This is a genomic window from Rhodococcus oryzae (assembly GCF_005049235.1).
In the GTDB taxonomy this organism is placed as follows: Bacteria; Actinomycetota; Actinomycetes; order Mycobacteriales; family Mycobacteriaceae; genus Rhodococcus_G; species Rhodococcus_G oryzae.
Window position 1 is genome coordinate 341,480 of sequence record NZ_SUMD01000004.1, and the last position, 57,671, is coordinate 399,150.

Genomic DNA, 57,671 nt, shown 5'->3' on the forward strand with positions numbered 1-57,671 from the left:
CACCGCTCCGAGTCGACTTCCTCGAAGTACGCGATCTGCCATGGTGGTGTCCTCTCCCTAGGTCGGCACGCGAGCGCACTGGATCGGCAGTAGGTCACCGATCAGCAGGCAATCACACATCTTCAACGCCACGGACGCTGGAATGGTTCCCTGGCGTCGCACAGACGCAACCGCACCATCTTACCGGTTTGTGAATGTCGAACAGCACAGCATCGTCGCCCGGCACGGCGTCGTCGGCAGGCACAGTAAGGTGACTGTCCGTGGCAGGCCCCTCTCGCAGACTCGATTCGTGCGTGTGGTGTGGACGCGAGGTCGCCGACGTCGGCATCGGGCGACGCCGCCGCTACTGCCGCCAGTCCTGCCGACAGCGCGCATACGAACAGCGCAGCGCGGTCAAGGGCACTTCGATTCCCGCCGACGCCGTTGTCCTGACCGCAGACGAGGCGGCGGCGCTCGTGGATCGGATGTTCGAGGTCCGCTGCGCCGCGGAAGACGTCGAGACCGCCGTATCGGAGGGCGCGGAGCAGTCCGAACTGGCGCCGCTGTGCGCTCGTCTGGTCGAACTCGCGCGAGAGGCCGAGCGCTTCCGCTGATCCGGGCGAGGGGCCTACGCGCGCGAACGTGCAGGCCGGGTAACCAAAGGCCGAAACGGACGACAATAGCAGCCCACGGCCGATACTCTGTGTAACGCGGCCGACACAAATCTGGACATACAAAATAGTGCGCAACCTGCGCCGAATACACCTTCGAGTTTTGTCTACTCGCTTGGGGAGTGCGATGACGACTACACCTTCGCAGGGGCCAGCCCAAGACCCTTACGGGCAATACACGGCATTTCCGCTGTCGGCAGTCCAACGGAGCATGTGGTTCGCACAGCAACTCAGCCCTACCGTCCCGGAATTCATCGCGCACTACATCGAACTGCACGGCGACCTGGACCTCGAACTGCTCCGCCGGTCGGTCGATGCCACCGCGCTCGAGTTCGAATCCCCGATGCTGAAGATGGTGGACGTCGACGGCGAGCCGTATCAGGTGATCGACCCGAACTGCGACACCTCCACCGGATATATCGACTTCCGTGGGGAACCCGATCCGACCGCCGCCGCCCACGCATGGATCGAGGGGGAGTACACGACGCCGGTCGACCTTGCCCGTGACCGACTGATCGATACCTCCGTCCTCCAGGTCGGCGACCGAGATTACTTGTGGTACGCGCGAATTCACCATGTGGTCCTCGACGGTTACGGCGGTGCGACGCTGATCAACAGGATCGCGGCACACTACACGGCGGCGGTCAACGGCACCGAGCCGCCACCGAATCGCGCCCTGCCCGTGCGCGACCTCTACGACCTGGATCAGAAGTACCGCAGTTCCGACCGATTCACCGCGGACCGTGATTACTGGGCGGAACACATCGTCGGCATCGAGTCGGGTTCCACGCTGGCGCAACGGGAGGCAGCCGCGACCGCGCGTGTCTCGCTGGTGAGTGCTCGCCTGTCGGATGCGGGCCTGTCCGCACTGGAGGACTCGGACCACCGGGTCGGAGCGACCTCGGCCGCGGTGATCATCGCGGCCTTCGGCTGCTACCTCGGTCGGATGACAGGCGAGCGCGACCTCCTGATCAACCTGCCCGTGTCCGGCCGGACGACGGCACAGTTGCAGCGATCCGGGGGCATGCTCGCCACCGTCGCGCCGCTGCACATCACGGTGGACGAAACCGACACCGTGACCGAGCTCGTCGGGCGGGTCCAGCTCGAGCTCATGGGGGCACTTCGGCATCAGCGGTGCAGCGTCGAGGACATCCGCCGCGATGCCGGGCTGACCGGCTCCTCGCGTGGGCTCGCGGGCCCGATGGTCAACGTCATGCTCTTCAACCAGGTGGTCACCCTCGGTCCCATCATCGGCGGCTATCACATCGTCACCTCCGGACCCGTCGAGGACCTGCTGGTCAACATCTACAAGAGCGGTGCCGACGAGCGGACCCTCGTCGACTTCCGCGGCAACCCGAACCGATACGACGACGACGAGCTGCGGACGCACCACGCCCAGTTCGTCGAGCTGCTAGAGGAGTTCCTGGCCGCCACACCGAGCACCCGGCTCGGCGACATCCACGCGACCAGCGCTGAGGCGGGCGTCCGCCAACGCAGGATCAACGAGGACCGCGCCTATTGGACCCGCGCACTCGCCCACCTGCCAACGGCCGCCGCGGTTCCCCTCGATCGTCCTCGGCCCGTACGGCAGTCGGGACCGACGGGGCACGTCGACATCGAGATCGACCGACGCATCCACCGCCGGATGGCAGACCTGGCCTGGCAGTCGGACTCGAGCGTCTTCGCGGTGATGCACACCGCGCTCGCCGTATTGCTCGGCCGGCTCGCGGACACCGACGACGTCGCCCTCGGCACCGTGGTCAACCGCAGGCAGGCGACCGAGCCACCCGACACCGCCGACCCGGGCAACCCGGTGGTGTTGCGGAACACGGTCTCGGGGGCCTCCACGTTTACCGACCAGCTCGCCACCATCCGGGATTCGGACCGGATAGCGCTGCGACACTCCGATCTTCCGTACGAGAAGGTCGTCGAGGGACTGGTCGCCGCTGCGGGTGGACCGATGGAACCGCCCTTCCGGGTCCTTTTCGAATTCGGGAACAAGGGCGACCCCGAATCCGGCCCGGACAGCCTGAGGATCGGGACGGGAGAGGTCGATGTCCGCCTCGTCTTCACCGAACTGACCACCCACGCCGGGGAACCCGCGGGGATAGCGGGCCGCATCCTCTTCCAGACAGACCTTTACGACCGCACCACCATCGCCGAATTCGCGGACCGGATCGACCGGATCCTGCAGAGCGCCACCGCCGACCCCGATCTGCCGGTCGGCGACATCAGACTCCTCGGACCGGCCGAGTTCGACTCCCTCACACCCGTCCAGGGCGCGCCAGGAGTCCCGCCACGGCCACTGCCCGACCTCCTCTCCGCGGCCGCCGCGATCGCACCCGACAACGACGCCATGAGGTTCGAGGGCACCAGCCTGACCTATCGCGAACTCGACGATCGGTCCACCCAGCTGGCACGTCTGCTGATCGGTCGCGGGGTCGGCCCGGAATCCGTTGTCGCGCTGTCGATCGTCAGGTCGATCGACTCGGTGCTCGCGCTGTGGGCGGTCGCCAAGACCGGCGCAGCCTTCGTGCCGATCGACCCCAACTATCCGCCGGACCGCATCGCGCACATGCTCACCGATTCCGGCGCGGTCCTCGGACTCGCCGCAGGCGACGGCGAACGGTCCGACACCACGCCGTGGCTGGATCTGCACGACCCCGAACTGGGTCGCCTGTGGTCCGCGCAGTCGACGGCGCCGATCGCCGATGCGGACCGCACCGGCCCACTGCGGATCGACCATGCGGCATACCTGATCTACACGTCCGGGTCGACCGGCCTGCCCAAGGGCGTTGTCGTCACCCACCGAGCCCTGGCGAACCTGGCCGCCGATGCTCGCGAGCGGTTCGCCGTCACGCCCGAATCGCGGACCCTGCACTTCAGCTCGCCCAGCTTCGACGCGTCGATCATGGAGCTGTTCATGACCGTCTGCGCCGGTGCGACGATGGTCATCGCCCCGTCCACTCTGTACGGCGGTGCCGAACTGGCCGAGTTGCTCAGCCGCGAGCGGGTCACGCACGCGTTCGTCATCCCGGCCGTACTCGCCTCGGTCGACCCGGCAGGACTCGACCACATCGAGTGCATCCTCACCGGCGGAGACGTCTGCCCACCGGCACTCGTCGAACAGTGGGGCCCAGGCCGGACGCTGTTGAACGGGTACGGCCCGACCGAGGCCACCATCATCGCCAGCGCCAGCGCACCGTTGGCACCCGGGGATAGGGTCTCCATCGGCCGCCCCTTCGTCGGCTTCGGGTTGATGGTGCTCGATTCCCGCCTGAACCCGGTCCCGGTCGGTGTACCCGGTGAGCTGTACATCTGCGGTCCCGGGGTGGCCAGGGGCTACCACCGGCGACCGACGACCACCGCCGAGCGATTCGTCGCGAACCCGCACTCGCGCTCCGGTGCACCGATGTACCGCACCGGTGACCTGGTGCGGTGGACGGACACCGGTGGCGGGATCTCCGTCGAGTATCTGGGGCGCACCGACTTCCAGATCAAGATCAGGGGCTACCGGATCGAGCTCGGGGAGATCGACGCGGTGCTGCGCTCGCACCCGAGCGTCGGTTTCGCGCTGACCACCGGCCACCCGGGCCCCTCGGGCGACACCGTGCTGGTGAGCTACCTCGTGCCCGAACCGGGACGCGAGGTCGACGAACCCGGGGTCCTCGCCCAGGCCGCGGCCGCGCTGCCTGCACACATGGTGCCCGCCAGCATCACCGTCCTCGACGAGGTGCCCTTGACCCCGGCGGGCAAGGTGGACCGAAACGCTCTGCCCGCGCCCCGTTTCGACGGGAGCGTCGCCGGATACCGGGCGCCAAGGGGCGAGACCGAAGAGGCGATCGCGGCGGTCCTCGCGGGCGTGCTGCAGCGCGAGCGAATCGGCGTCGACGACAGCTTCTTCGATCTAGGTGGCAACTCACTGGTCGCCACCAAGGTGGTGACCCGGATCAACGCAGCCCTCGGCACCGAGATCGGGGTGCTCGACCTGTTCGAGGCACCGACCGTCGCGGGCCTCGCGGAGCGAATCGGGGCAGGCGGCGTGCGCACCGCGCCTGGACCCGTCCTGCGGGCGGTACCGCATTCCGGTCCGGTGCCGGTATCGCTGGCCCAGCAACGGATGTGGATCGTCAATCAACTCGACACCTCCTCGGCCGCCTACAACATCCCGATCGCCGTGTCCCTGTCGGGCGAGCTGGACGTGGCCGCGCTCCGGATGGGGCTCGTCGACGTCCTCACCCGGCACGAATCGCTGCGCACCGTCTTCCCGAACAGCGAGGACGGCCCGGTCCAGGTGGTGCTCCCCGCCGAGAGGGCAATCCCAGATCTCGAGGTGACCGCCACCGGCGAGGCCGAGCTCGACGAGCGCCTGAAGCTGATCGCGACGGCGGGATTCGACGTCGCCGAGGACCTTCCGGTCCGGATCAGGCTGCTCAGCACCGGCCCCACCGAGCACGTCCTTGTCATCGTGGCCCACCACATCGCAGCGGACGGGTTGTCGATGCCGCCGCTCGCGCGCGACGTGATGACCGCATATGTCGCCCGTACGGCGGGTCGGGCACCGGATTGGACGCCACTGGAGGTCCAGTACTCGGACTTCGCGGTGTGGCAGCGCGAGATCCTCGGCTCCGAACACGATCCGGAGAGCCGGCTCTCGCGGCAGCTCGACTTCTGGACACATGCCCTCGACGGCGCACCGGAGCTGCTCGAACTGCCAACCGATCGACCTCGGCCCGCGCAGCCGACCGTTCGCGGTGGCGTCGTCGACTTCACCATTCCGGCGCACCTGCATCGCGGGCTGCTCGAGATCGCAGGAGCGCGGAACGCCAGCCTGTTCATGATCCTGCACGCAGCGCTCGCGGTGCTGCTGGCGAGGGCGAGCGATTCGACCGACATCTCCATCGGCACCCCGGTCGGCGGTCGCGGCGAGGCTGCGCTCGACGACGTGGTCGGCATGTTCGTCAACACCCTCGTGCTGCGAACGCAGGTGGACGTCGGCGGCACCTTCTCGGACCTGATCACCCAGACCCGCACGACCGACCTCGAGGCCTTCGGACACACCGACCTCCCGTACGAACTGCTGGTGGAGGCGCTGCACCCCAATCGCTCCGCCGCGCATTCGCCGCTGTTCCAGGTGATGCTCGTCCTGCAGGGCCTCGAGGGCACCGAACTCGAGCTGCCCGGCCTCGACGTGCGGGTCAGCGATGTGGACACCCAGACCGCCAAGTTCGACCTCCAGGTGATCCTCACGGAGAACTGGGAGGACGCGGACTCATCCGGTCGCGCCGGACAGCGCGAACCCGGGCCGATCACCGCCCAGTTCTCTTATGCCCGTGACCTGTTCGACCCCGCCTCGATGTCCGGGCTGGCCGAGCGGTTCGTCCGGATCCTCGAGGCGGTGACCGCCAATGCCGACGCGACGGTCGGCGACATCGTATTGCTCGGTGCCGACGAGCGGGAGCGGGTGCTCGAGGGATGGAACAACACCGCCGCCCTGGTCCCCGACACCACGCTCGTCGGGCTCCTCGACGACCAGGCGACGCGCACGCCGGACGCGGTCGCCCTCGTGGTCGACTCCGAACGACTCACCTACGCAGAGTTCGACGCGCGGGTCAATCAGCTGGCCAGAGAGCTGATCTCCCGTGGTGTCGGGCCCGAATCGCGCGTGGCCGTGGCCATCCGGCGCTCCACCGAACTCGTGATCGGCATCCACGCGATCGTCAAGGCCGGCGGCGCGTACGTTCCGCTCGACCCCGACCACCCCGCGGCCCGAACCGAGTACGTGCTCGACAGTTCCGCACCCGTGTGCGTGCTCAGCACCGCGGCCGACCAGGCCGAACTGCGCAGCACCGTCGAGGTGCTGCAGATCGATTCGATCGACCTGTCCCGACACTCGACGGCTCCGATCACCGACGCCGACCGGTCCACACCGCTGCGACCCGGAAACACCGCCTACGTCATCTACACCTCCGGCTCCACCGGCCGACCGAAGGGTGTCGCGGTCACCCATCGGGCCATCGTGAACCGCCTGATCTGGATGCAGGAGACCTACGGTCTCGATCCGACCGATGCGGTCCTGCAGAAGACCCCTGCGACGTTCGACGTGTCCGTGTGGGAGTTCTTCTGGCCGTTGCAGACCGGCGCAAGGTTGGTCGTCGCGGCACCCGACGGACATCGTGACCCCGGTTATCTCTCTCGGATCATCGAGGCCGAGCAGGTCACCACCATGCACTTCGTGCCTTCGATGCTGGCCGCGTTCACCTCGGAGGCCGAGCCCGCGCGGTGCACCTCGCTGCGCCGGGTGTTCTGCAGTGGCGAGGCGCTGCCGCCCGCCACCGCCGATGCCTTCCGCCGGTTCAACGGTGCGGACCTTCACAATCTCTACGGCCCCACGGAGGCCGCGGTCGACGTGACCTCGTGGGAGTGCAGCGAATACGACCGTGTCACCGTGCCGATCGGCGCACCGGTGTGGAACACCGGCGTGTACGTCCTCGACTCGCGTCTGCACCCGGTTCCGCTCGGGATCCCCGGCGAGCTCTACCTCGTCGGTAGCCAGCTGGCCCGCGGCTATGTGGGCCGCAGTGGGCTCACCGCGGACCGATTCGTGGCCAGTCCCTTCGGCGCCCCCGGCGAGAGGATGTACCGGACCGGTGATGTGGTCCGGTGGCGGCGCAACTGGGAGGCCGTCGGATCGCTGGAGTACATCGGTCGATCCGATTTCCAGGTCAAGCTCCGCGGGCTGCGAATCGAACTCGGCGAGGTCGAGTCGGCCATGTTCGTCGACCCCGCGGTGGCGCAGGCCGTGGTGGTCGTGCACGAGAGCCCCATCACCGGGGAGAGCCTGGTCGGCTACGTGATCGCGGAAACCGGCGCCGAGGTGGACACGACCGAACTGCGGGAGTCCCTGGGGAAGCTACTGCCCGGCTACATGGTGCCGGCGCAGATCATGGTGCTCGACGAGTTCCCGCTCGGCGCGACCGGCAAGCTCAATCGAGAGGCCCTGCCCGCACCCGATTTCCTGGTCTCCGGCGCGGAATACCTGGCACCGCGCAACCCGATCGAGGAGATCCTCGCGACGATCACCGCGGACCTCCTCGGCAGGCCGCGGATCGGGGTGCTCGACAACTTCTTCGATCTGGGTGGGAATTCGCTGATCGCCACCAGGCTCGTCGCGCGCGCCAACTCGGCGCTCGGGTCGCAGCTCGGGGTGCGTGAGGTCTTCGACTCCCTGACGGTGGCGGGCATGGCGGCCCGCATCGAATCCCAGGCCTCCCACGAGAGCGGCAGGCCCGAACTGGTCGCGGGGGCACGCCCCGCCCCGGTGCCGGTTTCGCTGGCCCAGAAGCGAATGTGGTTCATCAACCAGTTCGACACCGATTCGCCTGCCTACAACGTGGCGATGGCGGTGCGGCTGACCGGACGGCTCGACGAGGACGCGTTGCGGGCGGCCGTGACGGACGTACTCGAGCGGCACGAATCGCTGCGAACGCTCTTTCCGTCCGTGGACGGCGAACCGACCCAGGTCATCGTGTCGACCTCCGAGGCTTTGCCGGACCTTCCCACCGAGGAGGTGCTCGCGGCGGACCTCGACACCCGTATCGCCGCGCTGGCAGGCTCCGGTTTCGATGTGACGGCCGCGGTTCCGTTGCGCGCAGGGTTGTTCCGAACGGGCCCCGATGAGCACGTGCTTTCCCTCGTCGTGCACCACATCTGCGCGGACGGATTCTCGCTGGCCCCCCTCGCGCGGGACCTGATGGTCGCGTACACCGCCCGCTCCGACGGGCACGGCCCGCAGTGGGCGCCGCTTCCCGTCCAGTACGCCGACTTCACACTGTGGCAGCACCGGGTACTCGGTGACTTCACGGATCCGGGCAGCCTGCTCTCGATTCAGCTCGACCACTGGCGACGGGAGCTCGACGGCATGCCGGAGCTGCTGGCGCTGCCGACCGATCGCCCGCGGCCACAGGTCCCGTCGATGCGCGGAGCCGTGCAGGAATTCGCCGTCGACCAGCAGGTTCACCAGCAGTTGGTGCGCCTGGCCCGCGAACACAGTTCCAGCGTGTTCATGGCCGTGCATGCGGCACTCGCGGTGTTGCTCGCGCGCTCGTGCGACACCGACGACGTGCCGATCGGCACCCCCATCGCGGGCCGCGGCGAGGCCGCCCTCGACGACATGGTCGGCATGTTCGTCAACACCCTGGCACTGCGGAGCAGGGTGGGGAGCGACACCAGCTTCGCCGACCTGCTGGCACGGACCCGCGAGACCGACCTGCGCGCCTTCCATCACGCGGACTTGCCGTTCGAGCGTCTGGTCGACGCCCTGTCACTGGAGCGTTCGACCTCCTACACACCGCTTTTCCAAGTGGTGTTCGAGTTCCGCAACAACGAACGGGCGCGACTGGAGCTGCCGGGCCTGACAGTCGAGGGCATCGATCTGGGCACGGAGATCTCCAACTTCGACCTTCAGCTCACCTGCACCGAGGAGTTCGACGAGACGGGGGCACCCGCGGGCATCTCCGCCGGGTTCACCTACGCGACCGACCTTTTCGACCCCGCCACCGTCGCCGGGTTCGGTCGGCGGCTGGTGGCGATCCTCGCCGCGGTCACCGCCGATCCCACCGTCGCGATCGGAGACATCGATCTGCTCGATGCCGCCGAACTCAGGGCGCTTGCCCCAGCACGCGGTCCGGCGTCCGTGCCCGCGCGCACCCTTCCCGAGATCCTCGCCGCCCCGCTCGAGCTCGAACCCGACTCGCTCGCGCTGATCACCGAGGATCATCAGCTGACCTACCGCGAGATCGACGAGCGGGCGAACCGGCTGGCCCGCATCCTGATTGCGGAGGGCGTCGGTCCGGGTTCCGTGGTGGCGATCGCGATACCCAGGTCGGTCGAGTCGGTGCTGTCGGTGTGGGCCGTGGCGAAGACGGGTGCCGCCTTTGTCCCCGTCGACCCGGACTATCCGGCGGAGCGGATCGAGCACATGCTCGCCGACTCCGGCGCAACCGTGGGCCTCACGGTCACCGAGTACGGCCGGCGGCTGCCCACGCTCGCCCGATACCTCGTACTCGATGCGCCGGACGTGCAGGCGGGACTGGCCGCCGCAGCGGCCGCGACGGTGACCGATACCGACCGGATCGCCCCGCTGACGCTCGATCACCCGGCGTACGTGATCTACACGTCGGGGTCCACGGGCACGCCGAAGGGCGTCGTCGTCCCGCACCGAGGGCTGGCCAACCTCGCGGCCTCGATGCGAGACCGGTTCACCATCACCCCGTCGTCGCGAACGCTGCATCTCGCCTCGCCGAGTTTCGACGCGTCGGTCCTCGAGTTGGTGATGGCGTTCGGCGCGGGCGCGACCATGGTCGTCGCCCGACCGGGCATCTACGGTGGAACCGAACTCGCCGACCTGCTCCGCCGCGACCGGGTCTCACACGCCTTCGTCACCCCAGCCGCACTGGAATCGGTCGATCCGCACCAACTGGACGACCTGGACTGCGTGGTGACCGGCGCCGACACCTGCCCTCCGGACCTCGTCGGCAAGTGGGTCACGGCCCGGCGACGGATGTTCAACGGCTACGGCCCGACCGAGGCGACGGTCGTGGCGACCGTGAGCCCGCCGATGAGCCCCGGCGACCCGGTGGTCATCGGGCGGCCGATCCGGGGCTGCGGCCTGCTGGTTCTCGATGCGAGGATGCGAGCGGTGCCGCGCGGGGTCCCGGGCGAGCTGTACATCAGCGGGCCCTCGCTCGCACACGGCTACCGCAATCGCGCAGGCACCACCTCCGACAGGTTCGTGGCCAACCCGTTCGGCGGACCGGGGGAGCGGATGTACCGGACCGGGGACCTGGTCCGGTGGGTTCGCGCGGTCGGCGACCCCGTGGGGGCCGACGGAACCGTGCCGGTGGGCGACCTCGAGTACCTGGGCCGCACCGACTTCCAGGTCAAGATCCGCGGGTTCCGGATCGAGCTCGGCGAGATCGAGGCGGCGCTGGCCAGCTACGAGGGCGTATCCAGCGCGGTCGCGACCGCGCACTCGAACGGCTCCGGCCCCGGCCGGCTGGTCGGCTACGTGGTCCCCGAGCCAGGGGTGGAGCTCGACGAGGCCTCGATCCTCTCGTTCGTCAGCGGCATCCTGGCGCCCTATATGGTGCCCGCCGCGCTGATCGTGCTCGACGGCCTGCCGCTCACCCCGGTCGGCAAGCTCGATCGGAAGGCGTTGCCGAAGCCGGACTTCGGTGCCCTCGCCACACCCGGCCGGGCGCCGGACTCCGAACTCGAGGCCGTCCTGGCGACGTTGTTCGCCGACGTGCTCGGTCTGGACGCGGTGGGCGTGGACGACTCGTTCTTCGCGCTCGGCGGCGACAGCATCATGTCGATCCAGCTCGTGTCGCGGGCCAAGGCCGCCGGTGTGGTGCTGACCCCGCGAGACGTGTTCGAAGCCAAGACCGTCTCGAAGCTGGCCCTGGTCGCCGGACTCGGCGAGACCTCAGAGGCCGTCACCCTCGAGGAGCTGGCAGGCGGCGGCGTCGGCGAGATGCCCCTGACCCCGATCGTGGCCTGGCTGCTCGAACGCGGCGGCAACTTCGACCGGCTCACCCAGTCCGCTCTGCTCATCGCTCCCGAGGACCTCACCGACACCGGGGAACTCGGCCGCGTGCTCCAGTCCGTGCTCGATCGGCATGACATGTTGCGGGCCAGGTTGCACACCACCCGGGCAGCCGGTCCGGACACGCGTGCGGACGCGGGGATGGAGGTGGCCGAGCCGGGGTCCGTCGACGCCGCCGACCTCATCCGCCGGATCGAGGTGGCCGCAACACCAGAGGATCCCGAATTCGACGCTGAGGTGATCGCGCAGTTCGAGGCGGCCGAGCAGCGGCTGGACCCGGCCGCGGGCGTCATGATGCAGGTCGTGTGGCTCGATTCCGGCGCGGGCGTCGGCCGAATCCTGATGGTGGTCCACCACGCCGTGATCGACGGGGTGTCGTGGCGCGTGTTGGTGCCGGACCTGGCGTCGGCATGGGCGCAGATCCGCGCGGGTCAGGATCCGGAGCTGGACCCGGTGGGGACCTCGATGCGGCGCTGGGCGCACGCCCTCGTGCAGGAAAGCGAGAGCAGGACCGGAGAGCTGGTCCGCTGGCGCGAGATGCTCTCCGGGACCGACCCGGTGATCGGTTCGCGTGCACTCGATCCCGCGGTCGACACGAACGAGACCGTGCAGAAGATCAACGTCGAGCTGTCAACCGAGGTCACGGACGCGGTACTCACACGGATCCCCGAGGCGTTCCACGGCAGCGTCAACGACGGACTGCTCACCGCGCTGGCAATGGCCGTGTCCCGGTGGCGTCGCGACCGCGGAGTGCATGCGACCGCGACGGTGGTCAACCTCGAAGGGCACGGCCGCGAGGATCAGGTGGCCGCCGGCGCCGACCTGTCGCGCACGGTGGGCTGGTTCACCACGGTCTTCCCCATGCGGCTCGAGCTGTCCGACATCGATCTCGACGACGCCTTCGCTGGCGGCCGCGATGCCGGTGCCGCGGTGAAGGCGGTCAAGGAACAACTGCTCGCGGTCCCCGACCACGGCATCGGCTTCGGCATGCTGCGGTACCTGAGCGAGCACGCAGGCGAATTGGGGGAGCTGCCGACGCCGCAGATCAGCTTCAACTACCTCGGACGCCTGACCGCGGGCGGCACCGACGACGGGCCGAGCATCGGGTGGAGCCCGGTCGCGGACACCGATCTGGACCTGGTCGGAACCGTCGACATGCCACCGTCAGCTGCCCTGGACATCAACGCGGTCACCACCGAAACCCCCGACGGCCCTCGCCTGCGGTCCACCTGGACATTCCCCGGCGAGGTCCTCACCGCCGCGGAGGCAATCGATCTCGCGGACCTGTGGGCCGAGGCGCTGACCGCGCTGACGCGGCACGCCGCCACCCCCACCGCGGGCGGGCTCACCCCGTCGGACCTCGACCTGGTGGACCTCGAGCAGGCCACCATCGAACGACTCGAGGACCGCTACCCCGACCTCGCCGACATCTGGTCGCTGTCGCCGCTGCAGACCGGACTGCTCTTCCACGCGCTGCTGGCCGAGAAGTCGGTCGATCAGTACACCGTGCAACTCGCGCTGGATGTTCGGGGCGCGGACCCCGAACGCATCTGGCGGGCGGGCCAGGCCCTGATCGACCGGCACCCGAACCTGCGCACGTCCTTCATCGCCGACATCGACGGTGTGACCGTGCAGGTGCAGCACCGGCACGTGCAGCTGCCGTGGACCGAGCTCGACCTGACGGCGCTCGACGACGCGGATCGTGAGGCCGAGGTCGCACGCGTCCTCGACGAGGACCGGCACCACGGATTCGACATGGAATCGCCGCCGCTGCTGCGATTCCTGCTCATCCGGACCGGCCCCGACACCCACCGACTGGTGATGACGAACCATCACATCCTGCTCGACGGCTGGTCGGCGCCGCTGATGCTGCGGGAACTGCTGGCCCTGTACGCGACCGACGGCGACGCGACGACGCTGCCTCGGGCCAATGCATACCGGGACTACCTGAAGTGGTTGTCCCAGCGCGATTCCGAGAAGTCGATGGACGTGTGGATGCAGGCTCTCGCCGGAGTCGATGAACCCACGCTCGTCGCGCCGTTGGACCGCGCCAGGCTGCAGTGGGACAGCGCGCTCTCGGTTCTCGTCGAGATGGGGGTCGAACGGACGCAGCGCCTGCGCGCCGTGGCCCGCGAGCGCGGGCTCACGCTGAACACGCTCATCCGTGCCGCCTGGGGCATCATCGTCGCCGAGCTGACGGGACGCGACGACGTGGTCTTCGGGAGCACCGTCTCCGGGCGACCCCCGCAGATCCCCGGCATCGAGTCGATGATCGGCCTGTTCATCAACACGCTGCCCGTCCGGATCACCCTCGACCCGTTCGAGAACCTCGGCGAGCTGCTGAGCCGAATCCAGGACGAGCAGACCGCCCTGCTCGATCACCACTACCTCGGACTCAGCGACATCCAGGACGCGGCGGGACCCGCGGCCACCTTCGACACGTTGACCGTCTTCGAGTCGTATCCGTTCGACCGGGCGGCGCTGACCGCCGATGTCGACATCGCCGGGCTGCGCGTGCTCGGGATCCCCGAGATCAACGATGCCGCCCACTATCCGCTGGCCCTGGTCGCCTCCGCGGAGGAGCAGTTGCGGCTCAAGGTCGAGTACTTCCCGGATCTGTTCGAGCGCGCGGACGCGGAGACCATCGCCGCGCGCACCGCAATGGTGCTGGACGCCTTCGCCGACACCCCGGACCTGCCGCTGTCCCGGCTGCGGCTGCTCTCACCCGAGGAGGAAATCGAACTGCTCCCGGTCGACGGCGGTGCGATCGAGAGTGCACGGACGCTGCCCGAGCTGTTCACGGACGGCGCGGGGATCGACCCCAGCGCGGTGGCGCTGACGATGGCCGGCCGCGAGATGTCCTATCGCGAACTCGACGAGCGGTCCAATCAGATCGCCAGGAGTCTCCTCGCGCGGGGCCTCGGGCCGGGTTCGGTTGTCGCCCTCGCGATCAGGCGCTCACTCGAATCGGTCATGTCGGTCTGGGCGATCACCAAGACGGGAGCGACCTTCGTCCCGGTTGACCCGAACTACCCGCCAGACCGGATCGAGCACATGCTCACCGACTCCGGCGCGACCTTCGGACTGACCATCGCCGAGTACCGCGACCGGCTGCCCGGGACGGCAGCATGGTCGGTCATCGACAATCCGGAGGCCTCGGCCGAGTTCGACGGCAGGTCGACGGCCGCGGTCACCGACGCCGATCGCCCGCGCGTCCTGCGGGTCGACGACATCGCGTACGTGATCTACACGTCCGGCTCGACGGGGCTCCCGAAGGGCGTGGTGGTCTCGCACCGGTCGTTCGAGAAGCTCGTCGCCGTGCAGCACGACCTGTTCACCCCGACCTCGGGATCACGCACCCTGCACTTCGCCAGTCCCAGCTTCGACGCGTCGGTCTTCGAGTACCTGCTGGCCGCGGGCGCGGGCGCGACGCTGGTGATCGTGCCGCCCACGGTCTACGGCGGGATCGAACTGGCCCGGCTGCTCAAGCAGGAACGGGTCACCCACGGCTTCATCATCAGCTCGGCGCTCTCGGGGATGGACCCCGCCGGTCTGGACGACTTCCAGGACGTGCTGTTCGGCGGTGAGGCCGCCCCACCGGAGCTGGTGCCGCGCTGGGCTCCCGGGCGCCGACTGTGGAACGCGTACGGCCCCACCGAGGGCACGATCGTGACGAACTTCAGCGATCCGGTGTCGGTGGACGAGCCGGTCACCATCGGCGGACCGCTGCGCGGGATCCAGGAGATCCTGCTGGACGCCTTCCTTCGTCCGGTCCCGATCGGGGTACCCGGCGAGCTGTACATCGCGGGGCACAACGTGGCGCTCGGCTATCACCGTCGCACCGGCCTCACCGCCGGTCGATTCGTGGCGAATCCGTTCGGCGGCCCCGGCGAACGGATGTACCGCACCGGCGACGTCGTTCGGTGGCGGCGCTCCCCGGAATCCGGCCGACTCGTGATCGAGTACATCGGACGCAGCGACTTCCAGGTGAAGGTCCGCGGGTTCCGCATCGAGCTCGGCGACATCGACAGCGCACTCGGCGAGCACGAGGGCATCGACTTCTCCGTGACGATCGGGCACGGATCGGCGAGCAACGCCGTTCTGGCCTCGTACGTGCTGCCGGCCGCCGGACACCGGATCGAGCCGGCCGAGGTCCGCGAGTTCCTCTCGACCCGGCTGCCCTCGCACATGGTGCCCTCGAGCGTGATGATCCTCGACGACATCCCGCTGACCCCCGTCGGCAAGCTGGACCGCGCCGCGTTGCCCGTGCCGGAGTTCGCCCCGACCACCGAGTTCCGGGCGCCGACCACGGCGCTCGAACGCACCATCACCGATGTCTTCGCCACGGTCCTCGGTCTCGACCGCGTCGGCCTGGACGACAGCTTCTTCGACCTCGGCGGCAACTCGCTGAGCGCGACCCGCGTCACCGCGCGGCTGTCGTCCGCACTCGAGATCGACCTCAGCGTCCGCGCCCTGTTCGAGGCACCCACCGCAGGCACCCTCGCACAGCGGGTCGCGCTGTCCGACGGTGAGCACCGGCGCCAACCGCTCGAGGCGACCGATCGGCCCGAACGACTCCCACTGTCGTTGGCCCAGCAGCGGATGTGGTTCCTCAACCAGTTCGACACCGAGTCCGCCGCGTACAACATCCCGCTCGCCGTACGCCTGACCGGGCACCTCGACACCGACGCGCTGCGCGAAGCCGTTGCCGACGTCGTCGACCGGCACGAATCGCTGCGCACCCTGTTCCCTATGGTCGACGGCCAGCCCACCCAGGTGATCGTGCCCGCGGCAGCCGCTGTTCCGGACCTCACCGCAATCGACACCACCGAGTCCGAACTGCCGCAGCGCATCTCCGACCTGATCTCGGGTGGGTTCGATGTCACCGACGCGGTGCCCGTGCGCGCGGCCCTGCTGCGCATCGGCCCCGACGAGCACGTCCTGGTGCTCGTCGTCCACCACATCAGCGCCGACGGATTCTCGATGTCCCCGCTGGCCCGGGACGTGATGGCCGCCTACACCGCGCGGGTGTCGGGTGCCACGGCACCGTGGTCCCCGCTGCCGGTCCAGTACGCCGACTACGCGCTCTGGCAACACCGCGTCCTCGGCTCCGAGGACGACCCCGAGTCCCTGCTCGCGCGCCAGCTCGACCACTGGACGGAAGTCCTTTCGGGGGTGCCCGAGGTGATCGCGCTGCCGACCGATCGACCGCGACCGGCCTACCAGAGCTTCCACGGCGAACGATTCGAGTTCACCGTGCCCCCGGAGGTGCACCTGGCCCTCGTCGACCTGGCACGGCGACACAACTCGACGATGTTCATGGCCGGCCATGCTGCGCTGTCGCTGCTGCTCGCGAAGCTCTCGGGAACCACCGACGTCGCCGTCGGCACCCCGATCGCGGGACGCGGCGAGGCTGCGCTCGACGACCTGGTCGGCATGTTCGTCAACACCCTCGTGCTGCGCAGCGAGGTGGATCCGCGGGCATCGTTCGGGGAGCTCCTCGACAACGTCCGCGAGGTGGACGTGGCCGCGTTCGCGCATGCGGACCTGCCGTTCGAGCGGCTCGTCGAGGCGCTCGCCCCCGAACGGTCCACCGCGCACTCGCCGTTGTTCCAGGTGCTGCTCGAGTTCCAGAACAACGAGCCGCCCCACCTGGAGCTGCCCGGACTGACCGCGGACGGAATCGATCCCGACCTGGCCGTCGCCAAGTTCGACCTGCAGCTGACACTCGCCGAGCGGTACGGGGAGGACGGGAGCCCGGCCGGCATCTCGGCGATGTTCACCTACGCCGACGATCTGTTCGATCCGGCCACCGTGCACGGTTTCGCGCGTCGACTGTGCGACCTCCTCGAATCGGTCACGATGGATCCCGACCGCGCGATCGGGGACATCGAGATCACCGCCCCGGCCGAGCGCGACGCGATGACCTCGCTCTGGAACGTCGCGGGCGTGCCTGCGCCGACGGGCACCCTGGTCGATCGATTCGCGAGCACGGTCGCCCGGCGGCCGGGAGCGGTCGCCGTGTCCTGCGACGGTGAAACCCTGACCTATGCGGAACTCGACGACCGGACCAACCGGCTCGCGCGGGTCCTGATCGGCAGGGGAGCCGGACCCGAGTCCCTCGTCGCGGTCGCGCTGCCGCGCACCAACGACCTGATCGTGGCGCTGTTGGCCGTGGTCAAGTCCGGCGCCGGCTATCTGCCCGTCGACGTGACGTACCCGGCCGACCGGCTGACCTTCATGCTCGAGGACGCGGATCCGATCTGCGTGATCTCCACCGGGTCCGACCTCGAACGCCTGCCCGACACCGACGTGCCCCTCCTGGTGCTGGATTCGGATGAGCTGACCACCCGACTTGCCACGGAATCGGGCGCGCCCGTCACCGACACCGATCGGCTGGCCCCGCTCGACCCGGCGGACGCCGCCTACGTGATCTACACGTCCGGGTCGACCGGGCGACCGAAGGGCGTCGTCGTCTCGCACCGAAACGTGCTCACCCTCTTCGCGAACACCGAGGAGAAGTTCGGGTTCGACGAGTCCGACGTGTGGACGATGTTCCACTCCTACGCATTCGACTTCTCGGTCTGGGAGCTGTGGGGCCCGCTCCTGTACGGCGGCACCCTGGTTGTCGTCGACTACTTCACCGCCCGAGCGCCGGAGATGTTCCTCGAACTCTTACGGCGCGAGCGGGTGACGGTGCTCAACCAGACGCCGACCGCGTTCTACCAGCTGGTCGAGGCGGACCGGCTGGCCACGGGAGACACGCCGGCTCTGGCGTTGCGTTACGTGATCTTCGGTGGTGAGGCGCTCGACCTCGGTCAGCTCGGCCGCTGGTACGGCAGGCACGGCGACAGTGCACCGGCGCTGGTCAACATGTACGGGATCACCGAGACCACGGTGCATGTCAGCCACCTCCCACTCGACCGCGCCTACGCCGCCGACGCTTCCGCGTCCGTCATCGGCAGGGCGATCCCCGGTCTGCGGGTGTCGGTTCTGGATCAACGACTGCACCCGGTCCCGCCAGGGGTGACGGGGGAGATGTACGTCGCGGGAGATCAGGTCTCGCGTGGCTACCTCGGCCGGGCTGCACTGACCTCCGCGCGGTTCGTCGCAGATCCCATGGGTGCCCCCGGTGCACGGATGTACCGAACCGGTGATGTGGCCCGCTGGAATCGGGATGGCCAACTGGAGTACCTGGGCCGCAGCGACTTCCAGGTGAAGATCCGCGGGTTCCGGATCGAGCTCGGCGAGATCGAGGCGGTCCTGCTGCGCTTCCCGGGCGTCGCGCAGGCCGTGTCCCTTGTGCGCGAGGAACCGCGGGGCAACCGGTTGATCGCCTACGTGGTCCCGGAGCCCGGGGTACACCCGGACGAGAACGAGGTGCTCGAGTTCGCGGGCACTCAACTGGCCTCGCACATGGTGCCCGCGGCGGTGCTGGTCATCGACGAACTCCCGCTGACCGCGAACGGCAAACTGGACAGGAAGGCACTGCCCGAACCGGATTTCGCGACCCGGGTCCATACCGGCCGCGCGCCGAGCACCGAGACCGAGACCGTGTTGGCGGCCCTGTACGCCGAGGTGCTCGGTCTGGACTCGGTGGGTGTGGAGGATTCGTTCTTCGCGCTCGGCGGCGACAGCATCATGTCGATCCAGCTCGTGTCCCGGGCCAAGGCTGCCGGTGTCACGATCTCGCCGCGGGAGGTCTTCGAACACAAGACGGTCGCCGCCCTCGCCGTCGTGGCCGAGTCGGCCGAGGTCGGGGACGCGATCGTGCTCGACGAGCTCGCGGGCGGGGGAGTCGGCGACCTGCCGTTGACCCCGATCATGCACTGGCTGACCGACCGGGCCGGAGTCGCGGGAGACATTCACCGCTACACCCAGACGGCACTGCTGACGCTGCCGCCCGGGGCGGACGCGGACACCGTCGAGCGCACACTGCAGGCGGTGCTCGACCACCACGACATGTTGCGGTCCAGGCTGATCCAGCGCGATCCCGACCGCGAACCGGCGATGACCGTCGCCGAACCGGGGTCGGTGCCCGCCGCATCGGTACTGCGCAGGGTCGCGGTCGCAGGCGTCGAAGGCCCCGAGTTCTCCGCGATCGCGGCGGCCGAACTCGACGAGGCGGCGGACCGGCTCGACCCGTGGGCCGGAACGATGCTGCAGGTGGTCTGGTTCGACCCCTCGGACTGCGGCGAACCCGATGCCCCGGGCCGACTGCTGATGGTCGTGCACCACTCGGTGATCGACGGGGTGTCGTGGCGGGTGCTGGTGCCGGACCTGGCGTCGGCATGGGCGCAGATCCGCGTGGGTCAGGACCCCGTCCTGGCCGCGGTGGGGACCTCGATGCGCCGCTGGACGCACGCCCTGGCCGAGGCGAGCGCGACCAGGTCCGGGGAGATGGACCTGTGGCGACGGATGCTGGCCGGTCCGGATCCGGTGATCGGTTCGCGCGCACTGGATCCGGCGGTCGACACCAACGAGACCGTGCAGAAGATCACCGTCGAGCTCCCGAGCGAGGTCACGGAGTCGCTGCTGACGCGGCTTCCGGAGGCATTCCACGGCAGCGTCAACGACAGCCTGCTCACCGCGCTGGCGATGGCCGTGTCCCGGTGGCGCTCCGCCCGCGGCGAAGAGGTGTCGGCGACGGTGGTCAATCTGGAGGGCCACGGCCGCGAGGATCACGTGATCGCGGGCGCCGATCTGTCGCGGACGATTGGCTGGTTCACCACGATCTTCCCGGTCCGGCTCGACCTGTCCGACATCGATCTCGACGACGCCTTCGCAGGCGGGCCGGATGCGGGCACCGCGGTGAAGGTCGTGAAGGAGCGGTTGCTCTCGATACCCGATCACGGCATCGGGTTCGGGATGCTCCGGTACCTGAGCGAACACCAGGCCGAATTGCGCGAACTGCCTGCGCCGCAGATCAGCTTCAACTACCTCGGCCGGATGACGGACGGAGCCGGGACGCTGGACCCCGGAACCGGTTGGACCCCGGTCACCGACACCGACCTCGACGACGCCCCGAGCAAGCAGATGCCGGTTGCGTCGGTCCTGGACATCAACGCGCTGACCCTCGGTTCCGCGGACGGTCCGCGGCTGCGCGCGACCTGGTCGTTCCCGACGCGGGTCCTGCGCGCCCTCGAAGTCCGCGAGCTGGCGGACCTGTGGGCCGAGGCGTTGACCGCGCTGGCCCGGCACGCCGCGGCGCCGACCGCGGGCGGGCTCACGCCGTCGGACCTCCCCCTGGTCGACCTCGAACAGGACACCATCGAGCGACTCGAGGGCCGGTTCCCCGGCCTCACCGACGTCTGGTCGCTGTCCCCGTTGCAGTCCGGACTGCTCTTCCACGCACAGATGTCGGACGTGTCGGTCGATCCGTATCTCGTCCAACTCACCATGACCCTGCGGGGCACGGTCGACCAGGACCGCATCCGCAGGGCTGGTCAGGCGCTGCTCGATCGGCATCCCAACCTGCGGGCAGCGTTCGTCGCCGAACAGGGCGGTGTCGCCGTCCAGGTCATCGCGGACCACGTCGAGCTACCCTGGCGCGAAATCGATCTCGCCGAGACGTCGTCCGAGGACCGCGACGACGCCCATGCCGCGATCGTGGCGGCCGACCGGGCGACGGGGTTCGACATGACGTCCGCGCCGCTCCTGCGCCTGCTGCTCGTGAAGTTCGACGAGAACGAGTACCGGTTGACGCTGACGAACCATCACATCCTGCTCGACGGCTGGTCGACACCGCTCGTCATCCGGGACCTGCTGACCCTGTATGCGACCGACGGGGACGCCTCGGCACTGCCGCCCGTGCATCCCTACCGCGAGTACCTGGTGTGGATGTCCCGGCGCGACGTCGATCAGTCGATGGAGGCGTGGCGGCAAGCACTCTCGGACGTCGAGGAACCGACGGTGTTGGCGCCCGCGAAGGACGGGCGTCCGCGGTCCGACAGTCAGGAGATCGGGCTGACGCTGTCCGAAGCAGAGACCAGCCTGCTGCGCCTGGTGGCGGGCGAACGCGGACTGACGCTCAACACGATGCTCCAGGCCGCATGGGGAATCGTGCTCGGCGCGCTGACCGGCCGCGACGACGTAGTGTTCGGCAGCACGGTCTCGGGCAGGCCGCCGGAGATCCCCGGCATCGAGTCGATGGTCGGTCTGTTCATCAACACCCTGCCGGTCCGGGTCATCCTCGATCCGTACGAGAGTCTCGGGGGACTGCTGGACCGGGTTCAGCACGAGCAGGTCGCGCTGCTCGACCACCATTACCTCGGACTGGCGGACATCCAGAAGGTCGCCGCACCCGCCGCCGCGTTCGACACCCTCACCGTGTTCGAGTCCTACCCGATCGACCGCGCCGGCCTGACCGAACAGACCGATATCGCGGGCATGCGCATCGCGGGATTCGACGGGCGGGATTCGGCGCACTACCCGCTGGGGGTGGTGGTCTCCGGCGAGGAGAGCCTGCACCTGAAGCTCGAGTACCTTTCCGAGGCATTCGATGTCAGCACCGTGGAGTCCATCGCGGACCGGTTGCGGCGGGTACTGGTCGCGATGGCCACCAACCCGGACCTGCCTCTCGCCCGGGTGGACCTGCTGGCCGAGGACGAGCGCGCGACGCTGGTCCCGGTCAACGGCAGGGCGGGCGGCTCTGTCCGAACGCTGCCCGAGTTGTTCGAGGATGCGGCGGCCGCGAGTCCCGAGGCCAGGGCTCTGTCCTTCGAGGGAAACCACGTCAGCTATCTCGAGCTCGATCTGCGTTCGACGCAGTTGGCGCGCCTGCTTATCGCGAGGGGAGCGGGACCGGAAACCTATGTCGCCCTAGGAATCCCGCGATCTGTCGAATCCGTGCTCGCGGTCTGGGCGGTGGCCAAGACGGGTGCCGCGTTCGTACCCGTCGACCCCAACTACCCGCAGGACCGGATCGAACACATGCTCGCCGACTCCGGCGCCACCATCGGACTCGCCATGACCGCGGATCATGATCGGCTGCCCGGCTCGGTGCCCTGGCTGCTCCTCGACGGGCCCGACTGCAGCGCCGAACTGGCGACCCAGTCCACCCGGCGGGTGGTCGACGCGGACCGGGTCTCGCCGATCAGCATGAACAACGCCGTCTACGTCGTCTACACGTCGGGTTCGACCGGAACGCCCAAGGGCGTGGTGATCACGCACGCCGGCCTGGATCAAATCGCCACCGATCAGCGGGAACGGCTCGCCTTGACGCCGATGTCCCGGACCCTCCACTTCTCGACGCCCAGCTTCGACGGCGCGGTCTTCGAATACCTGCTGGCGTTCGGGCTCGGTTCGACGATGGTGATCGCGCCGCAGTCCGTGTACGGCGGCGCCGAGCTCGCGCACCTCATCAAGGTCGAGGGTGTCACCCATGCATTCGTGACGACCGCCGCGCTTGCGACGGTGGATCCGGGCGGGCTGGTCGAGTTCCAGCACGTCGTCTTCGGGGGCGAGGCCTGCCCGCCGGAACTGGTCACGCGCTGGGCACCCGGACGCAAGCTGACGAATGGGTACGGCCCGACCGAGACCACGATCATGACCAATATCAGCGACCCGATGACGGTGGGTGAGCCCATCACGCTCGGCGGACCGATCCGCGGTGTGTCCGAGGTCGTGCTGGACAGGTACCTGCGGCCGGTCCCCGCCGGGGTGCCCGGCGAGCTGTACATCGCGGGGGTCGGGCTGGCGCGCGGGTACCACCGGAGGGGCGCCCTGACCGCGGGCCGATTCGTGGCGAACCCGTTCGGGGAACCGGGAGACCGGATGTACCGCACCGGCGACATCGTCCGCTGGCGGGTAGAGCCCGGGTCAGGCGAGCGCACGGTCGAGTACATCGGGCGCAGCGACTTCCAGCTTAAGGTGCGTGGCTTCCGGATCGAGCTCGGCGAGATCGACTCCGAGATCATGGCCTACCCCGGGGTGAGCTTCGCGGTGACCGTCGGCGTGGCGGGTCCCGCCGGCGACACCGTGCTGGCCAGCTACGTGGTACCGACGGCGGACGTACCGGTGCGGGTACCGGCGTTGGCCGAGCACCTGGCGGGCCGGCTGCCGTCCCACATGGTGCCGTCGAGCATCGTCCTGATCGACGAGATCCCGCTGACCCATGTCGGCAAGCTCGACCGCTCGGCGCTGCCGGAGCCCGAGTTCCTCAGCACCACCACCGAATACCGCGCACCGAGCACCCCGCTCGAACGCACCATCGCCGAGGTGTTCGCCGCGGTCCTCGGTGTCGATCGGATCGGCGTCGACGACAGCTTCTTCGACCTCGGCGGGAACTCGCTGATCGCCACCCGCGTCACGGCACGCCTCGGGACCGCGCTCGGGGCGAAGATCGGCGTCCGTGCGCTCTTCGAGTCGCCGACCATCACCGCGCTGGCCGCCCTGCTCTCGCCCGAGCTCACCGGCACCGATGCGCGGCCTCCGCTCACTGCGATCGAGCGACCGCCGGTGATCCCCGTGTCGCTGGCCCAGAAGCGGATGTGGTTCCTGAACCAGTTCGACACCACCTCGCCCGCGTACAACATCCCGTTGGCGGTGAAGCTGTCCGGTCACCTCGACACCGAGGCGCTCGGCGCCGCGATCCGGGACGTGCTCGACCGACACGAGTCGCTGCGCACGATGTTCCCCGTCCACGACGGCGAACCCACACAGCTCGTGGTGCCCACCGACCAGGTCCTGCCCGCACTGACGACGATCTCCGTCACCGACACCGAACTGAACTCGCGCATCATCGAACTCGCGGGCGCAGGCTTCGACGTCACCGCCGCGGTACCGGTGCGGGCCGCGTTGCTCCGACTGGGCGAGCTCGAACACGTACTGACCATCGTGGTGCACCACATCTGCGCCGACGGTTCCTCCCTCGGGCCGCTCGCCAGGGACGTGATGGTCGCCTACAACGCCCGGGTGAACGGCTCGGCACCGGGATGGGACCCGCTGCCGGTCCAGTACGCCGACTACACCCTCTGGCAGCACCGCATGCTCGGCGCCGAGGACGATCCGGCGTCGTTGATCACCGCACAACTCGAATACTGGAACCAGAATCTCGCGGACCTGCCGGACGTGATCGCGCTGCCGACCGACCGCCCGCGTCCGCTGCAGCAGACCTTCCGCGGCGACCGCGTCGAGTTCGCGATCGACGCCGGTCTGCACGCCCGCATCGGCGACCTGGCGCGGGCGAACAATTCGACCGTCTTCATGGTGATGCACGCGGCGCTCGCGGTCCTGCTGGCCCGGCTCGGCGACACCGACGACGTCGCCATCGGTACCCCGATCGCCGGTAGGGGCGAGGCCGAACTCGACGAGATGATCGGCATGTTCGTCAACACCCTCGTCCTGCGGACCCACGTCGACCCCGATGCCGGCTTCCTCGAGCTCCTGGAATCCGCCAGGGAGACGGACCTCGCGGCGTTCGCGCACGCGGACCTCCCGTTCGAGCGGATCGTCGAGGCGCTGAACCCTGCCCGATCCACGTCCTACCAGCCCCTCTTCCAGGTCGCGCTGGAGTTCCAGAACACAGAGCGGCCGCATCTGGCGCTCCCCGGTCTCGACGTCGACGGTGTCGACCTCGACATCCGGGTGGCGAAGGAGGACCTGGAGCTGATCCTCGCCGAGAACGTCGCGGCGGACGGCACACCCGCGGGAGTGCGCGGCGGTATCGACTACGCCACCGACCTGTTCGACCCCGAGACCGTGCGCGCCTTCGCGGACCGCTTCGTCCGGGTTCTCGATGCGGTGACCGCCGACCCGCACCGGGCGATCGGCAACATCGGCATCCTCGGCGAGGTCGAGATGTCCGATATGGCACCGGCGCTCGGACCCGAGGGGGGTGCGCCGCAGCTGTGGCCGGACATCCTGTCCGCCGCCGCGGCCGCGGCACCCGAGTCGCTCGCGTTGTCCTTCGAGGATGAGCACCTGACCTATCGCGAACTCGACGAGCGGTCGAACCGGTTGGCCCGGGTGCTGCGAAAGTCAGGGGTCGGCCCGGAGACCTTCGTCGCGCTCGGCCTGCCCCGCTCGATCGAAGAGATCGTGTCGATCTGGGCGGTGGCGAAGGCAGGCGCCGCGTTCGTACCCGTCGATCCGACCTATCCGCCGGAACGAATCGAGTACATGCTCGTCGATTCCCGTGCCGTCGTCGGGCTGACCGTCGCATCGCGGCGCGGGCAGCTCCCCGACACGATTCCGTGGCTCGTGATGGACGCCCCCGACTTCCTCGCGGCGATGTCCGCGATGTCGGCGGCGCCGGTCACCGACGCGGACCGGACCGTCCCCCTGCACCTCGCCCACCCGGCATATCTGATCTACACCTCCGGATCCACCGGTCTGCCCAAGGGCGTCATCGTCACGCATCAGGGCATCGCCAACCTCACCGCGGAGGAACACAGCCGGTTCGGTGTCACCGAGCGGTCGCGGGTCTCGCACCTGGCGTCCCCGAGCTTCGACGCCTCCGTGTTCGAGCTGATGATGGCCTTCGGCACCTCTGCGGGCGTGGTGATCGTGCCGCCCACCGTGTACGGCGGCCCCGATCTCGAGGACCTGCTCCGCCGCGAGCATGTCACCCACGCCTTCATCACCCCGACCGCCCTGGCGTCGATGGAGGACCGCGATCTGACGGGGCTGGAGGTCCTCGCAGTCGCAGGGGAGGCGTGCCCGCCAGACCTGGTGGACGTCTGGGCGCGGGGGCGCCGGATGTTCAACGGCTACGGGCCGACCGAGACCACCATCCAGGCCAGCGTCAGCGACCCGATGGAGAGTGGCGTGCCGGTCAACATCGGCAATCCGGCCATCGGATTCGGCGAGGTCGTGCTCGACGCTCACCTGCAGCCGGTACCGGTCGGGGTTCCGGGCGAGATGTACATCCTCGGTCTCGGGCTGGCCCGGGGCTATCACAACCGGATCGGGTTGACCTCCGAACGCTTCGTGGCGAGCCCGTTCGGCGATCCGGGGCAGCGGATGTATCGCACGGGGGACATCGTCCGCTGGCAGCGTGACCCCCGCACCGGAGATCACACGATCGAGTACATCGGCCGCAGCGACTTCCAGGTGAAGGTGCACGGCTTCCGCATCGAGCTCGGCGAGATCGACACCGTGCTGACGCACCACCCAGACATCGCGTTCTCGGCCACCATCGGTCGGACCGGGCCGTCCGGGGACACCCTGCTCGCTTCCTACGTGCACCCGGTGGAGGGACGCACCCTGGTGCCCGCCCAGGTTCGGTCCTTCGCCTCGGGCCGCCTGCCCGCCCACATGGTGCCGTCGGCCGTCGTGGTCCTCGACACGATCCCGATGACGCCCGTCGGCAAGCTCGATCGAAAGGCACTGCCGACACCCGAGTTCGGTGCACGCGCCGACGAGTACCGCGCGCCGGCAACACCGAGCGAGCTGGCGATCACCGAGGCCTACGCCGAGGTGCTCGGCGTCGAACGCGTCGGCGTCGACGACAGCTTCTTCGACCTCGGAGGCACCTCGATCGTGGCCACCCGGGTCGTCACCGAGCTCCGCGCGCGGTTCGGGGACCGGATCCAACTGCAGTCGATCTTCCTCGATCCGACCCCGGCCGGGCTCGCGCACCGCCTCGACGAGGAGTCGACGCAGTCGGCCGCCGATGAGGCTCTGCAGGTGGTGATCCCGCTGCGGCCGAGCGGCACCAAGCCGGCCCTGTTCTGCGTGCACCCCGGAATCGGCCTGAGTTGGGGATACGCCGGGCTGGTTCAGCACCTCGCCCAGGACCGCCCCGCGTTCGGCCTGCAGCTGCCACTCATCAGCGGGGGGCCACGCTTCGAGTCGATCGAGCAACTGGCACACCGGTACGTGCAGGAGATGCGCGCGGTCCAGGGCCACGGCCCGTACCACCTGCTCGGCTGGTCCCTCGGCGGCGTGATCGCGCACGCCATGGCCGTGGAGCTTCGGCAGGACGGCGACGAGGTGGCGACGCTGGCGATCATGGACAGCTATGTCACCGCCGACGGGATCCCGCAGGTGTTGACCGTCGAGGAGCTGTTACAGGGCCTCGGGCTCGACCTCCGCACCCCGGAGGGAGAGGAGCTGACCTACGCGCGGGCGGTCGAACTGCTCGACGAGTCCCTCGGCCAGCACACCGGCCTCACCGCCGCGCACCTCGAGCGGATCAGCGCCGGTTTCACCAACTCTGCGGAGATCATGGACCGATTCCATCCCGCGGTCTTCGACGGCGACCTGCTCTTCTTCAGTGCGGCAGGCGCTTCCGGGAACGGCGCGCATTCCCCGGAGGAGTGGCGTCCGGCAGTCACCGGCGGAATCCGTGAGGTCCAAGTGGACTGCGGTCACAACCAGATGATCGAACCCGAGTCGCTGGCCGTGGTCGGTCCGGCACTCGAGGAGTACCTCTCCGCGCATTGACGAAACTTCGGCGGTGTGCGGAGAACTCCTGCGGGTACCGTGAAGTGGATGACGTCCGAAGGGTGCCTTCCGTGAGGCACAACGTCGGCAACCTACCGGTGGAATTGACCAGTTTCATCGGCCGGCGCCGGGAGATAGCCGGGGCGAGGCGGCTGCTGTCGACTTCACGGTTGGTGACGTTGACCGGGGTCGGTGGAGTCGGCAAGACCAGGCTGGCTGTGCGGGTTGCCGAAGATTCGCGGCGGTCATTCGCGGACGGGGTCTGGTTGGTCGAACTCGGCGAGCTGCATGATTCTGAGTTGTTGGCGGAGACCGTCGCCGCCGCGCTCGGGCTACCGGATCAGCGGGGACGGTCGTTGTCTGGATTGCTGGTGGATCATCTCGCCACTAGGCAGACGTTGGTGGTACTGGACAATTGCGAGCACCTGCTGGGTACCGTCGCGGTGTTGGTGGGGACTTTGCTGAGGGGGTGTCCGGAGCTGCGGCTCGTGGCCACGAGCCGTGAGGTCCTCGCGGTGGACGGGGAGCAGGAGTTGCGGGTACCGCCGTTGACGGTTCCGGACGCCGACCACCTCCCGCCTCTTGAGGCGATGCCCCGGTACGAGGCGGTTGCACTATTCGTCGCCCGAGCCTCCGCCGCTGTGCCGGACTTCGCACTCACCGTGGCCAATTACGGGGCGGTGGCGGCAATCTGCGGCAGGCTGGACGGACTTCCGTTGGCGATCGAGTTGGCGGCGGCGCGGATGCGTGCGATGTCTGCCGACCAGATCGTGCAGCGTTTGGCCGATCGCTACCGACTGCTGACCGTCGGGCCCCGGGGCGCACCGACACGGCAACAGACGTTGCGGGCGTGCGTGGACTGGAGTTACGAGCTGTGCGGGGCGCGGGAGCAGAGGCTGTGGGCCTGGCTGTCGGTGTTTGCCGGCAGTTTCGAGTTGGATGCGGCCGAGGAAATCTGCCCCGAGGAACTCGTCGCGGGCGATCTACTCGACGGGGTGACCTCCCTCGTGGACAAGTCGGTCCTGATCCGTGAGCAGCTCGCGGAAGTCGTGCGTTTCACCATGCCCGAGACTATCCGCGAGTACGGCAGTGACAAGCTGCGGGAATCCGGCAACTATCCGACGGCCCAGCGACGGCATCTCGCCTGGTATGAGCGGTTGGTGCTGAGGGCGGAGTCCGAGTGGATCAGTGACCACCAGGTGGACTGGATCGTCCGACTCAAACGGGAGCAGTCGAACCTGCGGGACGCACTGAAACACAGCCTGACCGACTCGGTCGCCGATGGTGATCCCGGTGTCAGCGCACGGATGGTCAGCGCTTTGTACCTGTTCTGGACGTGCCAAGGCCTGTGGGCGGAAGCAAGGCATTGGTTGGACCGCTCCCTGGCACGCTCCGATACCGAGCAGGCGTCGGAACGGCCGGTCATCCTCTATGACGACAGCTTGCTGGCGGGAATGCAGGGCCGGCTCGACGAGGCGGCGGCCCGGGTGGCGCAATGCCAGACGCTCGCGGAGCAGCGGGGGGATGCGGAGTCACTCGAAGTCGTCAACTATGTGACCGGCTTTCTCGCATTGTTCGGAGGAGACCTGACCGGCGCAGTGGTATCTCTCCAGTCCGCGGTCACGAGCACCGGTGCACTGTCAGAAACCGAAACCGGCATGAAAGCGGCGCGGCTGATAAGTGGCCTCCTCGGGCTCGCGGCCGCGAGTGGACTGCTCGGCGACGGGAAGACGGCGGTCGCCTGTTACGAACAGGTGCTCGACATCACCACGCCTCGGGGCGAGACCTACTACCGTGGGTACTCGTTGTGGGCCGTCGGATTGACGGCGCTGCGGTCCGGAGACACCGATCGTGCATCCACCTTGTTGGAGCAGGCGTTGCGACTGACCCGGCTGGTCAACGACCCGTTCGTGACAGGCTGGAGTATAGAGTCGTTGGCCTGGATCGCGATACGAGAGCGGAGGGCGACGAGCGCCGCCGTCCTGATGGGTGCCGCCAACACGCTGTCGCGAACGGTGGGCGGCGCCTCGGCAACCCTCCCGCACCTGATCAGCAAGCACGACGAGTGCGAGCAACTCGCCCGCGACGCACTCGGGAATCGGGCCTACGAGAAGGCCTTTCAAGTCGGTGCCGCCATGGGTCTGGACGAATCGGTCGCATATGCGCTCGGGGACCAGGCCGCCCAAGCCCCGACGAGGCCAGCGGCTTCCGTATTGACTCGGCGCGAAACCGAGGTCGCGAACCTGGTCGCGGCAGGGCTGACGAACAGGGAGATCGCCGCCCGGTTGGTGATCTCACCCCGCACCGCCCAGGGCCACGTCGAACGCACCCTGTCCAAGCTGGGGTTCACCTCGCGAACACAGATTGCGGCCTGGGTCGCCGAGGACCAGCAGGCTCCGGACCTCTGATCGACATGCAGGTATTCACCATTCGTCGCGGATGTCGTCCGCGACGCCCAAATGCTCGCACAGCCGCCGAATCGCGCTGCAGTCCTGCACCATCGGCTTCCGGTCGCTGTCCGCGGTGACGTCCGCGATGATCGTCCCCGCGCCGGTGATCTGTTCCTGCTCGAGGATGGCCCGCCAGGTGGTGAGGTCGCTCGCGGTGAACGCGTCCACGCCCTCGCGTAGACCCTCGAGCAGGGTGTGCCGGTCGTCTGCATCGAGCGTGTCGTACACCAGCGTCACGAGGTCGCCGGTGATGGACGAGTGGCACTGCTCGTCGCGACGGTGCAGCGCCACGGTCGCCCGGTTCAACGGCTGCACCCCCTCGTCCTCGGTCATCAGGCCCAGGTAGGCGCTGATCGATGTTTCGGCGACCGTGGTGTAGGCGAGCGTCGTCAGCGCCGCGGCCCGCGGATCGGTGTGGCCGGCCACGGCCGCGTGGTGGCGGCGGACCGTCTGGGCCGCGGGCAGCGTGTCTTCGCGCAACGGCCACCCGCGATGCCGGCGCGTCGCGGCGCTCGCGTTGAGGTGCATCAGGGTGTGGTACTCCTCGTCGACCATCGACTGCAGCGCCGCCGCGCGGTGGCCGTCGCCGAGCCCGGTGCCGAACGCGTCGTGGGAGAGCAACTGGAAACCCGGGTTCACCACGAACTGCTCGATGTCCATCACGTTCTTGTTGTAGGCGATCCACCCCCAGGCCCGCAGCCGGTCCTTCTTCGACTCGTCCAGGCAGCGGTACAGGTCGTGCTCGCGGAACGGGAGCAGCGCCTCGGGGAAGTCGGCCTTGGCCGGGTCGAAGAAGTCGTCGAGCTCGGGTTCGACCCTTCGCACCGTGGCTCGGCGCGGCCAACTCCTGACCAGGCCGCGGATCACCGCGCTCTCGACCGGATTCGACTCATCGCATTCGGGCAGGGAGGGCGGCGACAGCAGGCTCTCGTACCCGAATGTCTCGCTGCCGTGTACCTCGAACGGACCGGTCACGACTCGATCACCTCCGATCGCACCGATACATCCTCGGATGCCAGGCCGTGGAAGATCTCCGCACACAGATCCCCGTACCGGCGGGCGTGGTCGCCGAGGGGTCGACGCGACGCGGCCACCAGTTCGTCGAAATCGTCCTCGGTGCCGTGCTCGACCACCGACGACAACCGGGTCACCGCCGCCGCCAGCGCGTCGCGTGCCCTGCCCGCCAACGGATTCCCGGCCTGGACGTCGCGGTACACGGCCGGGTTCCCCAGCCCGATCCGGGCCAGCAGCGCCAGCGCCACCGTGTGCGGCGGGGTCGCGTTGGCGGACAGTTCCTCGCTCGTCACGTCGAGCTCGGTCAGCGCGAGGCCGAAGGCCAACACCGCGGCGTGCGTGAGCGCCTGTGTCGCCGCGACGATCCGATCGTGCTGATCGGGTGCGAGCCGGACGATCTCGGCCCCCCATCCGGACAGGGACGCGAGGAACCGGTCGACCTGGTGACCCCCGCAATACGTGACCGCGGCCACCGGCCTGCCCGCCATACCCAGGTCGGGGGCGAACATCGGGTTGACCCCGACGGCCGCGATGCCCGGCGCGGAGTCCGTGAGCGCACGTGCGAACCGCGACTTGACCGACAGCGTGTCGACGAGCAGGGCGCCGGGGGAGAGGAGCCGGGGGAGAGCCGGGGCGGCGGCCAGCGCGACCGTCTCTGGCACGGCCAACACCACCAGGTCGGCGGAGCGCAGGGACGCGACGAACTCCCCGGTCGGGGCCGTGAGGTCAGCGGCCATGGCGTCCGCGTCGGTGATGGTGTCCGTTCGCGTCGCGCAGCGGGGATCGGCCACCAGGACCTGGATCCCGTCGCCGCGCAGCAACGCGACCAGCATCACGCCGACCGATCCCGCACCGCCGACGACGACGGCGGTGCGGAACTGCGACGACGCTCGCGCAGATCCCGTGTCGATCACGGTCCGGCCTGGTCCTGATGGTCGGTGTTCATCGACAGGCAACGTTTCATGGTGACGGCCTTGACCATCGTCTCCTCGTACTCCTCGTCCGGGTCGGACATCGCCATGATCGCGCCACCCGCACCGAACGTCACCTCGTCGGCGGTGGCGACCAGGGTCCGGATCACGATGGAGAAGTCGGCGGTGCCGGTGAGCGAGAAGTACCCGATGGCACCCGAATAGACCCCGCGCGGGCCGTCCTCGAGCTTGTCTAGGATCTCGAGGGTGCGCACCTTCGGCGCCCCGGTCATCGATCCGCCGGGGAAGGTCGCCCGGATGCAGTCCACCACCGAGACACCCGGCCGCAGGGTGCCGCGGATGGTCGAGACCAGTTGGTGCACGGGCGCGTAGGTCTCGACGTCGAACAGCTTCGGGACGTGCACCGAGCCAGGAACGCACACACGGGACAGGTCGTTGCGGACCAGGTCGACGATCATCAGGTTCTCGGCGCGATCCTTCTCGGCCTCACCCAGGTCGCGACGCAGGGCCTCGTCGGTATCCGGCGAGAACGACCGCCGCCGGGTGCCCTTGATCGGCTTGGACTCGATCACCCGGTCCGCGCCGATCCGGAGAAAGCGCTCGGGCGAGGCGCTCAGGACCGAGATTCCCGAGAACTGCAGGAGCGCGTTGTACGGGGTCGGGCTGATCTCGCGTAGGCACGCATAGCGGTCCAGTGGGTCGATCGGCCCGTCGACGGTCCCGGTGTTGGTCAGGCACACCTCGTACGACTCGCCGGAACGGATCTCGCTGAGGCACTGCTCGATAAGCGCGAGATAGGCATCCCGGCTGTGCCGGAACCGTGGCTCGTGGTCGGCATCGAGATGAACCAGCGGGGGTGGGGTCGGTGGCTCGTGGGGGACCACGTCGAACTCCGACAGCGCGGCGGCCGTCTCAGTCAACCAGCGGGCACCCTCCCGGTCGCCGGAACCGTCGTCGAGCGAGAGCAGATAGCAGCAGTTGGCCTCGTGGTCGAGCACCAGGGCCCTGTCCGCGAAGACGACGGCGGCGTCCGGGTTCGGCGAGGCGTGGACGAGCTGCCCACAGGTGTCCGCCTTCAGCTCGTAGCCGAGATACCCGACGTAGCCGAGGCAGAAACCGAACGGGAGGTCGGGGCGAGGGGCAACCGCGCGAGCACGCAACTGCTTCTCCATGTAGTCGAAGAAGGTGCTGTGGACCTCCCGTTCGAGCTTTCCCTGCCTGTGCACCCGAACCGCGGTCTCGGTGACGCTGTAGGTGACGTACTCGGCCAGGGGACCGGAGCAGTCGCCCATGACGGAGAACCGCGAGTCCGGCTCGAGTGCCGCGCTGCCGTCCAGCCAGAAGCTGTTCGGGCCGTGGACGAACAGCGCTTCGTAGACCTCCTTGGGATCGAGCGCCCGGTCGATGCGCATGCTGTCGACGCGATAGCGGGGTTCGGCAAGCGGCAGCGGTATCGGGCGCGCCGTCGCCCGGCGGGAGCGCGCCCGCGGGGTCAGGTCCCGGAAATTGGTCAGCAGCGCACGGCCGTGATCGGTACAGATGGACTCCGGGTGGAACTGGACGCCCCAGAGCGGCCGCTCCCGGTGACGCACCGCCATCAATAGGCCGTCGCGGGTGTGGGCCAGCGCCTCGAGTTGATCGTCGAGATCCTCGACGATCAGGGAGTGGTACCGGACCGCGCGGAAGGGCGACGGGATTCCCGCGAACAGTCCGTCCCCCGTGTGATGGACCTCGGAGACCCGCCCGTGCATGGGGATCGGCGCGGGCAGGACCGGGCTGCCGAACAGGTGGCACAGCCCCTGGTGCCCCAGGCACACGCCGAGAACGGGCAGATCGCCCTCGGTGATCGCAGCGGCGCTGATGCCGAAATCCCGATCCCGGTCCGGCCTTCCCGGCCCCGGCGAGATGACGATGTTGTCGTGGTCGGCCAGGTTCACCGACGCCCAATCGACGTCGTTCGACACCACGGTCGGCGGTACGCCGTTCACCTCAGCCAGCAGACTGTAGAGGTTGTAGGTGAAGGAGTCGTAATTGTCGATGAGGAGCGTTCGCATCGGCGTCATGGGCGTCAGCCCCCACGTCCAGACGGCCCGCTCGCACCCTCGGGCTCGGATCCGTCCGCGTCGATGATCAGGTCCTCGACCCGGCAGGTCTCACGGATCAGCAGCTCGTAGAGCGAACGAAAGAAGTCAGGGGACAGCTCGTGCTCGACCGCATAGGTCTGCGCGCGGTCCTGGACCACCCCGATGCGCTGCGGCTGCATCATCGGTATGGAGTTCCGCCTCTTCAGCCGGGCGATTCGGGTACACACCTCGATGCGTGCGCGGACGTCCTCGAGCAGGTGCCGGTCCACGTCGTCGAGCTCGGTTCGCAACACCTCGAGCTCGCGCTGCGCCGCCGAGAATCCGTTTCCGGCCCCGTGGGAACCATTCGACGTGTCCATCCGCCGCCGCCTTAGCAATCTGGGCTGATCTGCACCGACTCCGGTCGATGCACGCCAGCCGAGGTCCGTCAGCCTCGAGCAGAACTCCGGGTAGAGAATCTTCCAATCTTCTCACGGGGGAATACGCCCTAGCCACCCTTTTAATCGAATCCTCGATCCCCGACGTTACCCATTTCCGGGTCTGCGCCGCGGCCGATGCGGTCTCTCTTGGGTTGCTTTTGCCGTCGCCTCAGCTCGACTCGCCGGGACGCAGTTCGGTGGCGGTGAGACCCGCCTCCGCCATCCGACGGACGAACTCGGCGCCTGGCCCGTAGAAGCGATCGGGGCGCACGGAATCGAACCCCATCGGCCAGAGCGTGCCGAAGTGCACCGGGATCGCGGTGCGGGCGCCGACCGCGACCGCCGCGCGGACGGCCGCCGCCGGGTCGAGGTGCCCCGGTCCGAGACTCGGCCCCCACCCGCCGACCGGGATGAGCGCCAGATCGCACTCGGGGATCCAGTCCGACATCGATCCGTACAGCGCGGTGTCCCCGGCGAAATACGTACGCCCCTCGCCCTCGATCACGTAGCCGAGCGCCCGCACCCGGTGCGGCCCGCGGGGCCAGCGTCGACCGTCGTGTTCGGCCGGGACGGCGCGAACCAGCACCCCGCCGATCCGCACCTCGTCGCCGGGACTCACCTCGATCAGCCGATCGCCGAACGCCCGGAGCCCCGACACCTGGCCGACCGCGCCGGTGGGAACGAGGATCGGGACATCGCCGCCGATCAGCCTCAGCGAGGGCAGATGCGTGTGGTCCGCGTGCAGGTGGGACAGCACCACCGCATCCGGGAGCAGGGGAGTGCCGAGCGGGTTGGGCCCACGCCTGCGCCGCAGGTGTGCGACCCGGTCGGTGAGGATCGGGTCGGTGAGGATGGTGGTCCCGCGGTCCGTGATCGAGACGGTGGCGTGCCCGTGCCATCGGGCCAGCGGTGTTCGATCAGACATGGCACCCACGATCCCAGACGAGCCGATCCGCCGCCCGGCGAGCGATCAGCCCACGACGTCCGCGCGGCGGGCACCCGCGGCATCGGTCCTGACGAATTCCATCGCGTCCTCGACGGATCCGAACTTCAGCATCGCGATGTCGAGGGCATAGTTCTGGTACAGCCGCCACGGCTTCTTCGATCCCTGTTTCGGGAACTCGTGGATCGAGCGCTGCACGTACCCGGACGAGAAGTCGATGATCGGCATCGTGGTGATGGACGGATCGACATTGCGGGGCGTGCACTGCCGGTAACCGTTGGCGGCCATGTGATTGAGCAGCCTGCACACGTACTCGCATGTCAGGTCGCACTTGAGCGTCCACGACGCATTGGTGTAGCCGATGCAGCTGGCGAAATTGGGGACGTCGCTCAGCATCATCCCCTTGTAGCTCAGTGCCTTTGCGGCATCGACTGGGGCGCCGTCCACACTCAGCTCGACCCCGCCGCCGACGATCAGCTTCAGCCCCGTGGCCGTCACGATGATGTCGGCCGCGAGCTCCGTCCCCGACGCGAGGCTGATGCCCCGCTCGGTGAACGTCTCGATCCGATCGGTGACGACGTCCGCCCGGCCGTTCCGAATCGCACTGAACAGATCGCCGTGCGGCACGAAACACATGCGCTGGTCCCACGGGTCGTAGCGAGGCGTGAAGTGGGCGTCGACGTCGAACCCGGCTGGCAGCTGCGCCCGCACCTGCCTGCGGAGCAGCCTCTTGACGACGCCGGGCGCCCGGCGGCTCATCGTGAAGAAGAGCATGAAGCGCAGCACGTTCTTCCAGCGGACGATGCCGTAGGCGAGCTTCGACGGCAGGACAGCGCGCAGCCGGTTGGCCATCACGTCCTCGTCCGGCACGGACAGGACATAGCTGGGCGAACGCTGCAGCATCGTGACGTGGGCGGCGGACTCCGCGATCGCCGGGACCAGCGTCACCGCGGTCGCGCCGCTGCCGATCACGACCACGCGTTTGCCCGCCCAGTCGATGTCGTCCGGCCAGTGCTGCGGGTGCACGACCCGGCCCGCGAACCGGTCGACCCCCGCGAACTCGGGGGTGTAGCCCTCCCGATAGTCGTAGTAGCCGCTGCACATGAACAGGAAGTTGCACGTGAGACGCACGATCTCGGCGGTGGGGCCACGCTGCGCCTCGACGGTCCACCTGGCGTCCTCGCTCGACCACTCCGCGCGGGCCACCCGATGGTCGAACCGGATCCTCCGGTCTATTCCCTGCTCCTGCGCGGTGGCGCGGACATAGCTGAGGATCGACGGGCCGTCGGCGATCGACTTCGCGTCCGTCCACGGCCGGAACGAGTACCCGAGGGTGTACATGTCGGAGTCCGAGCGAACACCGGGATACCGGAACAGGTCCCAGGTCCCGCCTATCGCGCCGCGCGCCTCGAGGATCGCGTACGACTTGTCCGGACATCTCGCCTGCAGGTGGTACCCGGCCCCGATCCCGGACAGGCCGGCACCCACTATCAGGACGTCGAAATGGTCGATCGCCATGGCTGCCACCGCTGTCGTGGGGAGTGTTCCACCTCGAACCTAGCACCGCGCCACACTGCGATCCGGCCCGTTGGACACCTACGATCCAGGTGAATGGAGGTGTGCATGCGCACTCTGGGATCGGCGGCCCGTACCGTCACCGAGTTCCTCGTGCTGTGGCTGATATCCGCCGCGGCGCTGATGATGATCGACGCGGTCCTACCCGGCGTCGAGTTGGCCAGTACCGGTGCGCCGGGCCCACTCGGATCGGCTCCGAGCGCGCTGGCGCTGGCCCTGCTGTTCGGCCTGCTCAGCACGGTGCTCTGGCCGATCCTGCTGAGGGCCATGCTGTGGGTCGGACCGGCGCTGCTGTTCCTGTTCGCCTTCGTCGGCAGCGGCCTGATCATGCTGCTCTCCGTGCGCATCCTGCCGCTCGCCACGGCGGAGAGCGTCACCGACATCATCATCCTCGCGGTGCTGTTGTCGCTGGTGAGCTCGGCGGTGTCCGGTGCCATCGCTTCGCGGCGCGACGACACCTACCGCATGATGCTGGTGCGTCGACAGCGGTTTCGATTGCGCCGCAAGAGGTCACCCGACGGCGGCTCGGATCGTCCGGGTCTGCTGTGCATCCAGATCGACGGGCTGGGTCACAAGGTGTTGCAGCGCGCGATGCGATCGGGGGTGGTCCCCACCCTCGCCGCGATGGTCCACGACGAGTCCCACCGACTGATGCCATGGCACACCGACTGGAGCAGCCAGACCGGTGCCAGCCAGCTCGGGATCCTGCACGGCAGCAACCACAACGTGCCGGCGTTCCGGTGGTACGACAAGGCCACCAAGAGGATTGCGGTGTTCAGCAATCCGAGCGACAACGCCGAACGCGAGCGTGAACGCGCGTCGATACCCGGACTGCTCGCCGACGGGGGAGCGAGCCGCGGCAACCTGTTCTCCGGCGGCGCCGAGGACAACGTCCTCGTGGTCAGCCGGATGAAGGGCGCCCGGATGGGAGGCGGTGGCACCGGATATGCGGACTACTTCATCGATCCGGCGAGCGCGGTCCGTACCTTCATCCGACTGGTCGCCGAGGTGTTGCGCGAGATCCGCCAGGCCTGGCACCAGCGCAGACGGGACATCCGGCCGCGGGTGCGCCGCGGCGGGATCTATCCGCTGGTACGGGCCTTCACGACCGTCGTCGAGACCGATGTCGTGGTTGCCGCGGTGATCGGCGACATCATCAAGGGCCGCAACGTGATCTACGTCGACCTCGTCGGCTACGACGAGGTCTCGCACCATTCCGGGGTGGAACGGCCGGAGACCCTCGCGGTGCTGCGCAAGCTCGACGCGGAGATCGGCATGATCGCCGCCGTCGCGGCGCAGGCCGACCGGCCGTACAACATCGTCGTCCTCTCCGATCACGGCCAGAGTCAGGGCGAGACGTTCACCGGCCGCTTCGGCGAGACCCTCGAGGCCCTGGTCCTGCGGGAGTGCGAGGCCGGTCGGCCGCAACCCCAGCACGGTCGGTGGCTGCACCACGACAAGGACGTCCCGGACGTCGGCGCGCAGGGCCGAGGCGCGGAGGGCCTCGGGTACGCCGCCGCGAGCCTGCGGGCCACGCCACCGCCGGACCGGGTCACCGCGCCGCCCGAGCGGCCGGTGGTGCTCGCGTCGGGGAACGTCGGACTGGTGAGTTTCCCGCTCGCCGCCGGCCGCGCGACGATGCGCTGGATCACCGAGCATCATCCGTCCCTGTTGCCCGCCCTCACCACTCATCCCGGGGTGGGGTTCGTCCTCGTGGCCCGCGAGGGCAAGGGATCGATCGTGCTCGGCGCGCACGGCAGCGTGGAGGTCGACACCGGTTTCGTCGCGGGCCAGGATCCGTTGGCGGACTTCGGCCCCGGCACGCTCGAGCGGATCCGCAGGACCGACGGCTTCGACAACGTCGCCGACATCATGATCAACGGCCGGTACTGGCCGGACACCGGCGAGATCGCGGCGTTCGAGGAACAGGTCGGCTCGCACGGGGGGCTCGGCGGTCCGCAGACCCGGCCGTTCCTGCTCTATCCCGCGCACCTGCCCGAGCCGCCCGACGAACTGCACGGCGCGGAGCAGGTACACCGGGTGTTGAGCGGCTGGCGCGACCTCGCGGCGGCCGAGGCACGCGCCGGCCTCGGCTAGTCCTCGGCCGGACCCGCCTGGCCGCCGTCCATCGACTGGCGGAGCGCGTTCATGACGCTGGCCAGGGCGGGCGAGTCCGCGCCGCCGGTCCGCACCACCCCGCACACCGGGATACGGAGCCGGTTGTTGGCCTCGCGCATGAAGCAGAGCCCGGTTCGGGGCGTCTCGGCCGCCGTGCTCGCGTACAGCACGGTCCACGCCCGCGGGTTGGTGATGACCTCGAGCGTCGCGGCGTGGTCGCTGGCGATCGACGGCCCGAGCGAGACGCGGCGCCCGATCTCACGGAACGCATCCTCGACCACGGTGTGCAGCAGCACCTGGCTGCTGCGCGGCGGGAGCAGCAACTGATACGGGGCGAGCTCGCCCAACTCGACCGTCGAGAACGCGGACAACGGGTGTCGGCGCGAGGTCACGATCACCAGGTCGTCGACGCCGAGCCGCACCGTCTCCAGGCCCGGCCGATCCGCCCGCCCGCGGATCAACGCGATGTCGGCGTCGCCCGATGCGACCGCGTCGATACGCTCGGTGAAACTCTTGATCACGAACTCGATGTCCACGTCCGGGTGCGACTCCCGCACCCGGGCGATCGCGTCGAGGCTCTGCGCCGCGAAGCTCATGTTCGCGGTGATCCGGATCCGGTTCCTTGGTTCGCGCACGACGGAGTACGCCTTGGTCTCCAGGCTCAATACCTGCTGGGCGATGGGGATCAGGCGGGACCCGGCCGGGGTCAGCCGCACCACCCGCGTCGACCGCTCGAACAACGGTGCGCCGAGCTCCTGCTCGAGGCGGGTGACCTGGTGGCTGACGGCAGATTGCGAGATGAAGCACCGTTTCGCGGCCCGGCTGAAGCTCAGCTCCTCGCTGACGGCCAGGAAGTAGCGCAGCTGCCGAAAGTCCATGCCCACATTCTATTCATTAGCAATCCAGATAAGAGAATTCTGGATACCCGGAGCTAGCTGGCGAAACACCGGAATACATCCCTACGGTGTAACTCATACATCAGATCTACGCGGGAGGTTGTCGTGGTCGACGCAGGGATGGACCGGACCGAGGTCGTCATCGTGGGCTCGGGGTTCGGCGCGCTCGCGGCGGCGAAGAAGCTGGCGAAGGCCGGCACGCCGTTCGTCCTCATTTCCGAGACCACTGAGCACCTGTTCCAGCCGCTGCTCTACCAGGTGGCGACCGGCGTGCTCTCGGCAGGCGAGATCGCGCCCTCCATCCGGGCGATCCTCGCGAAGTACCCGAATGCCGACGTCCGGCTCGGCCGGGTCGTGGACGTGCACGCCGACGCGAAGGAACTCGTCTACGAGGCCGCGGGCGAGCGGCACACCCTCGGATACAACTTCCTCATCGCCGCCACCGGAGCGCGCCAGTCGTATTTCGGCCGCGACGAGTTCGCCAAGGTCACCTACGCGCTCAAGACCGTCAACGACGCGAAGCGGCTGCGCGACCAGATCGTGCGCTGCTTCGAGGAGGCGCACACCACCACCGACCCGGAGCGCGCCAAGAACCTGCTCAGCTTCATCGTGATCGGCGCGGGCGCGACCGGCGTCGAGCTGGCCGGCCAGATCAAGGAGCTCGCAGGCCGCTACTTCGAGCAGTCGATCCGCGGCATCACCGCCGACGACGTCACCGTCACCCTTGTCGAGGGCGCCGGTGTCGCGATGCCCGCGTACGGCGGCAAGCTCAGCGAGTACACGAAGGCCTCGCTGGAGAAGTCGGGCGTCGAGGTGGTGCTGAACACGCTGGTCACCGACATCGACGAGCACGGCGCCACCTTCAAGGCGCACGGCAGCGAGGCCGGGGTGCGGCGCACCGCCGAGACCATCGTCTGGTCGGCGGGCGTGCAGGCCAACGACTTCGCGGGTGTGCTCGCCGAGCGCACCGGCTGCGACACGGACCGGGCGGGCCGGCTGCTGGTGAACCCGGACCTGACGGTCGGCGGCCGCGCGGACATCTTCGCCGTCGGCGACATGACCTCGCTGAACAACCTGCCGGGCCAGTCCCCGGTTGCGATGCAGGGTGGACGCCACGTCGCCAAGACCGTGCTCGGCAAGACCCCGCGCGGCACCGCCTTCAAGTTCCGCGACAAGGGCTCGATGGCGATCATCAACCGCTTCCGTGCGGTGACCAAGGTGAAGAGCATCGAGCTCACCGGGTTCATCGCCTGGGTGCTGTGGCTGGCCGTGCACATGGTCTACCTGGTCGGGTTCCGCAACCGCTACATCGCGGTGATGTCGTGGTTCGGCTCGTTCCTCGGCCACCGTCGCCCGCACTTCCACTACGCGCAGGAGCCGTCTCCGGTGGGAACGGTCGAGGCCGACGACGAGGTACCGGTCGCCGCGTAAGCGGGGTGTGACCGTCGGGGTCGGACGCGCGGCGCAATAGGCTGAATGCGCCCGCGCGTCCCGACCCCCGAAAGACACTGATGGACACCACCTCTCCCACCCTCGTCGGCGATCTCCGGGCGAGCACACAGCGCCGCACGCTGATCGTGGTGGTGACCTCGCAGATCCTCGGTGGCGCCGGACTGGCCGCGGGCGTCACCGTCGGCGCGCTGCTCACCAAGGAGATGCTCGGGTCGAGCCGATATGCCGGCCTGTCCTCGGCCCTGTTCACCCTCGGGTCCGCGGCAGCGGCGCTGCTCGTCGGGCGGGTCTCGCACCGCCTCGGCCGCAGGAGCGGGCTCAGCATCGGATACCTCGCGGGCGCGGCCGGCGGCGCCGGGGTGGTCCTCGCCGCGGTCATGGACAGTCTCCCGCTGCTGTTCGTGTCCATGTTCGTCTACGGCTCCGGGACCGCAACCAACCTCCAGGCCCGGTACGCGGGAACCGACCTGGCCGAGGCCTCGCATCGGGGCCGGGCGGTCAGCACGATCATGGTCGCGACGACCTTCGGCGCGGTGGCGGGGCCGAACCTGGTGGAGGTCATGGGCGACCTCGCGGACGGCTGGGGCATCCCCGTGCTGGCCGGCCCGTTCATCCTGTCGTCGGCCGCATTCGCCGCCGCGGGCATGTTCCTCTGGGCGTTCCTCCGGCCCGATCCACTGCGCGTCGCGCGACAGCTGCAGTCCGAGCCGGTCGGGGCCGGCGGGGAGGCGCCGCCGGAGCCCGACCGGGAGACGCAGCGCCGGGGCATCCTCGTGGGTGCCACCGTGATGGTCGTGACGCAGATCGTGATGGTCGCGATCATGACCATGACCCCGATCCACATGATGGATCACGGACACGGCCTCGGACAGACCGGGATGGTCATCGCGATCCACGTCGCGGCGATGTTCCTGCCGTCGCCGCTGACCGGCATGCTCGCCGACCGGTACGGACGGATCCCGGTCGTGGTCGCGGCCGGTGTCACCCTGCTCGCGGCGGGCATCCTCGCGGCCCTGGCACCCTCCGATTCAGTCGTGCTGCTCTCCGTCGCGCTTGGTCTACTGGGGCTCGGCTGGAACTTCGGGCTGATCAGCGGCACCGCCATTCTCACCGACTCGACCCCGCTCGCCACGCGGGCACGCACCCAGGGTTCGGTCGACCTGTGTATCGCGCTCGCCGGTGCAGGCGGCGGCATCGTGAGCGGGATGGTGGTCGCGTCGAGCAGCTTCGCGGTCCTCTCACTCGGTGGCGGACTGATCGCGCTGGCGCTGATCCCCGTCCTCGCGTTGAACCGCAGACAGGCGCAGGCGATACCGGAACCCGCTCGGGCCGGCACCACGTCGTGACCTCGGACTGACCGCAGACACCGTCAGGGCATCCGCAGCCGGGGCACCGGCGGGACCCAGTCGGGATCGCGGGTCGTGACCGCGAGCTCGTCGATCACATGGGTGGACCAGGCCAGGAGCCCCGTGATGTCGAGCGCGTGCGGCGGCCGGTCCTCGTACGACCCGACCAGGTCCCGTCCCCGCCGCAGCCGGGCCGCCGCCACCAGGGACTCACCCCGGACCGCCCGCTCCAGGCCGTCCGCCAGCTGCCACAGGCCCTGCCAGAGTTCCAACTCCTCCGGGGGCGCGAGTGCCGATTCGGCCTCCAACAGGTCCCGCGCCCGCGCGGGATCGCCGTGATCCATCAGTCGCTGCGATTCGGTGATCGCGGCGCCGAGGTCGAGCTGTGGCCCCCAGGAAACGTCGGCCATGTACCGAATCTAATCCCTCCGGCTCGCCACGACCAGGGCCCAACTGGCACCCGCACCGCGCGAAGAGAGTGTCACGAAAGGGTCCGGCGCAACCCGACAGGCGGGACGGCATGAGTGACCTTCGTCACATTCAGGTAACGAAATGGATACGTTTCGAGATGTTTAGATCTCGGTCGTGACCTGCAGGGGAGTCGGCGACAGCCCCCGAATCTGGACGGGTGTCCGTGCGTCGGGCCCGCCATCCGAGGGGTGCGAGGGCCCCCGAACTGCGGCTACCGTCGCTTCCGGTTCACAAACGAGAACCACCACCGGCTCGCCCACCTTCGCGAACTGCCCAGCGGGATCCGGTCCGACGCAACACATCAGGGCAGTGACGAGGCCAACATCGCCGCGGGGCCAAGACCCCGCCGCCGCCTCGGATGCAGGAGAGGACCCATCACATGTCGATCAACCATGCACGCCGCACTGCCACCAAGACCCTCGGCTGGATCGCCGCGACCGGCGCCCTCGTCGCCGTCCCGCTGGGACTGGCCGGCGGTACCGCCAACGCGGCAGGTCACAATTGGGACGCGGTCGCCGAGTGCGAGAGCAGCGGCAACTGGGGCATCGATTCGGGCAACGGATTCTCCGGCGGCCTGCAGTTCACTCCGAGCACCTGGGCCGCCTACGGTGGCCAGGGCCACGCCGCGAACGCCTCCCGCGAGGAGCAGATCCGCGTCGGCGAGAACGTGCTCGCGGGCCAGGGCCCGGGCGCATGGCCCGTGTGCGGCCAGTACCTCTGATCCAACCCCGGTTGCCGCTCGGGATCCCGGGCGGCAACCCCGACGGGCACCCCGGTGCCTGTGGGCGTGTGACGGCGATCCGACCCGCTCAGGCTCGGTGCTCCCTATCCGGCGGCTCGATCCGCTGCGTGGCATCGGGGTCGATGTCGTCGGCCCGTTCGAATTGCCCGTCGAGTTCCTCGCGCGACTTGGCCGCATCGGTCGACCGGGCTCGAGCGCGTTCCTGTAGCCGCTCGGCTTCGGCCCGCTTCGCGTCGGCCTCCGCTTCGGCCATCCGTGCACGTGCGGCAGTCTCGTCCGCGAGCGCCTCTTCTTGACCGACCTCGTGAGATTGTTCGGTGGCCCGCTCACGAATCTCCTGCGCCTCAGCGCGTTGATGCCGCGTCCGCGCATTCCTCGCGAACCAGAGCGCCACGGCCACGAGCACCACGATCGCCGCGATCACGACGATCCAGATGACGACGTCCCTGTCCATGTCGATATGCCTCCTCGTACCGGGTCCACCCTCGATCCCAGGATTGCCCGTCGCGGCCCAGCTCAAACCCTTCGGACGGGACCGCGGCGGTCCGGATCCGGATCGGTTTCGGGATCCGCCGGGATGGGAACACCCCTGCCATGAGCAGGCGGAAACTACGAGCGCATGACAGCGCGGATTTCGACGTGAGCAGCGACCCCGGCTTCCGGCGCTACGTCGAGGCGGTTTCCGCCGCGGTCGGGGCGGATCACGAGCACGTGCACGTCGCGTTCTGCTCAGAAGGACCGGAGTCGGAGGCCTACATAGCGTTGCCTCGTCAGCGGGATGTCTTCCCTGTACGGGAGGCCGCGCTGATCTGGGTGCCATCCGGCGGATGGCAGCTCGCGGTCGAGACCTCCTCGACCGAGGACATGATCATCCTCGGGAGCACGACCGGAACCCCGGTTCCCCAGCCGAGTGCGGTGCGGGCGCTGTGCGAGGACTATCTACACCCGAGCCCGCGATGACCGGGCGCCGTCACTCGACGGTGAGCATGTCGCCCGCGCGGGTGACCACGTAGCCGGCAAGGGCCTCCCGGGCCGGAGTGCGGACCACCGAACCGTCGGCGATCGAGAAGCGGCTGCCGTGGCAGGCGCAGTTGATGGTGCCGTCGCTCACCTCGGAGACGAGGCACCCCTGGTGGGTGCACACCGCCGCGAACGCCCGGAAGACGCCCGGTTCGGGCTGGGTCAGGACCAGCTGGTGCTCGGCCAGGACGATCCCGCCACCGACCGGGACCTCCGACGACGCGATGCGCGCCGGTTCGGCGCTCCGGTCCTTACCGACGGCCGCCACCCCGGTTGAGCAGCCCGCGACGGCCAGGCAGCCGGTCGCGCAGGTGGCGGCCAGGAAGGCTCGGCGGGGAATCGCCACGGCCTGGTCGACCTCGGTCATGCGGGAACCACCAATCCGGTCAGGTACATCAGCAGGATTCCTGCGCCGATTCCGGCCAGGACCACCGGGTCCACGGCCGCACGATCACGGCCGCGCAGGGACGGCGCGATCTGGACGATCACCTGGATGATCGCGCCGACACCGACGCCGAGCAACAACGCGGAGACCTCGGCGTTGCTGACGCTCGCGCCGAGGACGGCCCCGAGAATGGCGGGCGCCCCGGCGAGGAACCCGAGTCCCAGCAGGATAAGCAGGGGAGTGCGTCGCCCGGTCATTGGGGCGACGATGGCCAGTCCCTCGGTGGTGTTGTGCAGGGTGAACCCGATGACCAGGAACGCCCCGAGGGCCAGCTCACCGACCGCATAGGCGGATCCGATAGCCAGGCCCTCACCGAGATTGTGCAGCCCGATACCCGCCGCGATCATGGCCGACAGCCGCAGCCCGGACGCTTCCGCTCCCGCCTGCCGGGCGCGCAGATACCGGTCGATTCCCATCAGTGCGAGGAAGGCGACCGCCGCGCCGAGGACGACGAGGGTGACGCCACCGAATGCCCCACCGGAGGCCGCAGCCAGCTCGAACCCCTCGCCCGCGCCGTCGAAGGCGAGGAAGGCGAGCAGGCCGACCGTGAGGGCGAGCACGAACCGGACCGCGCGGGCTCCGGCCCGACGCAGCACCGGCAGCAGCAGCATGCCCAGCAGTACCGGGATGACCCCCACATAGATGCCCAGCAGCGCCATCGTCCCGAAGAACGCCGCCCCGGGTTCCGGGGTGGGTACCGCGGCGGGGATCTCGTGCTCGATGACCAGCCCCGTGTTGGTCAGCATCGAGACCAGATAAGGCTGACCGGTGATCCACGGGTAGTCGAAGGTGATCGTCTCGGACTGCAGCCGTCCGATGGGTTCCTCGGCGCCGTCGAGGTTGACGTAGGCGTCGTTGACGAACGCCTGCGCGATGGTCACCGGATCGGGCCCGACATTGCGCAGTGTCAGGACGATCTGCCCGGGTTCGAGGACAGTCCGTTCGATCGCGATGTCCTCGATCGGGGGTCCGGCGCGCTCCGGCAGGCTCTGCCCGGCGAGCAGGGCCAGCGCGGCAAGGGCCACCGCGATGATCGCGACGACGCCCGCACCGCGGATCCACGCGCCCGACCGGGTCAGCTCGCTGCCGTCGGCGCCGGTTTCGTCCGGCGCCGGTCGCGGTGGCGTGTTCGTCACTCGGTCACCTCGAAGAATCCCATCCAGCCCAGGTCGGCGAACTCGGTCTTGTGGGCGTGGAACATGTACCGACCCGGATGCGGGAAGCGCATCTCGCAGATCCCGCGCTGGCCCTGCCCCTGGATGATCGTGTCCGTGAACTCGGCCGGCTCGAGCCGTGTCCCGGTGGGGAAGTAGTCGAAGAAGTTGCCGTGCACGTGGAAGCTGTTGATCGGGTCGTACTCGAGGATGTTGACCAGGTAGATGCGCACCAGTTCTCCGCGCTTCACCTGCACCGGCTCGTGCATGTAGTGGAACGGGATGCCGTTGACGGCGTACAGCTGGTTGCCCTCGCCGTCGAAGGTGGTGTTGTAGCCGTGCATGACCATCACCATCTCGTCGGCAGGCGGGCGTCCCTGCGCGGGATCGATGATGAAGGTGCCGTACATGCCGCGGGCGATGTGCTCGGCCAGCGGGCTGACGTGGCAGTGGTAGAGGTGCACCCCGAACGGGGTGGCGTCGAACTCGTAGGTGAAGGACGCGCCGGGTTCGATGATGCCCCGGCCCACCCCGGGGATCCCGTCCATCTCGGCCGGGTGGATGCCGTGGAAGTGCATGGTGTGCGGGTGCTCGGACCCGTTGGTGAAGCGCACCCGGAGCCGCTCGCCCTCCCGGCACCGCAGCGCGGGGCCCGGCACCCGGGAGTTGAAGGTCCACGCCGGGAAGTGCACCCCCGGCGCGATCTCGATCTCCTCGTCGCTGGCGAATATCTCCCACTCGCGCAGCGTGCGCCCGTCCGGCAACACCGAGGTCGTGCCATAGTCGAAATCGCGCAGCATCGCGGTCGGGTGGAACCCGTTCGCCTCGTGGTCGACCTGTTGGCCGAGACGGAACGTGGCCCCGCTCTCCCCGCCGCCGTGGCCGGCGGCCGCCGTGCCATGCGCCTGCCCCTCGGCGGCCCCGGACCCGTGGCCGCCGGGATGCGGCGACGCCGACGCCTGCGGCTGCTTGCCGGCGCCCAGCAGCAGCCCCGCCGAACCCGCCAGCGCCCCACCGATCAGCAGCTGACGCCGCGACGGCGCGCCCGCCGAGTCGCCCTCGATCGGGGCGTCGGGCGTTGCGCGCGCATTATTTCGCATGATCACATCCCAAAGTTTGTCATACCGAACTTAAGTGTTCATACCATCCTCATCACGCATGACCCCGGGATCGATACAGGCTGTTGTGAATACAGATGAATCTGTAGTATTGACGTATGGACACACTGGTGAACAGCGACGCACTATCGCGGTTCGGATACGCGCTGTCGGACTCGACTCGGTCGCAAATCCTCTTGAGCCTGCGCAACGGGCCCGGATACCCCTCCGATCTCGCCGACAAGATCGGCGTCTCCCGACAGATCCTGTCCAACCATCTCGCGTGCCTGCGCGGCTGCGGCCTCGTGATCGCGGTTCCGGAGGGCCGCCGTAGCCGGTATGAACTGGCGGATCCGCGGATCGCCAGGGCGCTCGAGGACCTGGTCGGCCTCGCCCTCGCGGTCGATCCGTCGTACTGCCCCGACGCCGCGACCGAGGAATGCTGCTGATGGCGCCGAACCTCGGACTGCCCACGACTCGCCCAAAGCCCGGGGCGTCCGCACCCGACGAGGCCCGCAAGCGGGTCCTCTCGCGCCGGATCCGGCTGTTCGTCGGCGCCACGATCAGCTACAACCTCATCGAGGCGGCGATCGCGCTGACCGAGGGCACCCGGGTCTCGTCGGCGGCGCTCATCGGGTTCGGCCTCGACTCGGTGATCGAGGTGTCCTCCGCGGCGGCGGTGGCCTGGCAGTTCGCGGGCCGCGATCCCGAGGCCCGCGAGAAGGTCGCGCTGCGGATCATCGCCTATTCCTTCTTCGCCCTGGCCCTCTACGTCAGCATCGACGCGCTCCGGTCCCTGTTCGGGCTCGGCGAGGCCCGCCACTCGACCGTGGGCATAGTGCTCGCCGCCGTGAGTCTGGCCGTCATGCCGGTCCTGTCCTGGGCGCAGCGGCGAGCCGGACGCGAACTCGGGTCGCTCTCCGCGGTGGCGGACTCGAAGCAGACCCTGCTGTGCACCTACCTGTCGGCGGTGCTGTTGGTCGGGCTCGCCCTCAACAGCCTGTTCGGATGGTCCTGGGCCGACCCGATCGCGGCCCTCGTCATCGCCGTCATCGCGTTGAAGGAAGGCATCAACGCCTGGCGGGGCGATCCCTGCTGCCCGAACCCCGCGGCCGGACGTCCCAGCGACGACACGACCGACCCCGACTGCGACTGCTGCGACTGACCACCGAGAGCCAGGAGACCCCGATGCGCGCCATCACCCCACCCGCCCGAGCGATGTACGACCGCGAGATGGCCGCTGGCCGGACCGCGCCCACCGCGCAGGAACGGTGGCGGCACCTCGAGCGCGCACACATCATTTCGCAGCCCCACCCCTGGTTGCACACCCGCAACCATGTCGCGATGCTCGCACTCGCGCTGACGCAGCGGGACCGGGGAGAGTCGCTCGGCCAGGTCATCCGGATCATCGTGGCGGCCCCTGGCTCGCTGTCCGGACGCTACCCGGAGGGGAACACCGGGCGGGCATCCGCGGGACTCACGACCCCCATGCCCATCCCTGACGACCTGGCCGAGATCATCTCTCCGGAATGAACGACCAGCCCGGTTCGCCGCGCATCGGGAGCACACCGCCGAGCGGTGCCCTCGCCGAGTGCGCCGAGGGGCCGTGCGCATCGACAGCCGACGGGCGAATCGCGCTACGTCGCCGAGCAGTACGTCGACCGCGATGCCTGCGACGCGCACTTCGCGCCGCCGTACGTGAGCGGCCTGCTGTCCCGGTTCCCCGAGCTGTTGGCGGGAAAACCCCAGGTCGAGTACGCGGAGACCGTCACCTCGTTCGTCGCCTGATACCTCGGCCGGGCCTGTCAAGGGGTGTCCTGCGGGGCGCCCCCTGGACCGGCCTGTGTGATGTGCCTCACACGCAAAGCAGGCATGTACCCGGGTAGTCCGACCGTTGTCGCGTACCCACCCCCGCGGGCAATGTGACAGGCACGGGGCGAAGGTTACGAAGGTGAGGTTTCCGCGATGTACCAACACCAGCTGCTGCACCCGCGCGTGACGTGTCGGGTCGACGAGATCGGCCGGCGAGACACGCGTACCGGGAGAGGTGAGGTACCTGGGGAAGCCGCGCCCACCACGGCCCCGTCGTCGGGATCAGGTTCGATCGTGTCGTGGATGGTGGTCGAGCCCGCACTGAACGAGGTGGACGCGGAACCGATGCCGACCACGATCGCGATCGTCGATCTCGACAGCGGCGGACGGATCTACGCGTCGATCGAGGGCGAGGTCCTGGTTCGGACGGGCCAGCGGGTGCGCGTGCTGCTCCACCCGGCAATCCGGGGTGCGAGATTCCCGCTCCGCGGCGTGGTCGGCTCGATCGCCTGCGATTGCCGGCGGGAGAGGGCACAAACTCACGAACCACCACCCCGACACCAGCACACGCACAACGCAGGCGACATCCTGGAGTGGTTCTTGCGGCGACGAAGCTGGACCACCTGGGCGCGCACGACCGAGGTAGGGAGGTCGCGATGATGTGGAGCCCATGCGCACTCGCGCGGCGTTGGCCCGAGTTGTGGGAGCCGTTGAGCGAAGCGGACCGGTGGGTGCTGTCGCAGACGCTGGCAGACGAACATTCCGAGGACGTGAGCCGCGAGGAGGTCGCGGATCTGGCTCGGTACCTGGCCGGAGACATCACGGCTGACGAGTATGAGCTGCGGGCAGCCTGGCGACAGCTCGGCGCGGAAACCGTGCAGCTCGATCGCGGTGCGGTCGGCCCGCTCCGCCTCGACACCGTCGCCTGAGCCGCCGCCGCGCCGGGGAGCCGGACGCGTTTGGGGCGGGACGCCCGCGGTGCTAGGCAACTCCGGCGGGACGTGCCACGATCGTGAGGTGACCAGCCGAGCCGCCGAGCCACAGCGTCTACGTGATCTCGCGCGGCTGCGCGGCGTCCGCGACCGGATGGATCGGGAGTACGCGCAGCCTCTGAACGTCGAGGCGCTCGCCCGCGACGCGCATATGTCGGCCGGACATCTCAGCCGCCAGTTCAGGCTCGCGTACGGCGAGTCGCCGTATTCCTATCTGATGACGCGGCGCATCGAGCGCGCGATGGCACTGCTGCGTCTCGGCGACCTCAGCGTCACCGAGGTCTGCTTCGCGGTCGGCTGCTCGTCCCTGGGCACCTTCAGCACGCGATTCACCGAATTGGTCGGTATGCCGCCGAGCGCCTACCGGGACCAGACACGCCCAGAGGGGGAGATGCCGTCCTGTGTCGCGAAGCAGGTGACCAGACCGATCAGGAATCGAGAAGCGCAGGCGGTGTCACCCCAATTAGCGTGACTGCCATGGACATCAGAATTCACTCGGCCTTCCTCCCACACAACGACCGCGACGCGGCCCTGACCTTCTACCGCGACACCCTCGGCTTCGAGGTCCGCAAGGAGGTCGGCTACAACGGGATGTACTGGATCACGGTGGGACACCCGGACCAGCCCGACACCTCCCTCGTCCTGCACCCGCCCGCCGCCGACCCCGGCGTCACCGACGACGAGCGTCGCATGATCACCGAGATGATGGCCAAGGGGACCTACGCGATCCTCACCCTGTCCACCCCCGACCTGGACGACACCTTCGGCAAGCTGGTGGCCAACGGCGCGGACATCGTCCAGGAACCGATCGATCAGCCGTACGGCATCCGCGACTGCGCCGTGCGGGACCCGGCAGGGAACCTGCTCCGAATCAACGAGGTGCGCTGACATGACTTCCATCAAGCCCATGACCACCATCAAGTCCGTTGTCCTCGAGGTGCCGGATCCCGCGGCCGCCGAGGCCTTCTACGCCGCATTCGGCGTCGGCGACCACGTCGGCGTACGCGCCTCGGAGGCACCCACCACCGGCTTCCGCGGCTACACCCTGTCGCTCGTGGTGTCCCGGCCGAACATCGTCGATGCCTTCGTCGGGGCCGCCCTCGACGGCGGCGCCACCACCCTGAAGCCGGCCAAGAAGGGGTTCTGGGGCTACGGCGGCGTCGTGCAGGCCCCGGACGGCGCGATCTGGAAGATCGCGACGTCGTCGAAGAAGAACGATGGACCGGCCACCCGGCAGATCGATGACATCGTGCTGTTGCTCGGCGTCGAGGACGTGAAGGCGACAAAGCAGTTCTACGTCGACCGGGGGCTGGAGGTGGGGAAGAGCTACGGCCGCAAGTACGTCGAGTTCGCCACCGCGCCGTCGAACGTGAAGCTGGCGCTCTACGGCCGCCGCGCCCTCGCAAAGGACGCGGGTGTGTCCCCGGACGGAAACGGCTCGCACCGGATCGTCATCGGCAGCGATGCCGGACCCTTCGTCGACCCGGATGGCTTCGCGTGGGAGACCGTGCCCGGGAGCGCGTGATCGGTGGAATGCAAGGACAACGGTCGCGACGGCGGCCAGACAGAAGGGGAACGATGAGCTCTGCCACGAGGACCGTTACGCAGTCGCCCGAGCTGCACGCCGCCGACAGCCACGACCTGATCCGCGTGACCGGCGCACGGGAGAACAACCTCAAGGACATCAGCGTCGAGCTCCCGAAGCGGCGGCTGACGGTGTTCACCGGTGTCTCCGGCTCGGGCAAGAGCTCGCTGGTGTTCAGCACGATCGCCGCGGAGTCGCAGCGGATGATCAACGAGACCTACAGCTCCTTCGTGCAGGGCTTCATGCCGACCCTGGCGCGGCCGGAGGTCGACGTCCTGGAAGGGCTGACGACCGCGATCATCGTCGACCAGGAACGAATGGGGTCGAACCCCCGGTCCACGGTCGGCACCGCCACCGACGCCAACGCGATGCTGCGCATCCTCTTCAGCCGGCTCGGGCAGCCGCACATCGGCTCGCCCCAGGCTTTCTCCTTCAACGTCGCCTCCGTCAGCGGTGCGGGCGCGGTCACCATGGAGAAGGGCGGACGGGAGGTGAAGGAGCGTCGCAGCTTCAGCATCACCGGCGGCATGTGTCTGCGCTGCGAGGGCCGGGGCAACGTCTCCGACTTCGACCTGACCGCGCTGTACGACGACAGCAAGTCGCTGAACGAGGGTGCGCTGACGATCCCCGGCTACAGCATGGACGGCTGGTACGGCCGCATCTACCGTGGCTGCGGCTTCTTCGACCCCGACAAGCCGATCTCGAAGTTCACGAAGAAGCAGGTGAACGACCTGCTGTACAAAGAGCCGACGAGGATCAAGGTCGACGGCGTCAACGTGACCTTCGAGGGCCTGATCCCGAAGATCCAGAAGTCGTTCCTGTCCAAGGACCGCGAGGCGATGCAGCCGCACATCCGGGCGTTCGTCGACCGCGCGATCACGTTCCAGACCTGCCCCGAGTGCGAGGGCACCCGGCTCAGCGAGGGAGCTCGATCCTCGAAGATCGAGGGCAAGAGCATCGCCGATGCCTGCGCGATGCAGATCAGCGATCTGGCCGACTGGGTGCGGGGTCTCGACGAACCGTCGGTGGCTCCGCTGCTGACCGCGCTGCGGCACCTGCTCGACTCGTTCGCGGATATCGGGCTGGGGTACCTCTCGCTGGACCGACCGGCAGGCACGCTGTCGGGCGGCGAGGCGCAGCGCACCAAGATGATCCGACACCTCGGCTCGTCGCTGACCGACGTCACCTACGTGTTCGACGAACCGACCATCGGCCTGCACCCGCACGACATCGAGCGGATGAACGCCCTGCTCCTGCAGCTGCGCGACAAGGGCAACACCGTGCTCGTCGTGGAGCACAAGCCGGAGACCATCGTGATCGCCGACCACGTCGTCGACCTCGGCCCCGGCGCTGGCACAGCGGGCGGCACCGTCTGCTTTGAGGGCTCCGTCGAGGGGCTGCGGGGGAGTGACACCACGACCGGCCGCCACCTCGACGACCGGGCGGCGGTCAAGGAATCGGTGCGTTCCTCGACCGGCGCCCTGGAGATCCGCGGCGCGACGTCGCACAACCTCCAGGGTGTGGACGTCGACATCCCACTCGGGGTGCTCTGCGTCGTCACCGGCGTCGCGGGCTCCGGCAAGAGCTCACTGATCGACGGCTCGGTGTCCGGACGGGACGGGGTGGTCTCGATCGACCAGGGCGCGATCAAAGGCTCCCGGCGCAGCAACCCGGCGACCTACACCGGGCTGCTCGAGCCGATCCGCAAGGCGTTCGCGAAGGCCAACGGCGTGAAGCCGGCGCTCTTCAGCTCCAACTCCGAGGGCGCCTGCCCCACCTGCAACGGCGCGGGCGTCATCTACACGGACCTGGGCGTCATGGCCACCGTCGAATCCCCCTGTGAGGAGTGCGAGGGGAAGCGGTTCCAGGCGTCGGTGCTCGAGTACACGCTTGGCGGCCGGAACATCGCCGAAGTGCTCGCGATGCCGGTGGCCGAGGCGGAGGAGTTCTTCGGGGGCGGCGAGGCCAAGATTGCCGCCGCGCACAAGATCCTGCAACGGCTCGCCGACGTCGGGCTCGGCTACCTCAGCCTCGGCCAGCCGCTCACCACGCTGTCCGGCGGCGAGCGGCAGCGACTCAAGCTCGCCACCGCCATGGCCGAGAAGGGCGACGTCTACATTCTCGACGAGCCGACGACCGGGCTGCACCTTGCCGACGTCGAGAACCTGCTCGGCCTGCTGGACCGCCTCGTCGACTCCGGAAAGTCGGTGATCGTGATCGAGCACCACCAGGCAGTGATGGCGCACGGCGACTGGATCATCGACCTCGGTCCCGGCGCAGGCCACGACGGCGGCAAGATCGTTTTCGAGGGCACACCCGCCGATCTCGTCGCCGCCCGCTCCACCCTCACCGGCGAGCACCTCGCGGCCTACGTCGGCGCCTGACCGGCACCCTCACCGACACCGCGCGTGACCGCTGGAACGCGGTCACCGCGCGGTGTCGGTGAGGCGATTGCCCAGGATCAGGCTGCCCCACCCCAGAAGTCGACGAGCACCTTCGTCAGCTCCTCGGGCTTCTCCTCGTTCGGCGTGTGGGCGGCCCCCGCGATGATCTCGAATTTCACGCCCAGGCGCGCCGCGGCGTCGGCCTGGGAATCCACCGGAACGAAATCGTTCTCGCCCGCGACGACCAGGATCGGCAGGCCGGTCGCAGCCAACTCCTCGACGCGGTCCGGCTCGTCGCTCAGCGTGAGTGCGATGCCGGCGATGTTCGCGGTCCTGGTGGCCAGGATGCGGTTGTGCAGGAACTCCCTGACCGGCGCCGGGAAGATCTCCTCGAAGGCCCCGAACATGGCCTTCCACAGCGCCTCGTTGCCACCCGACCACAGCAGGTCGGGGATCTGACTCATGTCCATTCCCAGGTTCTGACCGCTCGGCGGCGAGTCGAGGATCACGTAGTCCAGGAATCGCTCCGGGTCGTTCAGCACAGCGGCCCGGGTGACCACGCCGCCGAAGCTGTGGCCGAGGAGGTGCACCTTCTCGCCGGGCGCGGCCTGGTCGAGCACCTCGGCAAGGTCAAGGGCGAACTTGGCGATCGTGTACTCGCCGACCGCCTCGGGGCCGTCCGGTCCGTCCGAGTCGTACTGGCCGAGCTGGGAGTACGAGATCAGCCGGTAGCCCGCAGCGGTGACGAACGGCGCCATCGGAAGGAAGTCCTCCCGGGAGCCGGTGAAGCCGGGGACCGTGACGACGGTGCCCTTGACCTCCGCACCCGCCTCGGGCGTCGCCTCGAAGAGGGACAGCTCGCCGCGCGAGATCGTGATGCGGGAGAGGGTGACGGTCATGCGTTCTCCTTAATTACCGAGTGATTAGTAGGTTACTGACACCGTGCGGACGAGGTGTCCGCCGCCACGCCTCAACGCCGTGTTGACGAATGTCAACGGGGCGAAGTGTCAGCGGTTACGCTCGCCGGGTGGACCACGAGGAGAGCAGCTATCGGTACTCGTTCATCACGCCCCTGTTGCCGGCCTCCGTGGAGAATCGGATACGCGATGACCTCGGTGCCACGGTGACGGTTCACGGGCACCTCAATGTCGTCACCGTGATCGGCGCCGCGTACCGGCGCGCCGTCGCGGGCATGAATCTTGCCGAGGCTCTTGCCGAGCGCGGTGTCGTCGCTGAACGAACGCAGCCCGACCTCGTCAATCGCCGGATGATCGCCGAACGCGCCCGCTGCACCAGGCAGGCCGTCGCGCTCTGGGTGACGAGGCAACGGCACCAACACGATCCGTTCCCGCTGCCGGTCACGCTGATTCCGGGGGAGACCTGGGCGTGGGCCGAGGTCAATTCCTGGCTCGCCCGAAACGGGTACCCCCATGAGACCGGGTGCACCATCCCGGGACTCGAGGACTATGCGCGGCTCGACTCGCACCTGCTGTCCCACCGCGACGAGTACCGCGAGATCGCCGCGGCTGCGCGACGAAACCGCGCGTAGAAGAGACCCAGCCACAAGGGGTGGTTACGTCACAGTGACGCAACCGGCGTGGCATAGCCGGAGGTGGGTGCAGAGCCGCAGCCGGCCGGACGGGAAGTGCCGGTCAGCCCGAGCACTGCAGACGGCAACCGTCACATGCCGTTAGTCTGAACAGAAAGTTGGCGACACGTCGATCGCGAAGCGCTGCTGCCCTCTACATGAGGTTGATGATGAAAGATCGATCATCGGATCTAGATCAAGGCGTCGAGTGGCCGCGGACCGCCGATCGCAGACCGAACGGTTCGTCTGATGCGTTTCCGCTGTCAGCGGTCCAGCGGAGTGTGTGGTTCGGTCAGCAACTCAACCCGACGGCGCCGATCTTCATTGCGCAGTATGTGGAACTGCACGGCGACGTCGATCTCGACCTGTTGCGTTCGGCGGCGGTGACCGCGGCCCGTGAGTTCCAGTCGCCATTCCTGCGTCTGGTGGACACCGGCGGGGAACCGCGCCAGATGGTCGACGACTCGATCGACACTTCGATCGCGTCGTTCGACTTCCGGCGGGAGCAGGACCCGCTCGGTGCGGCGCATGCGTGGATCGACGATGACTACGTCACCCCGATCCAACTGACGCGGGACCGGCTGGTGGAGATGACCATTCTCCAGGTCGCCGACAACGACTACCTGTGGTACGCGCGAATCCACCACGTCGCGCTCGACGGCTACAGCGGCATGACCATGGTGAACCGCATCGCGGCCCTCTACACCGCAGCGTCCCAAGGCGTCGATCCGGAACCGAGCCGGGCTCTCGACCTGCGCACGCTCTACGAGCTGGACCAGAAGTACCGCTCGTCGAGCAGGTTCGAGGCCGACCGCGAATACTGGGCCGAGCACGTGCGGGGGATCGAGGCCGGCTCCACGCTCGCGCACCGGGACGGCCCGGCCGCGGCCCGTTGCCGGCTGGAGAGCGCGCAGTTGACCGACGCGGCGCTCGATCGGCTGAACTCCTCCGACACCCGGGTCGGCGCCACGCCCGCGGCGCAGCTCATCGCGGCGTTCGCCTGCTACCTGTCGAGGATGACGGGGAGCCGCGACGTCCTGGTGAACGTGCCGGTGTCCGCACGCACCACCGCGCCGCTGCAGCATTCCGGTGGCATGCTCGTCAACGTCGCACCGCTCCGGATCACGGTCGACCCCGACGACACCGTCGCCGACCTCGTCCGGCGGGTACAGCTGGAACTGATGGGCGCCCTGCGCCACCAGCGGTGCAGTCTCGAGGACATCCGGCACGACGCCGGGCTGACCGGTGTGCAGCACGGGCTGGCGGGGCCGATGGTCAACGTGATGCTCTTCCGCCAGGAGATCACCCTCGGGCCGATCGTCGGCGAGTACCACATCGTGACCTCCGGACCCGTGCAGGACCTGCTGGTCAACATCTACCGGAGCGGCACGCCGGCCCGGGCGCTCGTCGACTTCCGCGGCAATCCCAACCGATACGGCGAGGAGGAGTTGCGCACCCACCACCGGCGCTTCGTCGAACTCGTCGAGGCCCTGCTCGCCGCCGAGCC

The 57,671-nt window shown here is 68.8% G+C and carries 34 protein-coding genes (2 of these 34 running past the window's edge); 20 read left to right on the top strand and 14 right to left on the bottom strand.

Annotation, left to right across the window (positions count from 1 at the left end; translation table 11 throughout):
• On the bottom strand, nucleotides 1–42 hold the 5' portion of the coding sequence (locus tag FCG67_RS10675) for an RNA polymerase-binding protein RbpA (protein WP_027501343.1). The gene continues 297 nt to the left of window position 1, outside the view; only the first 42 of its 339 coding nucleotides appear in the window; it begins with the start codon at nucleotides 40–42; its stop codon lies off the left edge, out of view.
• Between the two features lie 218 nt (nucleotides 43–260).
• Here FCG67_RS10675 and FCG67_RS10680 point away from each other — a divergent pair, with 218 nt between their 5' ends.
• The 3 genes from FCG67_RS10680 to FCG67_RS10690 all read left to right on the top strand — a co-directional run bounded on the left by FCG67_RS10680 (nucleotide 261) and on the right by FCG67_RS10690 (nucleotide 30,053).
• Complete coding sequence (locus FCG67_RS10680) at nucleotides 261–593, top strand: hypothetical protein (RefSeq protein ID WP_169310491.1); 333 nt, start codon at nucleotides 261–263, stop codon at nucleotides 591–593.
• 184 nt (nucleotides 594–777) lie between these two features.
• Nucleotides 778–27,645 carry a non-ribosomal peptide synthase/polyketide synthase gene (locus tag FCG67_RS10685; RefSeq protein ID WP_136909610.1) on the top strand — a complete coding sequence of 8,956 codons (26,868 nt, stop codon included), beginning with the start codon at nucleotides 778–780 and terminating at the stop codon, nucleotides 27,643–27,645.
• Nucleotides 27,646–27,716: 71 nt separating this feature from the next.
• Nucleotides 27,717–30,053: an ATP-binding protein gene (locus FCG67_RS10690; protein WP_246044994.1), complete on the top strand. Its 2,337-nt coding sequence runs from the start codon at nucleotides 27,717–27,719 to the stop codon at nucleotides 30,051–30,053.
• 15 nt (nucleotides 30,054–30,068) lie between these two features.
• On the opposite strand, the gene FCG67_RS10695 is transcribed toward FCG67_RS10690, so the two are convergent.
• From FCG67_RS10695 to FCG67_RS10720, 6 genes are all read right to left on the bottom strand, one after another.
• Entirely contained in the window at nucleotides 30,069–31,019 is a 951-nt protein-coding gene (locus FCG67_RS10695) for an AurF N-oxygenase family protein (protein ID WP_136909934.1), read from the bottom strand.
• A 47-nt stretch (nucleotides 31,020–31,066) separates the two neighbouring features.
• A complete protein-coding gene (locus tag FCG67_RS10700; RefSeq protein ID WP_136909936.1) occupies nucleotides 31,067–31,942 on the bottom strand; it encodes a prephenate dehydrogenase/arogenate dehydrogenase family protein in 876 nt (291 codons plus the stop codon).
• A gap of 77 nt (nucleotides 31,943–32,019) precedes the next feature.
• Nucleotides 32,020–34,104, bottom strand: a complete 2,085-nt coding sequence (gene pabB, locus FCG67_RS10705; RefSeq protein ID WP_136909614.1) for an aminodeoxychorismate synthase component I — start codon at nucleotides 34,102–34,104, stop codon at nucleotides 32,020–32,022.
• A 5-nt stretch (nucleotides 34,105–34,109) separates the two neighbouring features.
• Nucleotides 34,110–34,484 (bottom strand): chorismate mutase family protein, encoded by a 375-nt coding sequence (locus FCG67_RS10710; protein WP_077041694.1) that lies wholly within the window; start codon nucleotides 34,482–34,484, stop codon nucleotides 34,110–34,112.
• A 229-nt stretch (nucleotides 34,485–34,713) separates the two neighbouring features.
• The gene (locus FCG67_RS10715; RefSeq protein WP_136909616.1) at nucleotides 34,714–35,469 is read right to left on the bottom strand and encodes an MBL fold metallo-hydrolase; all 756 of its coding nucleotides are present in this window, start codon (nucleotides 35,467–35,469) and stop codon (nucleotides 34,714–34,716) included.
• 45 nt (nucleotides 35,470–35,514) lie between these two features.
• Nucleotides 35,515–37,005, bottom strand: a complete 1,491-nt coding sequence (locus FCG67_RS10720; RefSeq protein ID WP_136909618.1) for a flavin-containing monooxygenase — start codon at nucleotides 37,003–37,005, stop codon at nucleotides 35,515–35,517.
• A 105-nt stretch (nucleotides 37,006–37,110) separates the two neighbouring features.
• Between FCG67_RS10720 and FCG67_RS10725 the strand changes: the two genes are divergently transcribed.
• Nucleotides 37,111–39,159, top strand: coding sequence for a phage holin family protein (locus tag FCG67_RS10725; RefSeq protein WP_136909620.1), 2,049 nt, complete (start codon nucleotides 37,111–37,113; stop codon nucleotides 39,157–39,159).
• Here FCG67_RS10725 and FCG67_RS10730 read toward each other — a convergent pair.
• Complete coding sequence (locus FCG67_RS10730; protein ID WP_136909622.1) at nucleotides 39,156–40,058, bottom strand: LysR family transcriptional regulator; 903 nt, start codon at nucleotides 40,056–40,058, stop codon at nucleotides 39,156–39,158. The genes FCG67_RS10725 and FCG67_RS10730 overlap by 4 nt on opposite strands.
• A gap of 138 nt (nucleotides 40,059–40,196) precedes the next feature.
• Here FCG67_RS10730 and FCG67_RS10735 point away from each other — a divergent pair, with 138 nt between their 5' ends.
• A complete protein-coding gene (locus FCG67_RS10735; protein ID WP_136909938.1) occupies nucleotides 40,197–41,507 on the top strand; it encodes an NAD(P)/FAD-dependent oxidoreductase in 1,311 nt (436 codons plus the stop codon).
• A 41-nt stretch (nucleotides 41,508–41,548) separates the two neighbouring features.
• On the top strand, nucleotides 41,549–42,874 hold the full coding sequence (locus tag FCG67_RS10740; protein ID WP_281282330.1) for an MFS transporter: 1,326 nt from the start codon (nucleotides 41,549–41,551) through the stop codon (nucleotides 42,872–42,874).
• Nucleotides 42,875–42,897: 23 nt separating this feature from the next.
• Here FCG67_RS10740 and FCG67_RS10745 read toward each other — a convergent pair whose 3' ends face one another.
• The gene (locus tag FCG67_RS10745) at nucleotides 42,898–43,284 is read right to left on the bottom strand and encodes a DUF309 domain-containing protein (protein WP_136909626.1); all 387 of its coding nucleotides are present in this window, start codon (nucleotides 43,282–43,284) and stop codon (nucleotides 42,898–42,900) included.
• 440 nt (nucleotides 43,285–43,724) lie between these two features.
• Between FCG67_RS10745 and FCG67_RS10750 the strand changes: the two genes are divergently transcribed.
• Nucleotides 43,725–44,066, top strand: coding sequence for a transglycosylase family protein (locus FCG67_RS10750; RefSeq protein WP_136909628.1), 342 nt, complete (start codon nucleotides 43,725–43,727; stop codon nucleotides 44,064–44,066).
• Nucleotides 44,067–44,154: 88 nt separating this feature from the next.
• Here the strand turns inward: FCG67_RS10750 and FCG67_RS10755 are convergent, their stop codons facing one another.
• On the bottom strand, nucleotides 44,155–44,541 hold the full coding sequence (locus FCG67_RS10755) for a hypothetical protein (RefSeq protein ID WP_136909630.1): 387 nt from the start codon (nucleotides 44,539–44,541) through the stop codon (nucleotides 44,155–44,157).
• Between the two features lie 185 nt (nucleotides 44,542–44,726).
• Here FCG67_RS10755 and FCG67_RS10760 point away from each other — a divergent pair, with 185 nt between their 5' ends.
• The gene (locus FCG67_RS10760) at nucleotides 44,727–45,047 is read left to right on the top strand and encodes a DUF6292 family protein (protein WP_136909632.1); all 321 of its coding nucleotides are present in this window, start codon (nucleotides 44,727–44,729) and stop codon (nucleotides 45,045–45,047) included.
• A 10-nt stretch (nucleotides 45,048–45,057) separates the two neighbouring features.
• On the opposite strand, the gene FCG67_RS10765 is transcribed toward FCG67_RS10760, so the two are convergent.
• From FCG67_RS10765 to FCG67_RS10775, 3 genes are read right to left on the bottom strand one after another with little or no spacing between them, the layout of a single operon-like run.
• On the bottom strand, nucleotides 45,058–45,474 hold the full coding sequence (locus FCG67_RS10765) for a Rieske (2Fe-2S) protein (protein WP_136909634.1): 417 nt from the start codon (nucleotides 45,472–45,474) through the stop codon (nucleotides 45,058–45,060).
• Nucleotides 45,471–46,688 carry a ZIP family metal transporter gene (locus FCG67_RS10770; protein WP_425467816.1) on the bottom strand — a complete coding sequence of 406 codons (1,218 nt, stop codon included), beginning with the start codon at nucleotides 46,686–46,688 and terminating at the stop codon, nucleotides 45,471–45,473. The genes FCG67_RS10765 and FCG67_RS10770 overlap by 4 nt, the downstream gene beginning before the upstream one ends.
• Nucleotides 46,685–47,806, bottom strand: a complete 1,122-nt coding sequence (locus tag FCG67_RS10775) for a multicopper oxidase domain-containing protein (RefSeq protein ID WP_136909636.1) — start codon at nucleotides 47,804–47,806, stop codon at nucleotides 46,685–46,687. The genes FCG67_RS10770 and FCG67_RS10775 overlap by 4 nt, the downstream gene beginning before the upstream one ends.
• A 116-nt stretch (nucleotides 47,807–47,922) precedes the next feature.
• Between FCG67_RS10775 and FCG67_RS10780 the strand changes: the two genes are divergently transcribed.
• The 10 genes from FCG67_RS10780 to FCG67_RS10825 all read left to right on the top strand — a co-directional run bounded on the left by FCG67_RS10780 (nucleotide 47,923) and on the right by FCG67_RS10825 (nucleotide 54,576).
• Nucleotides 47,923–48,252, top strand: a complete 330-nt coding sequence (locus tag FCG67_RS10780; protein ID WP_136909638.1) for an ArsR/SmtB family transcription factor — start codon at nucleotides 47,923–47,925, stop codon at nucleotides 48,250–48,252.
• Nucleotides 48,252–48,968: a cation efflux transmembrane domain-containing protein gene (locus tag FCG67_RS10785; protein ID WP_136909640.1), complete on the top strand. Its 717-nt coding sequence runs from the start codon at nucleotides 48,252–48,254 to the stop codon at nucleotides 48,966–48,968. Before FCG67_RS10780 ends, FCG67_RS10785 begins: the two co-directional genes overlap by 1 nt.
• A gap of 23 nt (nucleotides 48,969–48,991) precedes the next feature.
• On the top strand, nucleotides 48,992–49,336 hold the full coding sequence (locus FCG67_RS10790) for a DUF3703 domain-containing protein (RefSeq protein ID WP_136909642.1): 345 nt from the start codon (nucleotides 48,992–48,994) through the stop codon (nucleotides 49,334–49,336).
• Between the two features lie 45 nt (nucleotides 49,337–49,381).
• Entirely contained in the window at nucleotides 49,382–49,591 is a 210-nt protein-coding gene (locus tag FCG67_RS10795) for a putative quinol monooxygenase (RefSeq protein ID WP_136909644.1), read from the top strand.
• 177 nt (nucleotides 49,592–49,768) lie between these two features.
• Complete coding sequence (locus FCG67_RS10800) at nucleotides 49,769–50,275, top strand: OB-fold domain-containing protein (RefSeq protein WP_136909646.1); 507 nt, start codon at nucleotides 49,769–49,771, stop codon at nucleotides 50,273–50,275.
• A 50-nt stretch (nucleotides 50,276–50,325) separates the two neighbouring features.
• A complete protein-coding gene (locus FCG67_RS10805; RefSeq protein WP_136909648.1) occupies nucleotides 50,326–50,544 on the top strand; it encodes a hypothetical protein in 219 nt (72 codons plus the stop codon).
• Between the two features lie 88 nt (nucleotides 50,545–50,632).
• Nucleotides 50,633–51,079 carry a helix-turn-helix transcriptional regulator gene (locus FCG67_RS10810; protein ID WP_136909650.1) on the top strand — a complete coding sequence of 149 codons (447 nt, stop codon included), beginning with the start codon at nucleotides 50,633–50,635 and terminating at the stop codon, nucleotides 51,077–51,079.
• A gap of 5 nt (nucleotides 51,080–51,084) precedes the next feature.
• Nucleotides 51,085–51,495 carry a VOC family protein gene (locus FCG67_RS10815; protein ID WP_136909652.1) on the top strand — a complete coding sequence of 137 codons (411 nt, stop codon included), beginning with the start codon at nucleotides 51,085–51,087 and terminating at the stop codon, nucleotides 51,493–51,495.
• Nucleotides 51,496–51,514: 19 nt separating this feature from the next.
• Entirely contained in the window at nucleotides 51,515–52,132 is a 618-nt protein-coding gene (locus FCG67_RS10820; RefSeq protein WP_136909941.1) for a VOC family protein, read from the top strand.
• 53 nt (nucleotides 52,133–52,185) lie between these two features.
• On the top strand, nucleotides 52,186–54,576 hold the full coding sequence (locus tag FCG67_RS10825) for an ATP-binding cassette domain-containing protein (protein WP_136909654.1): 2,391 nt from the start codon (nucleotides 52,186–52,188) through the stop codon (nucleotides 54,574–54,576).
• 77 nt (nucleotides 54,577–54,653) lie between these two features.
• Here the strand turns inward: FCG67_RS10825 and FCG67_RS10830 are convergent, their stop codons facing one another.
• A complete protein-coding gene (locus FCG67_RS10830; protein ID WP_136909656.1) occupies nucleotides 54,654–55,475 on the bottom strand; it encodes an alpha/beta fold hydrolase in 822 nt (273 codons plus the stop codon).
• 128 nt (nucleotides 55,476–55,603) lie between these two features.
• On the opposite strand from FCG67_RS10830, the gene FCG67_RS10835 reads away from it, so the two are divergent.
• Nucleotides 55,604–56,125, top strand: a complete 522-nt coding sequence (locus FCG67_RS10835; RefSeq protein ID WP_136909658.1) for a hypothetical protein — start codon at nucleotides 55,604–55,606, stop codon at nucleotides 56,123–56,125.
• 209 nt (nucleotides 56,126–56,334) lie between these two features.
• Nucleotides 56,335–57,671, top strand: the start of a protein-coding gene (locus FCG67_RS10840; RefSeq protein ID WP_136909660.1) for a non-ribosomal peptide synthase/polyketide synthase. Its footprint extends 25,489 nt past the window's final position; 1,337 of the gene's 26,826 nt are visible here — the first part of the coding sequence; it begins with the start codon at nucleotides 56,335–56,337; the stop codon falls past the right edge of the window.

Coding starts and splice junctions, on each gene's coding strand:
- FCG67_RS10745 (WP_136909626.1), bottom strand. CDS start 43,284: ATGGCCGACGTTTCCTGGGGGCCACAGCTCGACCTCGGCGCCGCGATC.
- FCG67_RS10815 (WP_136909652.1), top strand. CDS start 51,085: ATGGACATCAGAATTCACTCGGCCTTCCTCCCACACAACGACCGCGAC.
- FCG67_RS10785 (WP_136909640.1), top strand. CDS start 48,252: ATGGCGCCGAACCTCGGACTGCCCACGACTCGCCCAAAGCCCGGGGCG.
- FCG67_RS10730 (WP_136909622.1), bottom strand. CDS start 40,058: ATGGACTTTCGGCAGCTGCGCTACTTCCTGGCCGTCAGCGAGGAGCTG.
- FCG67_RS10830 (WP_136909656.1), bottom strand. CDS start 55,475: ATGACCGTCACCCTCTCCCGCATCACGATCTCGCGCGGCGAGCTGTCC.
- FCG67_RS10725 (WP_136909620.1), top strand. CDS start 37,111: ATGCGCACTCTGGGATCGGCGGCCCGTACCGTCACCGAGTTCCTCGTG.
- FCG67_RS10685 (WP_136909610.1), top strand. CDS start 778: ATGACGACTACACCTTCGCAGGGGCCAGCCCAAGACCCTTACGGGCAA.
- FCG67_RS10715 (WP_136909616.1), bottom strand. CDS start 35,469: ATGTCTGATCGAACACCGCTGGCCCGATGGCACGGGCACGCCACCGTC.
- FCG67_RS10735 (WP_136909938.1), top strand. CDS start 40,197: ATGGACCGGACCGAGGTCGTCATCGTGGGCTCGGGGTTCGGCGCGCTC.
- FCG67_RS10750 (WP_136909628.1), top strand. CDS start 43,725: ATGTCGATCAACCATGCACGCCGCACTGCCACCAAGACCCTCGGCTGG.
- FCG67_RS10800 (WP_136909646.1), top strand. CDS start 49,769: ATGTACCAACACCAGCTGCTGCACCCGCGCGTGACGTGTCGGGTCGAC.
- FCG67_RS10710 (WP_077041694.1), bottom strand. CDS start 34,484: ATGGACACGTCGAATGGTTCCCACGGGGCCGGAAACGGATTCTCGGCG.
- FCG67_RS10775 (WP_136909636.1), bottom strand. CDS start 47,806: ATGCGAAATAATGCGCGCGCAACGCCCGACGCCCCGATCGAGGGCGAC.
- FCG67_RS10700 (WP_136909936.1), bottom strand. CDS start 31,942: ATGCTGGTCGCGTTGCTGCGCGGCGACGGGATCCAGGTCCTGGTGGCC.
- FCG67_RS10765 (WP_136909634.1), bottom strand. CDS start 45,474: ATGACCGAGGTCGACCAGGCCGTGGCGATTCCCCGCCGAGCCTTCCTG.
- FCG67_RS10720 (WP_136909618.1), bottom strand. CDS start 37,005: ATGGCGATCGACCATTTCGACGTCCTGATAGTGGGTGCCGGCCTGTCC.
- pabB (WP_136909614.1), bottom strand. CDS start 34,104: ATGACGCCGATGCGAACGCTCCTCATCGACAATTACGACTCCTTCACC.
- FCG67_RS10755 (WP_136909630.1), bottom strand. CDS start 44,541: ATGGACAGGGACGTCGTCATCTGGATCGTCGTGATCGCGGCGATCGTG.
- FCG67_RS10825 (WP_136909654.1), top strand. CDS start 52,186: ATGAGCTCTGCCACGAGGACCGTTACGCAGTCGCCCGAGCTGCACGCC.
- FCG67_RS10790 (WP_136909642.1), top strand. CDS start 48,992: ATGCGCGCCATCACCCCACCCGCCCGAGCGATGTACGACCGCGAGATG.
- FCG67_RS10820 (WP_136909941.1), top strand. CDS start 51,515: ATGACCACCATCAAGTCCGTTGTCCTCGAGGTGCCGGATCCCGCGGCC.
- FCG67_RS10780 (WP_136909638.1), top strand. CDS start 47,923: ATGGACACACTGGTGAACAGCGACGCACTATCGCGGTTCGGATACGCG.